The sequence below is a fragment of the Spirosoma aerophilum genome, from assembly GCF_054782495.1.
The window spans coordinates 1-57,671 of the sequence record NZ_BAAGSJ010000027.1 but is presented as its reverse complement, the minus strand read 5'-3'; the positions used below and the strand labels follow the sequence as shown (position 1 = coordinate 57,671).

General features: G+C 51.7%; 50 protein-coding genes (1 of these 50 running past the window's edge). 21 read left to right on the top strand and 29 right to left on the bottom strand.

Annotated features, from left to right (window positions below; translation table 11 throughout):
* Window positions 1-175 carry the 5' end (the start) of an elongation factor G gene (fusA, locus tag ACYVK4_RS26455; protein ID WP_461130582.1) on the bottom strand. It extends 1,940 nt beyond the left edge of the window, so 175 of the gene's 2,115 nt are visible here — the first part of the coding sequence; its start codon is at window positions 173-175; the stop codon falls past the left edge of the window.
* Window positions 176-522: 347 nt separating this feature from the next.
* Between fusA and ACYVK4_RS26450 the strand changes: the two genes are divergently transcribed.
* On the top strand, window positions 523-2,304 hold the full coding sequence (locus tag ACYVK4_RS26450) for an ABC transporter ATP-binding protein (RefSeq protein ID WP_461130581.1): 1,782 nt from the start codon (window positions 523-525) through the stop codon (window positions 2,302-2,304).
* A 156-nt stretch (window positions 2,305-2,460) separates the two neighbouring features.
* On the opposite strand, the gene ACYVK4_RS26445 is transcribed toward ACYVK4_RS26450, so the two are convergent.
* The 3 genes from ACYVK4_RS26445 to ACYVK4_RS26435 all read right to left on the bottom strand — a co-directional run bounded on the left by ACYVK4_RS26445 (window position 2,461) and on the right by ACYVK4_RS26435 (window position 4,090).
* Window positions 2,461-2,946 (bottom strand): gamma-glutamylcyclotransferase, encoded by a 486-nt coding sequence (locus ACYVK4_RS26445; protein ID WP_461130580.1) that lies wholly within the window; start codon window positions 2,944-2,946, stop codon window positions 2,461-2,463.
* 48 nt (window positions 2,947-2,994) lie between these two features.
* A complete protein-coding gene (locus tag ACYVK4_RS26440) occupies window positions 2,995-3,255 on the bottom strand; it encodes a redox-active disulfide protein 2 (RefSeq protein ID WP_461130579.1) in 261 nt (86 codons plus the stop codon).
* Between the two features lie 157 nt (window positions 3,256-3,412).
* The gene (locus tag ACYVK4_RS26435) at window positions 3,413-4,090 is read right to left on the bottom strand and encodes a LexA family transcriptional regulator (protein ID WP_461130578.1); all 678 of its coding nucleotides are present in this window, start codon (window positions 4,088-4,090) and stop codon (window positions 3,413-3,415) included.
* Window positions 4,091-4,245: 155 nt separating this feature from the next.
* Here ACYVK4_RS26435 and ACYVK4_RS26430 point away from each other — a divergent pair, with 155 nt between their 5' ends.
* Entirely contained in the window at window positions 4,246-4,377 is a 132-nt protein-coding gene (locus tag ACYVK4_RS26430) for a hypothetical protein (RefSeq protein WP_461130577.1), read from the top strand.
* Window positions 4,378-4,431: 54 nt separating this feature from the next.
* The gene (locus tag ACYVK4_RS26425; RefSeq protein ID WP_461130576.1) at window positions 4,432-4,785 is read left to right on the top strand and encodes a hypothetical protein; all 354 of its coding nucleotides are present in this window, start codon (window positions 4,432-4,434) and stop codon (window positions 4,783-4,785) included.
* A gap of 97 nt (window positions 4,786-4,882) precedes the next feature.
* Here the strand turns inward: ACYVK4_RS26425 and ACYVK4_RS26420 are convergent, their stop codons facing one another.
* The gene (locus ACYVK4_RS26420; protein ID WP_461130575.1) at window positions 4,883-5,743 is read right to left on the bottom strand and encodes a pirin family protein; all 861 of its coding nucleotides are present in this window, start codon (window positions 5,741-5,743) and stop codon (window positions 4,883-4,885) included.
* 63 nt (window positions 5,744-5,806) lie between these two features.
* Window positions 5,807-6,622 (bottom strand): Fpg/Nei family DNA glycosylase, encoded by an 816-nt coding sequence (locus ACYVK4_RS26415; RefSeq protein WP_461130574.1) that lies wholly within the window; start codon window positions 6,620-6,622, stop codon window positions 5,807-5,809.
* A gap of 384 nt (window positions 6,623-7,006) precedes the next feature.
* On the opposite strand from ACYVK4_RS26415, the gene ACYVK4_RS26410 reads away from it, so the two are divergent.
* A complete protein-coding gene (locus tag ACYVK4_RS26410) occupies window positions 7,007-7,954 on the top strand; it encodes a hypothetical protein (RefSeq protein ID WP_461130573.1) in 948 nt (315 codons plus the stop codon).
* 73 nt (window positions 7,955-8,027) lie between these two features.
* Here ACYVK4_RS26410 and ACYVK4_RS26405 read toward each other — a convergent pair whose 3' ends face one another.
* From ACYVK4_RS26405 to ACYVK4_RS26370, 8 genes are all read right to left on the bottom strand, one after another.
* Window positions 8,028-8,468: a hypothetical protein gene (locus ACYVK4_RS26405; protein WP_461130572.1), complete on the bottom strand. Its 441-nt coding sequence runs from the start codon at window positions 8,466-8,468 to the stop codon at window positions 8,028-8,030.
* A gap of 2 nt (window positions 8,469-8,470) precedes the next feature.
* Window positions 8,471-9,337, bottom strand: coding sequence for a transglutaminase domain-containing protein (locus ACYVK4_RS26400; protein ID WP_461130571.1), 867 nt, complete (start codon window positions 9,335-9,337; stop codon window positions 8,471-8,473).
* A gap of 112 nt (window positions 9,338-9,449) precedes the next feature.
* A complete protein-coding gene (locus ACYVK4_RS26395) occupies window positions 9,450-11,066 on the bottom strand; it encodes an OmpA family protein (RefSeq protein ID WP_461130570.1) in 1,617 nt (538 codons plus the stop codon).
* Window positions 11,067-11,143: 77 nt separating this feature from the next.
* The gene (locus ACYVK4_RS26390; protein ID WP_461130569.1) at window positions 11,144-11,560 is read right to left on the bottom strand and encodes a PIN domain-containing protein; all 417 of its coding nucleotides are present in this window, start codon (window positions 11,558-11,560) and stop codon (window positions 11,144-11,146) included.
* A 24-nt stretch (window positions 11,561-11,584) separates the two neighbouring features.
* Window positions 11,585-11,794, bottom strand: a complete 210-nt coding sequence (locus ACYVK4_RS26385; RefSeq protein WP_461130568.1) for a hypothetical protein — start codon at window positions 11,792-11,794, stop codon at window positions 11,585-11,587.
* A gap of 51 nt (window positions 11,795-11,845) precedes the next feature.
* Complete coding sequence (locus ACYVK4_RS26380) at window positions 11,846-14,140, bottom strand: ATP-dependent helicase (RefSeq protein ID WP_461130567.1); 2,295 nt, start codon at window positions 14,138-14,140, stop codon at window positions 11,846-11,848.
* A gap of 80 nt (window positions 14,141-14,220) precedes the next feature.
* Window positions 14,221-14,661, bottom strand: coding sequence for a hypothetical protein (locus ACYVK4_RS26375; RefSeq protein ID WP_461130566.1), 441 nt, complete (start codon window positions 14,659-14,661; stop codon window positions 14,221-14,223).
* Between the two features lie 37 nt (window positions 14,662-14,698).
* A complete protein-coding gene (locus tag ACYVK4_RS26370; protein WP_461130565.1) occupies window positions 14,699-15,139 on the bottom strand; it encodes a hypothetical protein in 441 nt (146 codons plus the stop codon).
* 162 nt (window positions 15,140-15,301) lie between these two features.
* Here ACYVK4_RS26370 and ACYVK4_RS26365 point away from each other — a divergent pair, with 162 nt between their 5' ends.
* The 4 genes from ACYVK4_RS26365 to ACYVK4_RS26350 all read left to right on the top strand — a co-directional run bounded on the left by ACYVK4_RS26365 (window position 15,302) and on the right by ACYVK4_RS26350 (window position 20,003).
* Window positions 15,302-15,889 carry an RNA polymerase sigma factor gene (locus ACYVK4_RS26365; protein WP_461130564.1) on the top strand — a complete coding sequence of 196 codons (588 nt, stop codon included), beginning with the start codon at window positions 15,302-15,304 and terminating at the stop codon, window positions 15,887-15,889.
* 82 nt (window positions 15,890-15,971) lie between these two features.
* Complete coding sequence (locus tag ACYVK4_RS26360; RefSeq protein ID WP_461130563.1) at window positions 15,972-16,631, top strand: hypothetical protein; 660 nt, start codon at window positions 15,972-15,974, stop codon at window positions 16,629-16,631.
* Window positions 16,615-17,667 (top strand): hypothetical protein, encoded by a 1,053-nt coding sequence (locus ACYVK4_RS26355; protein ID WP_461130562.1) that lies wholly within the window; start codon window positions 16,615-16,617, stop codon window positions 17,665-17,667. The genes ACYVK4_RS26360 and ACYVK4_RS26355 overlap by 17 nt, the downstream gene beginning before the upstream one ends.
* A gap of 56 nt (window positions 17,668-17,723) precedes the next feature.
* Window positions 17,724-20,003: a fused MFS/spermidine synthase gene (locus ACYVK4_RS26350; RefSeq protein WP_461130561.1), complete on the top strand. Its 2,280-nt coding sequence runs from the start codon at window positions 17,724-17,726 to the stop codon at window positions 20,001-20,003.
* Here the strand turns inward: ACYVK4_RS26350 and ACYVK4_RS26345 are convergent, their stop codons facing one another.
* Together ACYVK4_RS26345 and tpiA are read right to left on the bottom strand one after the other, a co-directional pair.
* The gene (locus tag ACYVK4_RS26345) at window positions 20,004-20,513 is read right to left on the bottom strand and encodes a cupin domain-containing protein (protein WP_461130560.1); all 510 of its coding nucleotides are present in this window, start codon (window positions 20,511-20,513) and stop codon (window positions 20,004-20,006) included.
* Between the two features lie 73 nt (window positions 20,514-20,586).
* Window positions 20,587-21,351: a triose-phosphate isomerase gene (gene tpiA / locus ACYVK4_RS26340; protein ID WP_461130559.1), complete on the bottom strand. Its 765-nt coding sequence runs from the start codon at window positions 21,349-21,351 to the stop codon at window positions 20,587-20,589.
* Between the two features lie 236 nt (window positions 21,352-21,587).
* Between tpiA and ACYVK4_RS26335 the strand changes: the two genes are divergently transcribed.
* Window positions 21,588-22,868 (top strand): pepsin/retropepsin-like aspartic protease family protein, encoded by a 1,281-nt coding sequence (locus ACYVK4_RS26335; RefSeq protein ID WP_461130558.1) that lies wholly within the window; start codon window positions 21,588-21,590, stop codon window positions 22,866-22,868.
* Between the two features lie 24 nt (window positions 22,869-22,892).
* On the opposite strand, the gene ACYVK4_RS26330 is transcribed toward ACYVK4_RS26335, so the two are convergent.
* Both ACYVK4_RS26330 and ACYVK4_RS26325 read right to left on the bottom strand, forming a co-directional pair.
* The gene (locus tag ACYVK4_RS26330) at window positions 22,893-23,927 is read right to left on the bottom strand and encodes a sensor histidine kinase (protein WP_461130557.1); all 1,035 of its coding nucleotides are present in this window, start codon (window positions 23,925-23,927) and stop codon (window positions 22,893-22,895) included.
* A 95-nt stretch (window positions 23,928-24,022) separates the two neighbouring features.
* On the bottom strand, window positions 24,023-24,730 hold the full coding sequence (locus tag ACYVK4_RS26325) for a response regulator transcription factor (RefSeq protein WP_461130556.1): 708 nt from the start codon (window positions 24,728-24,730) through the stop codon (window positions 24,023-24,025).
* A gap of 301 nt (window positions 24,731-25,031) precedes the next feature.
* Between ACYVK4_RS26325 and ACYVK4_RS26320 the strand changes: the two genes are divergently transcribed.
* Window positions 25,032-26,183 carry an AI-2E family transporter gene (locus ACYVK4_RS26320; RefSeq protein WP_461130555.1) on the top strand — a complete coding sequence of 384 codons (1,152 nt, stop codon included), beginning with the start codon at window positions 25,032-25,034 and terminating at the stop codon, window positions 26,181-26,183.
* 66 nt (window positions 26,184-26,249) lie between these two features.
* On the opposite strand, the gene ACYVK4_RS26315 is transcribed toward ACYVK4_RS26320, so the two are convergent.
* From ACYVK4_RS26315 to ACYVK4_RS26285, 7 genes are all read right to left on the bottom strand, one after another.
* Window positions 26,250-26,879, bottom strand: a complete 630-nt coding sequence (locus ACYVK4_RS26315) for an LON peptidase substrate-binding domain-containing protein (protein ID WP_461130554.1) — start codon at window positions 26,877-26,879, stop codon at window positions 26,250-26,252.
* A 62-nt stretch (window positions 26,880-26,941) separates the two neighbouring features.
* Window positions 26,942-27,730, bottom strand: coding sequence for a cysteine hydrolase family protein (locus tag ACYVK4_RS26310; protein ID WP_461130553.1), 789 nt, complete (start codon window positions 27,728-27,730; stop codon window positions 26,942-26,944).
* A 144-nt stretch (window positions 27,731-27,874) separates the two neighbouring features.
* A complete protein-coding gene (locus ACYVK4_RS26305; protein WP_461130552.1) occupies window positions 27,875-28,675 on the bottom strand; it encodes a hypothetical protein in 801 nt (266 codons plus the stop codon).
* 74 nt (window positions 28,676-28,749) lie between these two features.
* Window positions 28,750-29,541 (bottom strand): hypothetical protein, encoded by a 792-nt coding sequence (locus tag ACYVK4_RS26300; RefSeq protein WP_461130551.1) that lies wholly within the window; start codon window positions 29,539-29,541, stop codon window positions 28,750-28,752.
* Between the two features lie 26 nt (window positions 29,542-29,567).
* Complete coding sequence (locus ACYVK4_RS26295; RefSeq protein WP_461130550.1) at window positions 29,568-30,482, bottom strand: DUF4097 family beta strand repeat-containing protein; 915 nt, start codon at window positions 30,480-30,482, stop codon at window positions 29,568-29,570.
* Entirely contained in the window at window positions 30,479-31,099 is a 621-nt protein-coding gene (locus ACYVK4_RS26290) for a hypothetical protein (RefSeq protein WP_461130549.1), read from the bottom strand. The genes ACYVK4_RS26295 and ACYVK4_RS26290 overlap by 4 nt, the downstream gene beginning before the upstream one ends.
* Window positions 31,096-31,677, bottom strand: a complete 582-nt coding sequence (locus ACYVK4_RS26285; RefSeq protein WP_461130548.1) for an RNA polymerase sigma factor — start codon at window positions 31,675-31,677, stop codon at window positions 31,096-31,098. The genes ACYVK4_RS26290 and ACYVK4_RS26285 overlap by 4 nt, the downstream gene beginning before the upstream one ends.
* A gap of 205 nt (window positions 31,678-31,882) precedes the next feature.
* On the opposite strand from ACYVK4_RS26285, the gene ACYVK4_RS26280 reads away from it, so the two are divergent.
* The 3 genes from ACYVK4_RS26280 to ACYVK4_RS26270 all read left to right on the top strand — a co-directional run bounded on the left by ACYVK4_RS26280 (window position 31,883) and on the right by ACYVK4_RS26270 (window position 39,389).
* A complete protein-coding gene (locus ACYVK4_RS26280; RefSeq protein WP_461130547.1) occupies window positions 31,883-33,235 on the top strand; it encodes a thioredoxin family protein in 1,353 nt (450 codons plus the stop codon).
* A 67-nt stretch (window positions 33,236-33,302) separates the two neighbouring features.
* Entirely contained in the window at window positions 33,303-34,133 is an 831-nt protein-coding gene (gene prmA, locus ACYVK4_RS26275; RefSeq protein ID WP_461130546.1) for a 50S ribosomal protein L11 methyltransferase, read from the top strand.
* Between the two features lie 42 nt (window positions 34,134-34,175).
* Window positions 34,176-39,389, top strand: a complete 5,214-nt coding sequence (locus tag ACYVK4_RS26270; RefSeq protein WP_461130545.1) for a hypothetical protein — start codon at window positions 34,176-34,178, stop codon at window positions 39,387-39,389.
* Between the two features lie 56 nt (window positions 39,390-39,445).
* On the opposite strand, the gene ACYVK4_RS26265 is transcribed toward ACYVK4_RS26270, so the two are convergent.
* Complete coding sequence (locus ACYVK4_RS26265) at window positions 39,446-39,886, bottom strand: hypothetical protein (protein WP_461130544.1); 441 nt, start codon at window positions 39,884-39,886, stop codon at window positions 39,446-39,448.
* 212 nt (window positions 39,887-40,098) lie between these two features.
* Here ACYVK4_RS26265 and ACYVK4_RS26260 point away from each other — a divergent pair, with 212 nt between their 5' ends.
* The 5 genes from ACYVK4_RS26260 (at window position 40,099) to ACYVK4_RS26240 (ending at window position 48,066) form a co-directional block, all read left to right on the top strand.
* Entirely contained in the window at window positions 40,099-41,049 is a 951-nt protein-coding gene (locus tag ACYVK4_RS26260) for a CPBP family intramembrane glutamic endopeptidase (RefSeq protein WP_461130543.1), read from the top strand.
* Between the two features lie 149 nt (window positions 41,050-41,198).
* Window positions 41,199-42,938: an FAD-dependent oxidoreductase gene (locus ACYVK4_RS26255; RefSeq protein ID WP_461130542.1), complete on the top strand. Its 1,740-nt coding sequence runs from the start codon at window positions 41,199-41,201 to the stop codon at window positions 42,936-42,938.
* Between the two features lie 155 nt (window positions 42,939-43,093).
* Window positions 43,094-45,178, top strand: coding sequence for a beta-galactosidase (locus ACYVK4_RS26250; protein WP_461130541.1), 2,085 nt, complete (start codon window positions 43,094-43,096; stop codon window positions 45,176-45,178).
* A gap of 213 nt (window positions 45,179-45,391) precedes the next feature.
* Window positions 45,392-46,558 (top strand): alpha/beta hydrolase, encoded by a 1,167-nt coding sequence (locus ACYVK4_RS26245; RefSeq protein WP_461130627.1) that lies wholly within the window; start codon window positions 45,392-45,394, stop codon window positions 46,556-46,558.
* Window positions 46,559-46,689: 131 nt separating this feature from the next.
* Complete coding sequence (locus tag ACYVK4_RS26240) at window positions 46,690-48,066, top strand: Gfo/Idh/MocA family protein (protein ID WP_461130540.1); 1,377 nt, start codon at window positions 46,690-46,692, stop codon at window positions 48,064-48,066.
* A 218-nt stretch (window positions 48,067-48,284) separates the two neighbouring features.
* Here the strand turns inward: ACYVK4_RS26240 and ACYVK4_RS26235 are convergent, their stop codons facing one another.
* From ACYVK4_RS26235 to ACYVK4_RS26225, 3 genes are all read right to left on the bottom strand, one after another.
* Complete coding sequence (locus ACYVK4_RS26235) at window positions 48,285-49,421, bottom strand: ATP-binding protein (RefSeq protein WP_461130539.1); 1,137 nt, start codon at window positions 49,419-49,421, stop codon at window positions 48,285-48,287.
* 125 nt (window positions 49,422-49,546) lie between these two features.
* Window positions 49,547-53,113: an SNF2-related protein gene (locus ACYVK4_RS26230; protein ID WP_461130538.1), complete on the bottom strand. Its 3,567-nt coding sequence runs from the start codon at window positions 53,111-53,113 to the stop codon at window positions 49,547-49,549.
* 79 nt (window positions 53,114-53,192) lie between these two features.
* Window positions 53,193-54,206 carry a hypothetical protein gene (locus ACYVK4_RS26225; RefSeq protein WP_461130537.1) on the bottom strand — a complete coding sequence of 338 codons (1,014 nt, stop codon included), beginning with the start codon at window positions 54,204-54,206 and terminating at the stop codon, window positions 53,193-53,195.
* Window positions 54,207-54,434: 228 nt separating this feature from the next.
* Between ACYVK4_RS26225 and ACYVK4_RS26220 the strand changes: the two genes are divergently transcribed.
* The 3 genes from ACYVK4_RS26220 (at window position 54,435) to ACYVK4_RS26210 (ending at window position 57,609) form a co-directional block, all read left to right on the top strand.
* On the top strand, window positions 54,435-55,694 hold the full coding sequence (locus ACYVK4_RS26220; protein WP_461130536.1) for an anthranilate phosphoribosyltransferase: 1,260 nt from the start codon (window positions 54,435-54,437) through the stop codon (window positions 55,692-55,694).
* Window positions 55,695-55,826: 132 nt separating this feature from the next.
* Window positions 55,827-57,023, top strand: coding sequence for an L-2-hydroxyglutarate oxidase (gene lhgO, locus ACYVK4_RS26215; protein WP_461130535.1), 1,197 nt, complete (start codon window positions 55,827-55,829; stop codon window positions 57,021-57,023).
* 79 nt (window positions 57,024-57,102) lie between these two features.
* Complete coding sequence (locus ACYVK4_RS26210; protein ID WP_461130534.1) at window positions 57,103-57,609, top strand: Dps family protein; 507 nt, start codon at window positions 57,103-57,105, stop codon at window positions 57,607-57,609.
* Window positions 57,610-57,671: the final 62 nt, after the last annotated feature.

Below are 57,671 nucleotides of genomic sequence, written 5' to 3'. Positions count from 1 at the left end.
TACCCCGCTCTTGCTCCTGTTCCATCCAGTCCATCGTTGCGGCACCATCGTGTACCTCACCAATCTTGTGGCTTACTCCGGCGTAATAGAGAATTCGTTCGGTTGTTGTCGTCTTACCCGCATCAATGTGGGCAGCGATACCGATGTTTCTCGTGAAATTTAAATCGCGAGCCATTAGCTTGTTATACTGAAAGTTATGTTTTTCTACAATCGAAGAAAGAAGCGCTTGCCTGTTATCGGAAGGCCTCTTTGCGAATCAGGACGCAAAATTACTGAAAGTCAACCACAAATCAAATTGAATCGTAAAGAATATACTGTTAACGAATGCCTTGTGCTGTAAATGCCCCAGGGCTTGCCTGCCAACCCACGTGTCGGGGATAGCTGTAGCTGTCGCCTGAAACATCGCTCAGTTCGTATATTGTAAAAACGGGATTAAAATTTACATTTTGTTAACGATTTTCTTGTTCTATGAATATATCTCTCTATATTCGTTAGAGTAAATAGACCGTAACTTAAACCTTCATGAAAAACCCGTATGTAGCCCTGCTACGTACTGCCTGGACGTATGCCCGGTACGAAAAGCGGCAGTATGTGCTCGTTTATCTTCTCTTTGTCCTGGCTAATGTCGTCAGAGCCGCTTTTCCCCTGTTATTTGGCTGGTTCGTTGGTGAACTTCAAAAGCAGCAAACCGATATTCCCAAACTGATCTGGATGTATGCCGGGGCTCATCTGGGCCTGATGTTGCTGGATTGGTCTTTTCATGGCCCGGCCCGCGTTATGGAACGCCGACTGGCCTTTAACCTGAGCCGAAATTTTCTGGATGAGTTGTTTCATCAAACGCTGCATCTACCCGTCAGCTGGCATAAGGAACACCATAGCGGTGATACGATCAGCCGGATCACGAAAGCTTATAATGCGCTGAAAGGCTTCTTTCAGGGAGGATTCGTTTACCTCAACGCGCTGTTTAAGCTGGTTTTCTCCTTTGGCGCCATGCTTTACTTCTCCCCGGCGTTTGGTATTATAGGTCTTGCGCTGGGCTCGTTGACGGTTTGGGTCATTCTCCGCTTCGACCGTCCGTTTATCAAGGCACTCGACGAAACCAACGAACACGAGCACGTCGTTTCGGCCAGCCTGTTCGACAACCTGTCGAATATTATTACGGTCATTACCCTGCGGCTGGAACAACGCATAGAGGCTAGCTTCGGTCAAAAGGTAGACGCGGTTCTGCCCCCATTCCTAAGACAGGTAAAGATCAACGAGTGGAAATGGTTTGTAGCCACGCTGCTGGTTACGCTGATCTACATTGTTATGTCGACGGGCTATATCTATCAGCATTATGTGCCGGGGCAGGTGTTCATGATTGGTGGTCTGGTCACGCTGCTGGGGTATGTGAACCAGTTTACGAGTGTATTCAATGATGTAGCTTTTCAGTATACGCAGATAGTTCAGTACAACACCGACGTACAAACGGCGCGGGGCATTGGCGAGGCTTACGCCCAGCATGTGCGCCCGGAAGAAGAAATGCTGCCCAGAAACTGGAAAACGGTCAGCATCAGCGGCCTTAATTTCTCGCATGGCCGCACCTTCGGCTCATCGAAAAAAGTGGCCAACCTGAATGAGTTGAAAATTAGTCTAAGACGGGGTCAGCGGATCGCCTTCATTGGTGAGAGCGGTTCGGGTAAAAGCACGCTGCTGACGCTTCTGCGGGGGTTGTACCAGCCGGAGCCGGGTATGTCGGTTTGGGTAGATGGCGAAGAACTATCGGGTCTGAACGCGGTCACGAATACGGTAACGCTGTTTCCGCAGGAGCCGGAAATCTTCGAAAATACGATTGCCTATAACATCACCCTCGGCCTGCCGTTCGACGATGAAACGATTGCCCGCGTTTGCCAGGTGGCCCGTTTCCATGAAGTGGTAAGTCGACTGCCTAACGGACTGGAAACGAATATTCAGGAGAAAGGACTGAATTTGTCCGGCGGGCAGCGGCAACGGCTGGCCCTGGCGCGGGGTGTACTGGCCGCCCGCACCAGCGACATCGTTTTGCTCGATGAACCAACAAGCAGCATCGACCCCAAAACGGAACTGGCTATTTACCGGAAACTGCTGAATGAGTTTGCCGACAAGGCGGTTGTGTCAACGCTGCACCGACTGCATTTGCTGCCCCTGTTCGACTACATATACATTATGCAGGACGGCAAGATCATCGACGAAGGCAGCTTCGCGGAGCTGCAGGTGCGGAGTGATGTATTCCAGGAGATGTGGGCACACCAGAAGGATGTTATGGAACAACCGGCGCTGGTGTAAAAAGGCTGCGTTTGACGTTTGAGTGCCATAGTTATTGATGCGCCGTAGTTATACCAATAGGACTGTGGCAGTTAATAACTATGGCACTCAGCCGTCCGGCTCCGGCCTTCTGTGTATGGAAAGGCACTTTATACAGCGTGCACGCCGACACCTGCGTTAGGGCTCGTTGATGGCGTATATGTACCCGACACCCGTCTCCCCGCTTGCTACTGTGTACGCGGCTAGTACACGTGTATAACCGTCGCCCTCAAAATCATCCAGATAAGCCCAGTTGGCCACCAACTCATCCGACAGGAGTATGAATGCTTCTATGTCTGTCTGGTTAGCCCGATCGGCATGCTTAAACCCGTAATAGCCCAGTTCGGCTCCCCAGCCTTTATTCTCTAATTTGCCTTTAACCAGGGCACGCTGCCATTCTCCCCTGATGTGTTCAACCACCGAATGGTTCGGTTTATTCGGGGCCAGCGTGCCATAAATAATCAAAGACGTTTCGGGCTTGTAGAGCCGAATGAAGTCCTTTTCGCGCTCCGTCAACCCCGACTCGTCGAGGTTATTCAACGTAACGCCCGCTATTTGTTTGTGCTTATTTAAAGCCTTAATTAGTTGGTCCAGATCGGATGTGCTTTCGTACATGTCCTGCATTGGTTGGCTGCCTCAAGTCGACGGGAAGGTGTCCACGCAGGCTAAAGGTCAACTAATTGAATTTCGACTGTCTAATTCCTTCCTGACAGCTTTCACATCCGCTATATTAGTAAATAGAACAGCAGATAGTGAGAGCGGAATTATGAGAAGAGGGAGGCCAACCGATAAGTTCTTGTTGACACACAAGAAGATGGCGGCAATCAACAACAGCGTCAGTAACCCGCCCAGCGCACCCGTTACGACCTCGGTTGTTTTCTTTCGTTTGAGCAAATCCTCGTTGCTCATCTCCTGAATTGTCGGCTTTTTCATGCGACTAATTTAGGATAAAAACAGAAGGATTTATAAACCACAGAGGCACAAAGCGCACAGCGATTTCTGTTGGCAGGCCACGTGCCTGTTTCTAAAATCTCTGTGCGCTCTGTGCCTCTGGGGTCTATAAATCCTTTTTCGTCAGCGGAGGTTGCCGTTACTCTACCGGCGCTTCTACGATCGCTACGATCTTCCAAAGACCGCGAATGTCCTGTAAGGGCACTGTTACATTGCCGCCGTTGGGATTGTCGGAGTGGAGGGTCAGGTATTTGCGGGTTAACAGTTCGTTGTCCCGGATGCGCTTCACAACAAAGTAATCCCGGTACATCACGGCATAAACGCCCCCCGACTGGTATTCCCAGTTGTTTTCGCTAACGGGTATAGCCAGCACTTTGGCACCGTGAGCCAGTTGCGGGCTCATGCTATTCCCGGAAATTTCCAGTACGACGGCGTTTTTATGCCCCTTCATGATGGGTTTCCGTACCCGGAATTGCTCCACATCGGTTGCGCTGATGCCATCGCTGAAACTTTCAACAAAGCTGGCATAAAACTTCACCGGGATGAAAGGCACCTCCAGGGTGTCTTCGTCCACAGGCATCATGCGGGCATTGGCTTGTGGGGAGTTCAGGACGGGCAGAATGCCCCGAATCAGGTAATCAGCGCTGATCTGCGGGTAGCAGGCCAGCAAACTCATAATTGTGTCATATGAAGGTTTTGCTCTACCATTCAAAATATTGTAAAATTTTGATGGGTTTTCGCCTAACTCTTTGGCGATCTGGTAGATAGTGATGCCAAGGGCATCAAAAACCTGTTTTAGCCGATCTTGTATGGTCACGGAGATCAAAATTTTCTTTGACAATTTTCAAACATTGTCATTTAAAAATTGGACAATATAATACAAGTAAAATATATTGCGCTTGTATTACAACAAACATAGTCAAAATATAGACGCGCTACTGTGTCCAAAGATACTTTCTTATCCAAAAATTAATGAACCGCAACCGCCTTGCCTCTCATACGCTGCCAACGATTCTTTTTGTCAGCATGAACAGCTTCTTTGCCTCCTGCGAGCAGCAGGACAACTACTGGCTCCGTGGGCACTCGATGGGTATATGTGTGTAAACGGGTCGGAAAGGTTGTGTAATTGCGCCCTCTGTATAAGCGAAGTGGGGTATTTTGTCAGGATCTGTCGTTTTTCAGTATCATAGCGGAAAGACCTATAATTACGAAGCGCATTTTTCGGAGCTGAAGCAGAACGGGCAGGCAGTGTACAGCATCATCATTCAGGAGCGTTCACACACGTTTCAGGCAGCCCACCGATGCGAGCCTGTGCTGAATGAGCATTTGCAAAGTATGTGCGTGGCCGTTTTCCGGTTTATACCTACCAAAGTGGTGCCGTTGAGTTTGTTTGGAAATGACGACCGCAAAGGGAAATTCAGGCAGATACTGTATTATCGGAAGCAAAATTCGGCACGGACAAACGAATCCGCGCTACCGAACTGTGCAATAATCCGGGGTATCGGGATGTGATCGGCTTTGGCAATAGTAAAGATTTGTGCGGTGGGCCGTACATGACAAGGCGTGCCAAGGTTCCTGACCGTGGCACGCCTTCATGACACCCCATTCATTAGTTTAACACCCCCATTTTCCCGGCTTGAAAATCGCTGAAGGCTTGCATAATTTCCTCCCGCGTGTTCATCACAAACGGGCCATAAGTAGCTATAGGCTCCTGGATCGGTTCGCCAGCCAGAATCAGGACTTTTGCATCTGTTTTGCCCGATAGTGTAAGCGAATCACCATCCGTGTTGGTCAGCACAATCTGCCCGCGTTCGATGGTCTCGCCGTGTATAGTTGCCTGACCGCTGAGTATGTAAATCAATAATGTGTGGTCAGCCGGTACGGTCAGCGTTTCGGATTGACCGCTGGCAAGGGTTAAATCGGCAACGGTGATTGGGCTAAAGGTGTTGGCCGGGCCGTGTACACCCGCCAGATCACCGGCAATCACGCGCAATTGACCGCCACCGGGTAGTGCGGCTGTGGTAATTCTCGACGAGGCAATATCCTGATAGCGGGGTGGATTCATTTTGTCTTTGGCGGGTAGATTGACCCACAATTGTACAAAATCGAGTACGCCACCCTGGCGAGAAAACTCCCGTTCGTGTTTCTCTTCGTGAATGATGCCCGATGCGGCCGTCATCCACTGAACATCGCCTGCGTAGAGCTTGCCGTGGTTCCCGGCCGAATCACGATGTTCCAGAGCACCTTTATAAACAATCGTCACCGTCTCGAAGCCCCGATGGGGGTGCTCGTCAACGCCTTTCGGCTGCCCGGATGGTTTAACCTGCATGGGGCCGTGGTGATCCAGCATCAGAAACGGGTTGAACGGCCGCGACCCCTGGGGATGAAAAGCATTTAAGCCAATGAAGCCATCGCCCACACTATTAGGAGTGGCGGTTCTTATATCGGAAATAGTACGTTGCGTTGCCATAATACGTGTAGATACATGTAATTATAGAACCGACTATTTCACCGAGTAGTTCATTTAAATAAGCTAAACACGTTGCTCATTCGGGCAAAAGAACGTGGTTCGTCCGCCCACTACAGAGCGTTCAATGCGGGTTTGGCAACGGGGGCAGTACTTGTGCGCTTCCACGTCGTCGTAGGGAGAGTTGTCCCATTCCCGAACGTGGATCAGGAAACCAACGGGGAAATCGCGGTAGGTAGCTTCAAAACGAATGGCCGTTTCGAGTACGAGCCGGATGGCTATATGGAGGTTGACCATCTGGTCGTCGGTCAGTGTATCGGCGCGTTGTTCGGGGTGGATGAACGCCTGAAAAAGCACTTCGTCAACGATCCAGTTACCCAAACCGGCCACAACGCTCTGGTCCAGCAGCACCGGTTTGATGAAAGCTTTTTTGCGACGTACTTGTTTGGTAAGCGTGTTTAGAGAGATATCCAGACCATCTTCGCCAATCTTTTTGCGCTGTAAGAACGTATCTATATTGTCGATCAGGCCAACGCGCTCAAACTTGCGGGGACAGAGGAAGCCCAAATTGAAGCCGGAGTTGAACTCGAACACGATTCGGGCAAAGCGGGGCCGGTCGAGCGATGCGTGATAATAGTCCAGATCGCCGGTCATCCCAAAGTGCATGTGGACAATAACATCCTGTACATCGGTGAAGATAAATAAGTTTTTACCGACCCGTTGCGTACCGGTAAACTGTCGTCCAACGAGTGCATTGACCAGAGTAGCGTAATCGGTGGTCAGCAGCTTTTTATCCTCAACTTCGATATGGGTTATTGTCTGATAGAGCGATGATGTTTCGAGGTACTGGCGTCTGATTTCGACCTCTGGTAATTCGGGCATCTTAAGAGCGTTTAATGGACAACCAGAGGTACAAGCTGGTTGTTTTTGACTAGTAATTAGCTAGTGTAAATCGAATAATTAGCTTTTTCCAAAATTAAGTATTTATTTTGCGGTATATTTGCCTGATAGTCAGTTAACGTTAGTAGGACAATAGGGGGCTGTTGTACGAACATTTTTAGACGATGGTATGTTGAAGCAAACAATAGCCCATTGACGTTGACGTTCATTTATTGAATCTCTTTAAGCCTAAATATAATTTTTGCTGGTCGGATTCTGATTTATCGTTCACTAAAAAACCTCAGATGTAACAACCTCTACACAACCGCGAAAGCGGCTTTTTTTACAAAGTTTGTGCATGTTCAATTGTTAAACTGAAAATTTTCAATGGAAAATAATTCTCAAAAGTCCAAAACCAACGGCGCTCTGCTGGCGGCTCTCATCATTATGACGGGCCTGGCCGGTGTATCGAGTTATCTGTACTTCGATCAGAAAAAAGTTTCTGAAAATCAGGAAGTAACAATCTCTGAGCGCGTTGAGGAACTCTCAACAACCCGTGTTAAACTGGATTCGATTTCGACCGCGTTAGACGCTAAAATAGCTGAAGTACAGAAATTGGGTGGCGACGTTTCTGAACTGGAGAAAATGAAAGTGCAGCTGGAGCAGGATAAAGCGTCACTGCGCAAAGGCAACCGCATTTCGATCGCTAAATACGACGCCAAGATCAAGCAGTACGAAGCGTTCCTGGTTGAAAAAGATACACTGATCGCTAACCTGCAGCGTGAGAATATGACGCTGGCGACCAACGTTAAAGTACTCGATGAAGAGAATACTGGCTTGAAAGTAAGAGGTCAGCAATTTCGTGATTCGGTAACGACGGTTGTATCGCAGGTGCAGTCTCAGAATGAGGAGTTGAACAGCAAAGTCACTCGTGCTGCTGCCCTGAAAGCGCAGAACGTGAAGGTATTTGCCGTGAACAACAAAGGCAAAGTGAAAGAGGACGATGCCTACAAAGCTAAGCGTCTGGACAAAATCAAATTGGTGTATACGTTGCTCGATAACCCATTGACCCGCGAAGAGCCTAAAGATGTTTTTGTTCGGGTACTCGATCCATCGGGCGCGGTTGTGTCTGATATGGCAAACGGTTCAGGAACGTTTACGGTGGATGGCAACGAGACCATTTACACAACCAAGCAAACGGTTAATTACACCAGCAATGGTCAAAACGTTGAGCTGTTATATACTCGGGGTATTCCTTATAAGCCCGGTAAATACACGGTAGAACTGTATTCGGAAGGTTTCCGCATCGGTTCCGGTGAGTTTGCCGTACGGTAAGCATTCCCGTTGCTCATAAAAAAAGCGCGCTACCCAACGGTAGCGCGCTTTTTTTATGAGCAAATCAGTACTTCTACAGCTTGATTCCGGCAAAAAACAGAAAATCCTGCGGGTCTTTCTGCATCGTTATTCGCAGTAGTTTACCCTGTTTTTCCATTCCATTATCCGTAAAGACCCGGTCGGTTTGCAGGGTTCCGATGCTGGAATCACCAATACTCAATTGGAGCCCAGTGGCCTGGCGACTCAGTTTTACCGGCTCAATGGCGCGGCTGGCTTTTGTGGGGTACAGTTTCGTATAAATAAGACTCACGGTACTGTCCGACAACGCCTTTATTTCGGTATAAGGCATTTGATTGGCCGCAATCGCCACGCAGGACGGATCGAGGTAGAAGTTCGTTCGGTATGTGCCGACTACTTCTCCAGCCAATGACGTCGAGGTGGGTTGAATGTCGCCCTCGTGCTGGCATGCTGTTAGTATGCTTACTAAAGAGCAGAAAAGCAGTCGTTTTTTCATAGTTAATTCATCGTTTGGTTAGTAGACCCCACTGAGCTTGAAAGGGTTGGGGCCTCATCCGCATTTTTTTCACTATCATCAGGATCGTTTTGTGCCGCGTCGACCCAAACTTTCATCTCATCGAGTGTCATGGCGCCAAACTGGGTCGTAAACGCTACATCGGCCGCGTCCCGTCCATACGCCACCGTAATGCGGTTGCCCAGCGGACTGGCCTGTGTAGCATCGAACGTAAACCAGCGGCCATCTACATACGCTTCAAACCAAGCGTGCAGATCCATCGGATCGAGTTTATATAAATACCCAACGACCATGCGGGCCGGAATATTCAATGCCCGGCAAAGCGAAATGCCCAGATGCGTAAAATCCCGACAAACACCAATGCGGCTGGCAGCTGTGTCCACCGCCGAGGTGCTGGCATCGCTGGTGCCGTACTGATAGGTTATGGATTCATGAATCCATTTACGAATAGCTTCGGCCTGATCGTAGCCCGCTTCGGCGTTTTGGGTAATCTGAGCGGCCAGATCGCCCAACTGATCCGACTGGCAGTACCGGCTTGGAAGTGTGTAGTGGAGGACGTCGTCCGGTAAGTCTTCAACGGGTGTATAAGGAGCTCCCGGTGCCGTATCGATAATGTCGGCTGTTTGCACCGTCGCCGAAAAATGAATTGAAAAGGGGCCTTCAGGGGCTACCACCCGCTGGCAGAGATTACCATACATATCGGTAAACTCAGTAACATTGACAGCAGGCGTAATTTGATATTCTTCCCGAATAATCCACTGGCCTGCTCCCGATCGGGGGCGCAGCATGAGTATGAGTGGAGTTGGCGTTTGGGCGTGAAAAGAGAGTTCACAGCCAGCGTTGAGTTGCATTGCTTGGTGCTTTGTGAGTTGAGACGTTGTTTTAGTTAATAGGTAAACACCAACAGATTCTTATAGTTAGACAATCAGAGGAACTTTTGCCTGAAAACTACTAAGAATCAGCTCATTTCCTGACAATAACAAACTCCACACGGCGGTTTTGCTGGCGGCCTTCATCGGTATCGTTGGTAGAAACCGGTTTCGATTCGCCAAAGCCTTTGCTGGCAATGCGGTCGGGTTCAATGCCTTTGCTGATAAAATACTCCCGAACAGCGTCGGCCCGGTCCTGCGACAGTTTAGCGTTTATTTCGTTCGAGCCGGTGTTGTCGGTGTGTCCGCGCACCTCAATTGCCATTTTCGGCGCTTCGTTTAACGTCGTCACCAACCGATCGAGTTCAGGGCTGGACTCGGGCCGAAGTTCCGATTTTCCGGTATCGAAGAAAATGTTGTTCAGGCGTACAATGCGTCCGGTTTCGATAGGCACCATTTTCAACTGCTTGCCGGTGATCTGCTGAAAACCTTTGGGCTGGGTCAGGTCGATGTTATCTCCTTCGGCAATAAAGTCTTTCGCAACGGCCCGCATGGTATATTTCTGACCATACGGCAGCACAATCTTGTATTCGCCCGTGATGGGGTCGGAGGTGGCTTCACCCGCTTCGGCACCATCGGGCAGCGTTTGGTAGATGATCCGGGCTTCAATGGGCTTGCCGGTCACCTGATCGATCACTTTGCCGCTGATGAGAGCTACCGGGTCGGGGCGGGTCGCGTTGGTATTGCTGGCGACATCGTTGCCACCGCTGCCCACTTTGCCCGGCTGGTTGGCAGGGGTTTCGTCCGTTAGTTTAACGCGAACGATGTCGCCTTTGCCGAGGGTATTTTTAAAGGTTGTCAGGTAGGCATAATCGCCCGATGCACCGAGGGTATAATAGGCATCATAGCCATCGGTGTTGACTTTTGGGCCCAGGTTGACTGGCTTTGACCAGTGTTTCCAGGTCTTATCGACGCGTTTGCAAACGTAAATATCGTTGCTGCCCAGACCACCCTCCCGATTGCTGGAGAAATACAGCGTAGCGCCATCGGGCGCCAGAAAAGGCGTTGTTTCCGTAAACTTCGTATTGACCTCGGCCCCCAGATCCATGGGTTTCGTCCAGGTCCCGTCTTTTTGCCGGAAACTGACATAAAGGTCGTCTTCCTTGCTGTTTTTCTTTTCGCTGAAGGCCATCAGCAGCACCTTGCCATCGGCCGACATAAACCCGCAGTCAAATTGCCCCTTGCTCATGTTGACGTAGCCGGGAATATCCATTTTTTGCGGGGGCGACCATCCACCGGCTGTTTTCTTGCTCAGCGAGAAGCCGCGGGTTTCGTAGGTGCCGTTGTTATACTGGCCCTTAATGAGCATGGTGTTTCCATCGGGCGTAATGCTGTAGGCACAGTTATACTCGTCTTTGTTGAGGGGGAAGCCCATGCGCCGGGCAGGGCCCCACTTCCCGCTGGCAGCGTCGAGGTCGGAGTACCAGATATCCTGACTGCCTTTGGTACCGTGGGTGTTATTGGGGTGGCTGATCCGGGCAAAATACAGTGTTTTTCCGTCCGGTGAAATCATCGGATTAATCTCGTTGTATTCTGAATTAACCTGATTGCCGAGGTTCTCGACACTGGTCGAGTCGGCCTTCGGCTGGGCCATGACAGACAAGGAGACAAGCACTGAAAAACAGGCAGCAACGGTGCCGGAAACATTCATGGATGTTACGAAGGATAGTGGGGACTAGTAAGAGAACGATTTGAGGGGTAAATTTTGTATAAACCTGTTAGCGCAAACTATACGCTCATATCGACTTTATGTAGACGTAAACCAATGGCAGTGAGATGATCAAAGTCATTATCTGATGTGTGAAACTCTGCATCATAAAAAAGAGCAGTAGCCGCAAGCCAGATGTCATTCTTCCCCATGTTTCGGGCCGATGTACCTTCGGGCAAAGGGTCACTTGGTAAAGTTCCCTGACTATATGCATCAACAGTTGCATATACGTCTGTCAAGCTGAGTTCAAGACCAAAGGTTGGAATTTCCCCTAATATCTTCTCTAAAGCAAGCCTTTTTTGATAGCCCCATGACCGCTTTATAGCAAATGACTTTAGCTCGCCAACCGTTATAATCGATATACCCGAATATGGAGGTAATTCGCTTTTTTTACGAATAAGGTTGATGAGGACATTCGTATCTAAAACGTGTAGCATTGGCTCGTGCTCATAAGTGTGTTTTTACAAATCCTCCGATAGCATTTGTTTCCATTCCTCCTCAGAGAAGTCAATTTCCGGAAGGGGTTTTGCTCTATCGCTCCCAATTGACTTTAAAAAAGAATCTATGCCACCAGAGGCCTGCACATCTTCGGAGTAGTAAACGTTGGCCTGGCTAATGACCGGTACAGAACTGGGCGTATATCGTTTAGATGATGTTTTCGTCGTTGGCATAGCTATATTGGATTAAACCATATACATACAAGATCAATTGGCCACTTATGTTTACGTCACCACCCGCAGCTTCGCGAAACTCAGCAGCAGTACTTTTTCTCCTGCTTTTTCGAAGGCAATGGTGGCTTTCCGTTCCGTACCATTCACATCGACAGCTTTAACCGTGCCAAACCCAAATTTAGAGTGTTCAACCCGTTGGCCGGCCGCTAAATCGGCTGTACTGGTCGGTGCAAAATCGGCCGAAGGGGTGTGCGAAACGAGCGGCTGGGGGGCTTGCGAACGAGCGGTTTTCTGCGCCAGCGACCGAACGAAGCTCATAGAACCCGATGAGGTACTCTCGCTCCGGTCTTTCTCGGGCCGGTCGAAATCCATCCGGCTGGGTGCCGACCGCAGCTTGGACATTTTCAAATACTGCTGGTCCATTTCCATCAGGAAGCGACTGGGCTCGCACATCTTCAGTCGCCCGTAATGGTAGCGTGTTTCGGCATACGACATCGTCAGACGTTTCTCTGCACGCGTCACGGCTACGTAAAACAGCCGACGTTCTTCTTCCAGATCGTTGCGGCTTTCGAGCATCATCTGGCTGGGAAAGAGGTCTTCTTCCATGCCAACGATATGCACATTCTTGAACTCCAGACCTTTTGCCGCGTGGATGGTCATCAGCGTTACCTTGTCGTTGTCACCATCGTCTTCTTTTTCGTCGGCGGTGGTGAGCAGCGAAACAGACTGGAGAAACGCGCTCAGGCTTTTCTCTTCATTGTCCGGGTTGTCGACAAACTCCTTGATGGCGTTCAGCAATTCCTGTACGTTTTCGTAGCGGGCCAGTCCTTCAACGGTCTTGTCGTCGTATAATTCCTTAAGCAGACCCGACGCTTTCGCAATGTGCGAGGTTACTTCAAACGCATCTTTCTGATCGAGCAGAAGCTTGAAACTTTTGATCAGATCCGCAAATCCTTCAATCGCAATCGCCGACCGACCCGCCACGTGCTTGGTAATGTCGGCCACAATTTCCCAGATAGAGTCCTGTTTTTCGGCGGCAATCACGCTAAGTTTGGCAATCGTCGTGTCGCCGATACCCCGTTTGGGCAGGTTGATAATTCGCTTAAAGGCTTCTTCGTCCTGCTGGTTGACTGTAAATCGCAGGTAACCGATCAGGTCTTTGATTTCCTTCCGCTGGTAGAACGACAGACCACCAATAATGCGGTACTTGATGCTCACTTTGCGCAGGGCTTCTTCAAACGCCCGCGACTGGGCGTTGGTCCGGTACAGAATGGCGAAGTCGTTATTCGTCAGCGACTCGTTCATTTTTGACTCGAAAATAGCCGATGCCACCAGCCGTCCTTCTTCATTGTCCGACGATGCCTTGATCACGTCGATCAGCGTCCCGTCTTCATTGTCGGTGAAAACGTGTTTCTCCAGCTGATTTTTATTGCGGGAAATAATGGAGTTGGCTGCCTGAACGATCGTTTTAGTGGAACGGTAGTTCTGTTCCAGCTTCACAATCTTCACGTTCTCTTTGCCGTAGTCGCGCTGGAAGTTGAGAATGTTCTCGATGTTGGCACCCCGGAACGCGTAGATACTCTGGGCATCGTCGCCTACGATACAGATGTTCTGGTGAACGGCCGCCAGCTTGCGCGTGATCAGGTACTGCGAGACGTTGGTGTCCTGAAACTCATCGACCATCACATGCTGAAACTTGTGCTGGTATTTGTTCAGAATATCCAGGTGATCGCGGAACAGCACGTTGGTGTTGAACAGCAGATCATCGAAATCCATAGCGTTGGCGGCAAAGCACCGCAGCGCGTACTGCCGGTAGATTCGGCCAATATGCGGCATCCGGGCCGACTCATCATCGGCCTGAATAACAGCGTTATTGATGTAGTCCTCTGGCCCGATAAGCCGGTTTTTGGCACCCGATATGCGACTGAACACACTGTTGACCCGGTACACCTTATCGTCGAGTCCCATCTCCTTCACAATGCTGCGCAGCAGCGACTTGGAATCGTCGGTGTCGTAGATCGAGAAATTGCTGGTATAGCCAATGGCTTTGGCTTCGATGCGTAAAATCTTGGCAAAAACGGAGTGGAAGGTACCCATCCAGATGTTGCGGGCTTCGGTTCCCACCACTTTTTCGATCCGGTTCCGCATCTCGCCGGCCGCTTTGTTGGTAAACGTCAGCGACAGAATTCGGAACGGGTCGACGCCCGTTTCAATGAGGTGGGCAATGCGGTAAGTAAGCACCCGGGTTTTCCCCGAACCCGCTCCGGCTATAATCATCAGCGGGCCGCTGCCGTGCATCACGGCTTCCCGCTGGGGGTCATTTAATCCTTGAATATAATCAACCATTCTGCTCGTATCTCTTCCTTCTATAACAAGTAAAAGTACGAAAAAATTTGGTTGGGGTGACGTGGTAAACGGACGGAACGCTACACAAATCCACCCATATCGATACCCATCAATTCTGAAACAGACGAGGCCGTTGCTGCCCCGCCGTCGCCTTTTCGATAGCGAAACCACTCGTGAGTCTTATAGTTGAATATGAAGCCTTCAAGAATGCCATAATCATCATCTTCAATCAGATGAATCACCTTGCGGATGTCATGGTTAAGACTACGGTTGGTGCAAACCTCAATAATGATACGGGTCTGTTCATCTTTTGGATCAAAAAGAATTACATCGGGTACGGGAAAACCTGGCCCTTCGTCTAAGGGTGTTTCGGGTAGTGGCATGAGCGCTATTGTCTTTTTGTGATAATACAGCACCCCTAACTCAACGGTTAGCTTGCTGATGATGCGCTGATGGCCGAACGGGGAATTTGTGCCATCGTCATGAACCAGAAAAGGCGAATTGTAATTTTGTTCGTACATATTTTGTGGGGAATGTTAATTAGTCCAAGCAATTCTCTCAAAGAAATGCTCTCATGTCAATGCCCATCAATTCTGAAACAGAGGAGGCCGTTGCTGCCCCACCATCACCTTTTCTGTAACGAAACCATTCGTGGCTGCTGTAATTGTAGACAAAGCCTTCAAGAACGCCGTACTCATCGTCTTCAATGAGGTGAATAATCTTTTTTAAGTCGCGCTGGGCGGTTCGTGGCTGCGCAACTTCAATGATAATACGGGTTAACTGATCATTGTTATCGAACAATAACACATCAGGTACCTGATGGCCTGGTCCCTCACCTAATGGCGTTTCGGGTAACGGCTCAAGAGTGATGGATTTTTCCCGGTAAAATAAAACGCCCAGACCGACGGTCAACTTACTGATGACACGCTGGTGTTCGAGAGGAGAATTGGTCCCATCGTCATGAACCAGAGAGGGGGAATTGTAATTTTGTTCGTACATAGCCATTAGACGATTTGATCTCTCTAAGTTACAGAAAAACAGACGTTAAGCTGAGCGGGGGCAAAAACGTTGACTTTTTCTGAATTATTGTGCAACATTTCAGATATTCCTGCCTCTTTCTCTCGATAACAACCTAAAAAACACCCCGAGACGCTAAATCTGTTGGAATCGAACCGAAATCGCGACGGTGCACCAGTCGGACCGCCTTACCCGGACCGTCATGCCGACCTGGTCAAACGCTGCCAACAGGGTGAGCGACGAGCGCAGTATGAGCTTTATCAGCAATATGTGAAGGCGATGTATAACGTTTGCCTGCGGATTGTGAACCACGAGGCCGAGGCCGAAGATGTATTGCAGGAGGCCTTCATGGATGCGTTTGGGCACATTAACTCGTTTCGGGGACAGAGTACATTTGGCGCGTGGCTGAAACAGATTGTGGTGCATCGGGCCATCAACCATTTGCGTACAAGGCGGTTGGAACTGGTAGACATGGAGTCGCATAGGTTGGGCGAGGATGACGGACTCGACTATGCTGACCCGGAACCGTACGACGAAGCGCATACACAACTGGAAGTCGAGCGGATAAAACGGGCCATGCAGCAGTTGCCGGAAGGCTACCGGGTGGTGTTATCCCTCTACTTATTTGAAGGATACGACCACGAGGAAATCGGGAATGTCCTGAACATAAGTGAAACCACCTCACGAACGCAGTATTTACGCGGCAAAAAACGATTGCTGGAATTATTGTAAAGGCGGTAGCGCGTGAGGGCAGTAAACGAAGAGTACAACGAACAAATACGAACGACGAGTCACTGGATTCGACACCATAAAGATGAAAAAAGATAATCTTGAACGCTTCGTCCGCGATAACCGCGAAGCTTTTGACGACAAGGAGCCACCCAACAGTTTGTGGCAAAAAATAGAACAGGGGCTGGATAAGCAGCAGGCTGACCGGGACACGCCGTTCCGCCAAATTCATATCAACCCCGCTCAGACAGGTCATGAGGGTGCCGGAGAGTCGCGAACGATGCCATTTAAGACCGACAGCAGCCGCTCCCGGCTGACAGGTCGGCAGATTGGCTGGCCAGTGCTCGACTGGCGTATGGCGGCTTCTATTGCGGTACTATTGCTGGCGGGGGCTTTTCTGTACATGAATCACGAATATGGCGTGACGCACCAGCCGGAGGTCGTGGCGGCCAGTCCGTTATATGCCAAAGAAGTCGTGCATTATACCGAGCTGATCGATGTGAAACGGGCCGAGTTAAGGCGTATGACAAAAGACAACCCGGCTTTGTATCAGGAATTTGCCACCGACCTGGACCGGCTTGAGAAATCATACCTGTCGCTGAAGTCTGATTTGCCTAAAAACCCCAATCAGGAGATGCTTATTCAGGCCATGATTCAGAATCTACAACTCCAGATTAACCTGCTTAGTGAACAGTTGCGCGTTATTCAGCGCATTAAACAACAAACTCATGAAAATCCTGTGTAGTGTATTACTGTGTCTGTTACCCCTGCTCACCTGGGCTGGGGAGCATGAAGAGCTTGGCACGATTGAAAAAAAGAAGACGATTATCAAACTGTTCGATGTGAATAATAATGATAATCTGGTGGTCGATAACCAGTTCGGCCAGGTGTCGGTTGGGCTATGGGATAAAAGCGAAATCCGCGTGCAGATCACCATCATTGCTAATTCAGACTCTGAAGAGCGGGTCCAGAAGTTCATAGACGCGGTTTCCATCGAAGAGAAACGTTCCGGCAATCAGATTACCGTCCGTACGAACTTCAGTCAGAACAGTCTGTCGAACTGGAGTCTGGGCAAATGGAAAGACAACGGGGAGCGGAACTTCGTTAAGATCAATTATGAGGTCATGATGCCCCGCCAGAATGCGCTGTCTGTCAGGAACCGATTTGGGGATACCAGCATTCCCGCTTTTCAGGCTCCGTTAACGGTCTACAGCCGGTATGGCAACTTCAGCGCTGATGCCCTGACCAGCCACCAAAACGACATCGATGTGGCCTATGGTAAAGCCGATATTGGCAACATCGGACAGGGCAAAGTAGATATGGCTTATGGTAGTCTGGAGTTGTCCAAAGCCAATGTATTGGTGCTGACCAACAAATTCGGCAAAATGAACATCGGCGATGTGGGTAAGCTGGAAGCCGATATTAATTATTCGGGTGCTAAAATTGGTAAGATCCGGGAGTCCGGCAAGATCAAAATTGAGTTTTCGAGCGGTTTTCGCATCGACCAGTTACCCAAAAGTGCTGACAATCTGAATATCCAGGCGGCTTATTCATCGGTGGGACTGCCGTTAGAGGATAACGACTGCGACTTTGATGTGACGGTGAGCTATGGCAACTTCAATTACGGGTCCGGGTCAACGATGCACTTCACCAGTCAGCCGAATGACAATGATAACCACCGTGGCCCCCGGCTAACCAAGCAGTATATTGGTAAAGTCGGCAGCGGCAGCGGCACCAAAGTGCGGGTTGTGTCGAAGTTCGGAAATGTCAGCTTTCGGTAGACAGTTGATTTTCGAATAATATACAGCAATTAGCTAAATGTATATATATTTCGGGTATGATATCACCTGCCCGATCTGTATCCTTCTATACAAAGCTACTGTACTGTCTGTTTTTCTTATCCGGATTTGCAGCCCTGTTATACCAGGTAATCTGGCAACGACTACTGGTTTTTTACACGGGTTCCGACACCGTTAGCATCAGCCTCATTGTTTCAGCGTTTATGACCGGGCTCGGGCTGGGTTACCTCTTCGGGGGGCGCCTGGCCGACCGGGCGGTGGTAACCCGCAATCTTCGGTATTTTCTGTGGGCCGAAGCGGGTATCATGGGTTTTGCTGCCATCAGCAAGTGGGTTTTGTACGACATTCTGTATGTTAGCAGCCCCATCGACAACGCCAGTCCTATCATCATGTATGCGGTGGTATTTGGCGTATTGCTGCTACCCACCTTCCTGATGGGGTTCTCGCTGCCGGCTTTATCCAGGGCATTTCGGTTTGGCGATGGCCCGGCACAGGGTCGTTACATTAGTCTGCTTTACTTTGTCAACACGCTCGGAGCAGCTGTAGGAGCTTTTGTTACCGGCTTTCTGCTGGTTCGTCAGATAGGCTATGAGTCCTCTATCTGGCTAGGGGTATTTTTCAACGGATTGTGCGTGGTTGGGGCACTCTGGCTGGGCCGACGACTGCATGATTCGACGGATTCCCGCCAGGAACTCAGCCATTCCCTGGTGACTTCACTGCACTTCACGCCATCCTTAACGTTCTGGTCGGCCCAATACGCTCTATCGGGGTTGGCCGCACTTTCGCTGGAGTTGATCTGGTTTCGGATTCTCGAAACGGTGATCAAATCCGTTTCATTAACCTTTTCCATGCTGTTGGCGGTATACCTGGGCTCTATGGCTTTGGGAACGCTGGTGGGGGTTGGTTTGGGACAAAGGGCCTATTTCCGGTCGACAGTACGTCGGGAGCAAGTGTTTTTATGGGCCCAAACAGGCTTATATTTCTATACCGCTGCATCGATAGCCGTATTTATTAATGCCATCGGACGAATTTCGTCGCTCGATTTTCTCTGGAATTATTTTAAAAGTGGGGAGCCGGTTCTATCGCCGGGTTTCGCCATTGTTACGTACGGCCTCATTCCACTGTTTTTGCTGTTTGTCCCCACGTTTTTGATGGGTTTAAGTTTTTCGGTATCGCAATCCCTGATACAGGACCGGTTTGAGGAGGTTGGACGTAAAGTAGGCTGGCTTCAATTTGTCAATATCGTTGGCTCGGCCCTGGGAGCCTGGCTTGTTACCTGGGTGGGCTTTCCTATGCTGGGAACAGCCATGCTGCTCAAACTCATCGCCGGACTCGGTATCGTCTACGGGTTTGCCCTGTTTGCCCGTCGGCATCTCAACGCGCTGGCCGTATCGGTACTGACGGTTGTACAGGTTATTACCCTTCTGCTGATTCCCGGCAACACCAGCCTTTGGCAACGCCTGAACGGTGTCGACAAAGCAACGGATCTGCTGTTCAATGAAAATGAATCTGGCGTGTCGGTCATCAAACTGGCACCTGGCCATCGGGCGGGCACTGTCTTTGTCAATGGTCTTGGCCAAAGTGGTTTACCCTATTCAATTGACGAGATACACACGCTGCTGGGGGGGCTGCCCGTCATGATGCACCCTAACCCAGAGCATGTCGCCGTCATTGGGCTAGGGTCAGCCGGAACTGTGCAGGGTATTGGGGGCCGGGCCGAAACCCGGCAAATAGACTGTTTCGAGATTGTCAGTAATCAGGCTCAGATTCTGGCCGAGTATGGGGCTGAAGCCAGAGACCCTGGTGTTGCCACCGTTCTGGCGGACAAGCGGCTTAAACTCATCTTTCGCGATGGTCGGTACGCGCTCCAGCATAGTCCTGAAACCTATGACGTGATCGAGGCTGATGCCCTCCGGCCAACATCGGCTTTTTCAGGAAATATCTATTCAAGAGAATACTTCGAATTACTTCGATCGAGGTTACGACCGGGTGGCTACGCGGTTACCTGGTCGCCTACGGTACGTATCCGCAACACATTTCAGACGGTATTTCCGTATATTTTTTATGTCGATGACTTAGTCCTGATTGGCAGCAACCAACCCATTACAGTAGAATGGAACGTTATTCAGCAACGTGCTGCGACTAGCTTCAGCCGGGCCCACTACCAATCGGCAGGTATCGACTTGTGGCGGATTCTGGCCAAATACGGAGCGCATATTCACGCTCTGCCGGGCAATCAGCCGATCGGCCCGGAAATAAATACCGATCTGTTCCCCAAAGATGAATACAGCATCCGGCAGCGGGATAAGGCGCAGTAGCTACTGTGCGCTGGGCGCGGACAGCCTTTCGATGACTTCTCTATGCTGAGGAAACTCCGTCAGCAACGTCTCCCGGCTGGCCATTTCAAAGTCGGCGAAGTCGAAGCCGGGTGCCACGGTGCAGCCGACCAGCGAGAAATCAACCCCTGCTGCGGGCGCAGACCCGAACCAGCAACCCGCCGGAACGACCGCCTGAAATACTTCGCCCTTTTCTGGATTATTCCCCAGCCGGATAACCGTTAGCTCGCCGGTTGGCCTAATCACGAATATCTCCAGGGCACCACCGGCGTAAAAATGCCAGACCTCGTCAGACGCTATCCGATGCAGGGCCGATACGTGATGGCTTTCGAGCAGGAAGTAGATGGCCGTACCAAAGGAACGCACCCCGCCAAACCGCCCCGGCAGCGCAGCTTGAGGAATGGTCTCGGCTGAGCGGTACGTCTCCGCAAAATACCCCCCTTCCGGATGAGGCTGCATATGGAAGGCCCGAACGTAGTAAGCGGCTGTCATAATGGCGAAAGAGCGAAAGAGCGAATGAGTGGCTAATCAAAGTGACGCGCTTTCACTCATTCGCTCTTTTAGTTTACTGCGCTGCTTTCACAACGGTTAGGAAATCGCGGGATTTGAGCGAGGCTCCACCGATGAGGCCACCATCGACGTCGGGGCGGGCGAACAGCTCTTCGGCGTTCTGCGCGTTGGCGCTGCCGCCGTACAGAATGGTCGTGTCCTGCGCAATGGCGTCGCCGTATTGACCGGCAATGTGCTGGCGGAGTTCGAAGTGCATATCCTGCGCCTGCGCCGACGAAGCCGTCAGGCCGGTACCGATGGCCCAGATGGGTTCGTAAGCAATAACGATATTGGCGAATGACTCAGCCGAGAGATGAAACAGACTTTCGGTGATTTGATCTTTCACAAAGCCAATGAAGTCGCCATTCTCGCGAAGGTCACGGGATTCACCGCAGCAGAAGATGGGCTTGAGGCCATTCTCCAGCGCGATGTTTACTTTCTCCGCCAGTTGCACATTCGTTTCCTCGAAATACTGCCGCCGTTCGCTGTGACCCAGAATAACGTACTCAACGCCAATCGACTTGAGCATGGGTGCCGAGATTTCGCCCGTGTATGCCCCCGATGCTTTTTCGTGGCAGTTCTGAGCACCCAACGCAACCTTGCCGCCTTCGGTCACGTATTGCCGTGCAGTAGCCAGATAAAGGGCGGGAGGGCAGAGGACCACCTCAACATCACCCGTTACTTCATCCTTCACCATATTGATTACCTCCGATAGCAAGGCCGTTGCTTCTTCGGCTGTCTTGTTCATTTTCCAGTTTCCGGCAACAATTTTTTTCCGCATAATCAATTAATAATGAGTTCCGAACCAATAAAAAGACGCTCGAAAACAAACGTTTCTTCGTCAAATTTGGGCGAAATTAGAACATTTAAGCTGAAGAGCCTGCCCGATGTAGTAGTAAAATTTGTTTCGCCCCTGGCTAACCCCTTAAATCACTCATAGTCAGAAAAAACCAATCATTAATTTCTTGTGTTATTCGGATAAAAAAATGCGTAATTTTAATGTAAGATAATCTCTATATGAAAACGCTGGTATTACTAATCGGGCTGTTAGGCACCTGTGCGGCTACGCAGGGAAACGATCGCCAGCGCACACCTGATAAAGGGCGTGTACCTGACAAAGAACGATACGGCTTCTTCATTGCCGATAACCGCACCTGGACGCGAATTCCATTCCAGCTCCATTCCAATCTGATCATTGTGCCGGTAACGATCAACGGGTCAGATACCCTGCGATTCATTCTGGATACCGGTGTCAGCAACACCATTATTACTGATCCCAGTACTTTCCGGAAAAGACCCCTCACGTTGACGCGCAAAGTTAAACTGAGCGGAGCCGGGGAGGGCGGGAGCTTAACGGCCTCTATCGCCATCGAGAATACCCTGAGCATGGGTGGCTTACGGGCGTCGCACCACAATCTGGTTATTCTGGACGAAGACATTCTGAAATTATCGGAGTATGTAGGGACACCGGTGCATGGCATTTTCGGGTATGAGATCTTCGCCAACTTCGTCGTCAATGTCGATTTTCAGCGTCATGAGATCATGCTGATGAAGCCTGATAAGTATACCTACCGGAAACGCAAGGGCGACCGCTACCCAATTACCATTCAGGATACCAAAGCGTATACCGATGCGCTATCGGTGTTCGACGGCGAGAAAATTCTGCCTTTACGCGTCGTGCTGGATACCGGTGCCGGTCATGCGTTGCTGCTGGACCGCTCGCGCAGCACAGCAGCCATGCCCATGCCGGAAAAGAGCATACGGGCACAGCTGGGGCGTGGTCTCAATGGCGTGATTAATGGCGTAATGGGTCGAATCCAGAAAGTTCGCTTTGGCCGGTATGAGCTCGATAACATTCTGGCATCTTTTCCCGATAGTCTGGGTTTTGGGATGAAACTGGTCGACATGCCCGAGCGGCAGGGAAACGTAGGCTGCGAACTGCTGCGTCGGTTCAACGTGACGTTTAACTACCCGGACCGGTACATCGTTATGAAGCCGATCAAGCGGCTGATGCGTGAGAGTTTTGAGCACGACATGAGCGGTATGGAACTACGCGCCAAAGGCGACCACTTTCGCAATTATTACATCGAAAAAGTACAGGATGGCTCCCCGGCTGATCTGGCGGGTTTAAATGAGGGCGACGAACTCCTGTTTGTGAACAACAGCTCTACAAGCGATCTGACCGTCAGTGATATCTATAAAATACTTCAGAAGGGCGAAGGAAAAGAGGTATCGCTGCTGGTTCGCCGAAATGGTCAGATTATCCTTACCAGCTTTGTATTGAAGCGACTTATTTAATACGTCTTTCAAAACCTGCTCCGCTTAGTCCAATCGTTCCAGCTTGAACCGGAAAGTCGTGCCCTTGTCGACTTTGCTCATAACGGAGATTTTGGCTTTGTGTGCGTTCAGAATGTGTTTCACGATGGCCAGTCCCAGGCCGGTGCCGCCCCGGTCCTTGGAACGGCTTTTCTCCACCCGATAGAAACGCTCGAAGATCCGGCTCAGGTGCTCGGGGGGAATGCCCGGCCCGTCGTCGCGGATGGCAACAAGGATAAACTTTTTGTCCTCTTCCAGATTCACCTGAACCCGCCCGTTTTCATTGCCGTACTTGACCGCATTTTCAATCAGGTTGGTCATCACCTGCATGATGCGCTGGGGGTCGGCTTTCACCCAAACGGGACCGGGCTGCGAAGTTCTTAGCTGGAGAGCCGTTCGCTTGGTATGCGCAATTTTTTCAAGTTGTTCGAAGATTTCCTGCGTAATGTGTGCCAGGTCGACCCGCTCGAAGTTCATCTTTACTTCGCCCGTTTCCAGCTGCGAAAGAGCGACCAGGTCTTTTACCAGCGCATCGAGGCCATCGAGGCTTTTGGCGGCTTTCGACAGAAATTTATCCCGCACCCGTTCGTCGTCAACAGCCCCGTCGATCAGCGTATGAATGAAGCCCTGGGCAGCAAAAATGGGCGTCTTTAGCTCGTGCGACACATCCGCCAGAAACTCCCGCCGGAACAGCTCCAGACGTTTCAACTCATCAATTTCCTTCTGTTTGCGGGCGACATACACGAAAATCTCGTCGTTCAGCTTCTTGAACGGATTCGTGTTTTTGATGATTGCCTTTCGGGAAATGTTAAAATCGCGGATTTTCAGTTTATGAATGGTCTTGTACATCTTGTTCACTTCGCGAAACACAAGTAACTCGATGGCGTAGAGGACCAGAAAGAATGAAATGGCAAACGAAGAAAGTCCCACCACAAACAGCATGGTGCTCGTAACGCCTTCGACAAACGTCAAAAACGCCAGCGTCAGTGCCGAAATAAGGCAAGCCAGTAAAAGCGCAATAATGCGGGGGCTGAGGGACATGGGGCAAAGATAGAAAGGTGAAAGACAGAAAGAGCGAAAGAGTGAAATCGGCTTTGCCCAGTCTTCACTCTTTCGCTCTTTCTGTCTTTCGCTCTTTATTCAGGCTGGTCGGTGAACATATACCCGACGCCCTTAAGGGTGCGGATATGGGTATCGCCAATTTTTTCGCGGAGCTTCCGAATGTGAACGTCTACGGTGCGTTCGAGTACATAAATATCGGCTCCCCAGATTTTCTGCAACAGTTCTTCCCGGCTACAAACCTTGTTGGGGTGCTGGGCCAGAAAAAAGAGGAGTTCAAACTCTTTCTTTGGCAAAATAACCTGTTTGTCGTTCTGACTAACGGAATAGTTTTTGCGATTGATAACCAGATCGGCAATGGTGATCTGCTCACCCGGATCGGATTTCTGCGCTTCGCGCCGGAACAGAGCGTTGATCCGGCTCATCAGGGCGCGGGGCTTGATGGGCTTGGTGATGTAATCGTCGGCGCCTACATCAAAAGCGGCTACTTCAGAGTACTCTTCTGAGCGGGCCGTCAGATAAAGGATATACGTCTGGCGTAAATCGGGGATATTTCGCAGCTGCCGACCAGCCTCAATGCCGTCCATATGGGGCATCATGATATCGAGCAGAACTAATTCAGGCAAGTATGTCTTTGCTATTTCGACGGCTTTACGGCCATCGGTAGCTGTCCGGACATCATATCCCTCCTTGGTGAGATTGTATTCGAGCATTTCCACAATATCGGCATCGTCGTCGACGACTAAAACGCGATGCTGGGGTTGAGCAGCTTTGGCAGCACTCATACGGAGCTTGGTTGATAAGAATGGTTTACCTTATTGGTAAGTTACCGAATCATCGGCAGCCCGAAGTTACGTGGCTTATCCGCAACGTTACGAATCGGGAATGCATACTTAACAAAAACTTAACAGCCAGACTTTTCGGATTTATACTTGTCGGTAGCTGTAAACGAGTTCATTAATTCCTGATTAATAAGCCGGCCTCCTGCTGAACAATGCCAACATTCAGGGGTTGGTTACTTAACAAAGTTGCTAAAAAAAATACGAAATAGTACGCTCAAACTTTGCCGTTGTTTTTACTTACTTTATGAACATTCGCTCGCGGGAAATCGAACTTCCCTCATACGCTAAATTGGTTTGCGTACTGCTGTCGCTGGTTATTATCGTTTATGGGCTGCATGTATTGCAGGGCCTGCTGATTCCGCTGGTCTTTGCCATCCTGTTTGCCGTGCTGTTGTTTCCGCTGGCCAAGCGGCTCGAAAATTGGAAAGTGCCTCGTGTGCTGGCTATTCTTCTGTGTCTGATTCTGACACTAGGCGTCCTGACGGCCCTGTTCTGGGGGATTTCGGCTCAGATCAGCAGCTTTTCGGAGGTTTTCCCCAAGTTCATTCAGAAAGCGAATGACTACATCAAAAGCCTGCAAACCTTTGCTGATCAGAAGCTGAATATTAACAAACAGCGGCAAACATCCGAAATCAGCAAGTACGTCAATCAGGCGCTGGCCGAAGGAGGGACCATTCTGACCACAACGCTGCTGGCTACTACCAGCATCATTACCAACCTCTTTCTGATTCTGCTCTTTGCGTTCTTTTTTCTGCTCTACCGCGACTTTTTTCGCTCGTTTTTTTACAAAGTATTTGACAACACCCGCCGGTCGAAGATCGACGATGTGATGGCTGGTATTTACGAAGTGGTCAAAGATTATCTGGCTGGTCTGGTGTTGGTTATTGTGATTATCGGAACGCTCATGACCGTTGGGCTGCTCATTCTGGGTGTCGACTACGCCATTTTCTTTGGTTTTTTTGGGGCTTGCCTGGTACTGATCCCTTATTTCGGTATTTCGATGGGGTCGTTGCTGCCTGCCGCCTACACGCTCGTTACGCAGGATAATCCCATCAAAGCACTGGGCGTTATTGGGGTCTTTCTGTTCGTGCAAACGCTGGAGGGAAACTTCATAACCCCTTATATCGTCGGCTCTAAAGTTAGCATCAATCCACTGGCCGCTATTGTTGTCCTGATTCTGTGGGAGAATATCTGGGGGTTGCCGGGACTGGTACTCGCCTTGCCCATGACGGCCATCCTGAAAGTTATATTCGATTCGGTGGAATCGCTCAAGCCCTACGGCTTTTTGATCGGCGAAGCCGAAAAGCCGCGCCCACCCATCAAAAACCTCCAGGAGCTAGCCGACCAGTTGCCCAAACGCGCGAAGAAGGTGGGGAAAGTGGAGGAGAAGAATTAATCGGTGAAAGAGCGAAAGAGTGCTGTAAACGGTTTTTCGCTCTTTCACTTTTCGCTCTTTCACTCTTTAAAAATTTAAGGGGTCCAGATTCTTAAAATGGCCGTTCATGCGGATTCGCTGTTTGGTGCGTTCCATATCCAGCATCACCGGCAGCACGTTGTTGAGGTGCTGGATGAGGAAAAGCTGGCGTTCGGCTTCCGTTTCGAGGGTGAGCAATTCGTATTCCTGCTCGATGGAAAGGCCAACTTTATGGGCTACGCGAAAGGAGAGGTTTTCGGTGGTAACGGAATAGTCTATTTCGACTTGTAATACACGATACAAATCCTCAAGTCGCTCGATTAGCGCCTGCGAATGCGCACTAAACCCATCGCTGGTCTCGACTAACTCCACCTCACCACCCGCATAGAGCTTGCCGGGGAGCGGGTTCTCGAAGTTTACGAGTTTAAATACACCAAGTCCTTTCGACTTTATGTCCATCCGGCCGTCGGGGTAGCGTTTATGCAGTGTCGTTACGTGCATCTCCGTACCAAAACCCGGCAGCTTATTGTTGATGAAGGCCGGAATGCCAAACGTCCGTTCTTCTTCCAGACACTCGTTAATAAGCTGGCGGTAACGGGGTTCGAAAATATGCAGGTTCAAATCCTCGCCGGGATAAACAATCAGGTTGAGCGGGAATAGAGAAAGCGTCTTTTCCATAGAGCCGATAAGGTACGGGTTTTATGAATAATAGTCTACTCGACAGATTCCTGAAATAGGGGTTAGTCTGCGAAAATATCAGCTGATGGCCGAAATTTTACCTGTTTGGCGCGGGCTTCGGCATAGATCGGATCGCCCAGGAAGCCCAGGTCCGTTACATCCGACATGCAATCCGTTACGACAACCAGCTTCGGCACCAGCGCCGGGGCAAAATCCAATAGCTGCTTCAGGCTATTGGCGACGCAGTGCGATTTAGCTTCTCCCATCAAATAAATCCTGTCGAAACGGTCCAGATCGGTAATCAGGTTAGTGTTGAGCTGGGTTTCGGGAATGTCGGGGTTCGGCACTTGCGCCCGGAAGATGCCGAAATGCTCCGACAACGGGTAAAGTCCCTTTTGCACCGCCACATAATCGAGGTCGCGCTGGCCTGACCAGGCTTTTAGAGCCCCGTGTACTGTATCGTGCAAAGCGGCCCCGCGCGAACCGATCAGGCAGTGTTCGGGCCAGATAAAATGCGAAAACTGTCCGTCGGCTTCGAGGTCGTGGATGTAGCGAATGGCTTTTTCGGGCGAGAAACGGGGAATCCAGCGGCCCGCATCCACATCGTTACCCGTAATTTGGGTGAACGGGGAGGGGTGGTTACCTTCGGCATCGTGCCAGAAAAGCGGATGCGCAATGTCGAGCACATGGTGCGTATCCAAGGTAACAACGATGTGATCGATCTGATGGGCGTGTTGCCGAATCAGCGCCGACATGCGCTCAACATCCTGCTCCGCGCCGGGCACGAACAGGGCGCCATCGGGGTGACAGAAATCAAACTGGGCATCGATAATGAGGAAGGCATTTTTCATAAAACGACGGTCAAGTGTAGTTTGCGCACGACGCTACAATTGACCGTCAAATGTAAGACCCGTTTTTTAATGTTGTGCCTGGGTAGAAAGCTGGTTTACGGCAAATTTCTCCCAAAAGGCCCCTTTTTAGTCTGTGAGAAACGGCTACCAGCCCAGGCCAATGATGGCGTTAATCCGGAAAGACAGCTGTGTTCTTGAATTATTATTAGTGTTGTACGCTCGAAAGGAATCGAGGACGCGCACTTCGGGACCGGCACTCAGGTCGATATACCCCCGACGGCCCAGCCGTTGCTGTATCCCCCACAGCAGCCCGAAGGAAGGCGTATTGAGGGTTCCTAAAGGCGGAACTCGGGTTTCGACTTGGTAATCGCCTGATATATACTCACGGTTACGAACTTGTGAAAAGTCCAGAACGGGCCTTCTGGCTTGAAAGGTGATGTAGGTGCCGGAGAAATTGTTAGCCGATTTGCCTTCCCTGATTCGTCGGGCCATGCTATAGTAATAGCGAACACCCAGTTTTACAGACGAATTTATCGTTACGCTACGATCGGGGTACCATTGTGGGGTTTGTCCAGATAGACTGCCCGACTGGTTGAATAAACCCGATCGAAACTGGGAAATTTCGAATTTGTTATCGAAACCAAATAATACGGAAAACGACGGACTGAGTTTTCGTTCAACGCTTAGCTCCATGTCAATGCTACCTCCGTTCGATAGACTCTCCTGCGTGAAAGATGCGGTATTGGGGAGAATGCCCACTTTTATCAGGGTCTTTTCTTCAATGTTGGCGCGGGTAATGTACCGGATAACCCGCTGAATTTCGCTTCGGGAAATTGTGCCGGTCGGTTTTTTGGGGTTTGCCTTAACCGAGTCAGATTGCCCGAACGCATAGGATATGGATAAGCAGACAACAAAGAGAAAAGAAAGGAGCTGGCGGATGTTCATGACATTGAGAAGGTTGAACAAGTGTATGTATTTGGTCAGTGTAATCGACTATTGCATGAGGCTGGGTGCATACGCTACCAACCCAGGCCGATGATTGCGTTGATCCGTAACGACAATTGTGATCCTGACCGGGGATAGGGCGGCTGGTCGTAGTTGAAGAAAGTCAACTCAGGACCCGCATTGAGGTCGATATAGCCTCGGCGACCCAGCCGTTGCTGAATACCCCATTGCAACCCAAACGAAGTTGTATGATAGTCGCCTGGTGAGGAAGCGTACTTTTCAGTTCGGTACTCTCCGGATGTCAGTTCACGCCGACGAGCCTGGGTATACGAAAAGACTGGGCGTCTGACCTGAACACCGATGTACGCGCCCGAAAAATTATTGGCCGATCGGCCTTCCCTGATTCGTCGGGCCATGCCATAATAATGGCGAACCGCTACTTTGGCGAATGACTGGGTGTAGAAACCGCGATTGAAAAGCCATAGTATCTGACCAGGACTCGCGCTTAACCGACTATTGGCATTTCGGGGCGTATAATTAATCGAAAGTTGATTATCAATGCCCAGAAGCACCGAGAAAGAGGGACTGAGTTTATGCTCTACACTTAGCTCGGTGTTAAACCCAATGGTGTTGACGTATCCGTTTTGTGTGTACGAAGCCGAGTTGGGAAACACCCCAAACTTGAGCAGCGTTTTCTCTTCAATGTTAGCACGGGTAATATAGCGGACGACCCGCTGGATTTCACTGCGGGAAATAGTATCATCTTCCGTTTTATATTCGGTTCTGACGGAGTCCGACTGGCCGTAGGCGCAGTTGATGAGGTGGCCCAGGAAAAAACAGAGGGAGATAAGCTGACGAAATTTCATGGCGTTGAGAGAGTTGAAGGATGGGTTTACCGGCCAACCAGTGTTTTATCGTCCTGGATGATTACGGTATTGTAACTGTTGCGAATGATGACCGCAGGTTTTCGACTGAGCGGCTGGTATTTGAACGTCTGTTTACCCCCTTGGCGATGGAGCTGACTGGCAAATTCCGATGGGAGCCGAATGTCGCTATTCGCGGTGCTGACGTCGAATTTAAAATCAGGCACTCGTTTGGCAACCACCAGAATCTCGGTCCGGGCTGCGTCGATCGTTAGCGCGTTCAGGGTTGGCGCCAGCGCCGAGGACAGGCGGCCATACTGGCTTTGTATCTGTACCGTTCCGCCTAACTCCTCCAGGGCGACGTCTGCCTTCTCGGCTTTCAGCGACAGTACAGCTGCCAGATCGCGCCCGTCAATATCGCCGTAGTTGGACACAATGGTCAATTTGCCGCCCATGTCCGCCAGCGTTAATTTCCCGAACTCGAAGTTTACGGAAACATCACCGGCCAGATCACTTAACCGAATATCGCCGAAGGAATTTGTGAGCGTTAGCAATACCCGAACGGGGATGCTGACTTCGTAAACAGCCTTGAGCTGACTTTGTAGCTTAGCCGCTGACTGCGGAATGACAAAGCGATTCGACAGGTCGATCTGCCCATTATCTACCTGTAAGCTGTATTGATGATAGGCGACTTCGCGCTCGGCAACGGCCCGGTCGGGGTGCTTGGCAATCAGCCGTAAATGAACGGCAACCGTTGGTCGTGCCCAGCCCTTGATAACCACATCCGCTTTTTGCCCATTCAGCCGGACGCGCTGGCCCTCGGTATAGGGAAATTCTTTGTCGATTACCTTCGTAACGACCTGAACGGGTGTCTGGCCGTAGCTGACCGAAGCCGAGAAAAGCAACAGTAGCCAAAACCCTGTCTGTATCAATAGTCGTCTCATGAGCGCAGCAGGGTAATAAGTTCTTTAGTCACTTCGGCCCGCTGGTTTTCAATCTTAACCTGCGCCCGCACCAGCGCCGGGTCGTTACCGAAAATCTGCTGTTCGCGTTCGATGCGCTGCTGTTCGGCGGTCAGGCTGGCCAGCTGATTCCGAAGCTCGTGGACTTCGGGCCGCTGGCAGGCCAATTGCTGCTCGGCACATTGACGGGCAATAAACGCTTCGGCCCGGCGGTCGGCACTCGATTGAGTCAGCAAATGGTCGTCTGTTCGGGCAGGGAATGTTTCTGTACGCTCAACGGCGTACTCTACCCGCACAGCTTCCGCTGGTTCGGCAGGCCAGGCGAGCCAGCCGCCTATAAGGATAACAACAGCTGTGGCTGCGAATCCCGACCATGTCAGCGAGCTTGTCCATATGGCCCAGCGCGGCCGAATCGTCGTGGGTGTTTCTGAGTGCAGGTTTTCCTCAATAGCCTCCCACAGAGTCGCTTTGGGTTCGTACATCGGCAGGTCAGGCAGGCGACGGCTCAGTTGCTCATCGGCCAGTAAGTCGGCCTCTATCCGCGACCAGAGGTCTGGACGAGGGTCGTATTCGGGCAGTGGGGGCAAAGAATTGGTCATGATAGTCGCTGTCTCAATAATTTTTTGGCGTAGCTCGTCTGCGATTTCGATGTGCCTTCCGAAATGCCGAGCATTTCCGCCACTTCTTTATGGGTATACCCTTCCACTTCAACCAGTAGAAAGATGGTTCGGGCGCCATCGGGCAGGGTTCGGATGGCCGCGTCCAGTTCGGCCCCGGTAAGCGAATCCCGAAACGGCGCGGGCTGGTCGTGGAGCGTTTCGTCGATGGTTAAAAACCGCCCTTCGAGCTGTTGCTTCCGAATGGCCTGCCGAACCACAATGGTTTTAATCCAGGCCCCCAGCGTGGAGCGAAACGCAAACTGATCCAGGTTCCGGAAAACATCGACGAACGCATCCTGTAGGGCGTCGTTAGCGTGGTCGTAGTCGTTAAGAATACGGTAGGCGGTCGAAAACATGGCTCGTTTATACTGCTCGAAGAGTTGCCGCTGGGCCGCCCGTCGATCCGTTGATTTGTCCGTAGCCTGACAGCGTTCGACAAGCGCACGCTCCGGCGAGTCAGGGTAGAGCCCGATGGATTTTTCGGCAGGTATATTGGGGGGAAGGGCCAAGCGGAACATCGGGTTTTAAAGTATTTTCAAACTAAAGTGCTGGTTAGCCAACAAATGGTTGGAAGTGGCCCTAAATAAAATGAGGTTTCTCCGCCCCAGGGGGCAAAACAAGAGTGCGTCACCACATAAATTGTTGCTCAAGATAGAGCCTGGTTTGCTATATCATGTTTTCATGTATCTTGCCGTTACTCAACCACTTCCTTTGTATCAGCGTATGAACGTTTTCTATTCCCTGTTAATCATCCTGGCCTCTCTGCCGGGCTTTGCTACAGCACAAGGTATTGTTTTTGAAAAAGGCAGTTGGGCCGATGCTGTAAAAAAAGCCAGGAAAGAGAAAAAGCTGCTGTTCCTGCATATCGACTCGCCCAGCTGCGGTGCCTGTGGTGAAGTAGCCTCTACCGCCTTCAACAGCCCGCTGATGAAGGAAAAATTTGCGCTGCATTTCGTGAGTTTTCGTACCGATGGGACTACGGGCGTCGGTAAAGAACTGGTCGACCGGCTGGAACAGGAATGTGTGCCCGCATCGGTTTATCTGGATGCCGACGAAAACCCGCTGGTTCGCTACTGCGGCACGACCAGCTTCGACCGCATCTACCTCGAAAAAGCCGAAGAAGCATTTACCAAGAGCCGGGAGCGACCACTGAAAGCACTGGCCGAGGCCTATGCCAAAGGCGACCGCTCGTCGGCGCTGTTGCGGCAGTACATCGACCGTCTGCGCGAACAAGACCTGTCGAATACGGAGCCGCTGGAGGCTTATGTGATGAGCCTGCCTCCCGATTCGCTGCGATCAGGCCGGGTACTGCGGTTTATTTTTGAACAGGCCCCTGTAGTGGGCAGCAAGGCCGATTCCGTATTTCGCCGGGACTATGTTAAGCTGGATAGCCTCTATAAAGCCGTTGGCTGGAACAAGGCCGTCGAGCTAAATAATCGAATTACCAACAACTCTGTGCGAAAGGCTATTAAAGAAAAGAACGTGCAGCTGGCTTCCCGAACAGCCTTTTTCCGGCAGCGTACGTTTACAAACGATTATAAAAATGGGCTGGCAGCCCGCGACTGGGTATTGATGCGCTATTTTCGGGGCGTCAAGGATACCCTTACCTATCTGAAACTGGCCACCGACTATTACGACAAACAATTTATGACCGCCCGCGTCGACTCGGTTCAGAAGCTTGACGAGCTGGAGAGCCAGCGCCGGATGCGGGGCGAATTTCCAGGGCCAAATGGTACGGTTGCGCGTCCTAAACCCGGTCAGATGATCTCGGTGATGGCTTTTCCCAATACGCAGCGGTTTGTCAGCGCGCTCAATCAGGCGGCTATGGATTTTCAGGAGTTAACCCGCGACCCGATTTATCTCAACAAAGCCCTAAGCTGGTCGAAGCGCACCCTCGAATATCGGGAAGATGGTGGCCTGATGGATACCTACGCCCGTGTTCTGTACCGGCTCGGCCGAAAGGAAGAGGCTCTGGAATGGCAGGCAAAAGCCGTGAAAAAAGAGAAAGAACGCCAATCGCCTATGGTTGCATCGCTGCAAAAGACGCTAGACCAAATGAAAACAGGGACGTTTTGATCTGGTTACGTCGATAGTTTCTGGAAGGGTAAGCCAAACGGCTTACCCTTTTTCGTTACTTTGATGTATGAATTACATTGAACTGCAACTCCGCCTGTCGCCCGACTATACAGACATCCTCACCGCCGAATTGGCTGAACTTGGTTTTGAGTCATTTGTGGAAACCGACGAGGGCCTGAACGCGTACATTATTGAGCCTGATTATACCGAAGAAGCTGTTCGGGAATTGGTTGCGAAATACGCCGATCAAACTGCAATAGCCTACGAAGTCAATTCGTTAGAGAAGAGAAACTGGAACGCCGAGTGGGAGAGAGATTATGAGCCGATAGAAGTTGCCGACCAGGTCCGGGTCCGGGCGTCCTTCCACGAGTCGGATGCCCGGTTTCGTTACGAGATTGTCATTAACCCGAAAATGTCGTTTGGCACGGGTCATCATGAAACCACCGCCATGATGATGGAGCAGCAGCTTGGCCTCGATTTCTCAGGTACGTCGGTGCTGGACGTGGGCAGCGGAACGGGCATCCTGGCCGTTCTGGCCGCCAAAATGGGCGCTACCAACGTGCTGGCGTTCGACATTGAAGAGTGGGCCGTTGAAAATGCCCGCGAAAACGCTGAACTGAATGAGTGTCCGCAGGTAACCGTATTTCAGGGGACGATCGCCGATGTTGACCCCGCGAATCAGTATGAGATCGTGCTGGCCAACATCAACCGAAACGTTTTACTGGCCGAAATTCCCACCTACACAAACTTGTTAAAGCAAAACGGGCATCTGGTTGTCAGTGGTTTCTACGAGCACGATGCTGCCGATATTGAACAGAAAGCCGTGGAAGCTGGATTAGAACCCGCGAAACGGTTAACAACGAATCAATGGACGTCTTTGTCATTTATTAAACGCTGATAGGAACATGTTAATCAAGGTTTTATTAGCTACCGGATGAATATGAATCGAATACAGAATATATACTCAGGGCTTTTTACCACCCCCAACCCCCTCCTAAAACAGGAGGGGGCTTTACAATGTGGTACCCTTGTTCTAGCCCCCTCCTGTTTTAGGAGGGGGTTGGGGGTGGTAAAAAGAAGGCTATTCGTTGCGCTATTTCTTCTTACCCTGACCACCGCTTTTGGTCAGGCAGTCCGGCTTTCGGACAAGCCCGACCAGTTCATGGCCGATGTGCAGAAATTGATGGCAACGGGCGGTGGGGTATCCGTTCGGGCCGGTACGAACTTGCAATCGCTCTGGTCGGAGAACAAACTGTCGGCAGCACAACAGGAGCGCGTGATGGTGCTGAGCCGGAAAATGAACCAGAAACGGCTTCAACCGGCCATGTATTTCGTGCCCTTCTATGAATCGCTTTACCTGGCCAGCCAGCAGCAACCCGCCACTAATGTGGATGGTATCCTGACCATTGCCGAGAAGCTCTTTGATGCGAACGACCCCAAAACCTTTGCCAAAAGTCTCGAAACCACCCGTCGTTTTCTGGAGCGGCACGAATTGTATGCCAGCACCTACAACAAACTCTATGCGCTGGGCGGCTCGTTCGAGATTCGGTATATCGAAAATACACAGGTAGCCAACCGGCCGGATGCAATCAAAACACCCGCCGATTCCATTGCCGCAGCCAAAGCCGCTGCCGAACGTTCCCGCTTCGATGGCTGGGACACCCCAGCGGCCGACTCCACCATGCCCCGTCAACTCGGGCCTCAATACATTCCGACGCGTCGGCCCATTCCGCCCGTTTTTGGTCCGGTCATTACACTGAAGGATGTGTCGCTGGCCATGATTGCCAATGGTGATTCGGCAGTACTGGCCAATACGAGTGGCGATCTGATGCTGAAAGATGGCGTGCTGGTCGGCAAAGGAGGCAAGTTCACCTGGGCAACCGCCGGTCGGCCGGATATTTTCGTGACCCTGACGGAGTATGCACTCACGACCATGAATCCGCGCCTTCAGGCTGACGATGTAACGCTGACCTACGGCACGGCCAAACCCATAAAAGGGGTTTTTGAATACGTCAGCAAGAAAAAGGGCGGGCCGGTAACCTACCCCCGTTTCATGTCGTGGCAGAACGATGTGAAACTGCCCGATCTGGGCACCGACATTGACTACCGGGGTGGTTTGGCCCTGTCGGGTACGCAGATGGTTGGCGCATCGGCTAGTGGTCAACCCGCGCAGATCGTTGTGAAATATAACGGAAAGCCCGCTTTTAAAGCCACCAGCCGCCGGTTCGACTTCAACATGAGCGACACGACTTCGGCGGTAACCGCCAGCGGTCGACCGGATTCAACGCAGGCGGGTCTGGCCTCGTCGGGCTTCAACACGACGACAACGCCTGAACCGGCCAAAGCCGCAAACGGTAACAAATCGCTTCCGATGATCTCGGCAAACTCGGCTTCGTTTGTGGGCTATGTCGATACGGATTCCATCTCGCACCCATCAGTGACCTTCCGGTATGATAAGAAGCAGAAGATCGCCTGGCTCGATCGTGAGCAGCGCACCGACTACGCCCGGGTTCCCTACGCCGATTCGTACCACAAGTTCTACATCATGCCCGAAGTGGTGCGCTGGGACTTACCCCGCCGGAAAGTCGATTTTTATCAGGTGGGAGCTAAACGCGAAGTGCCGGTCCGGTTCGAGTCGTTCGACTATTTCCACCCTCAACGCTACGCCGACCTGACCGTCGATTACGGCTTTCACCCCCTGCAGATTGTAGCGAACTACATTTCGACCACCAAGCAGCAGGCTTTCGTGGATGATGACATTACCCGCTTTGCCAAAAATGTAAATGCCACCTCGCTGCGGGGCGCCCTGAACCGGATGGTGCTGGAAGGCTACATCGACCGCAACCCAACCACGCAGGAAATGCGGCTGAGCCGAAAAGGCTACCTGTATGTGCTGGCGTATACCCAGAAAAAGGATTACGACAATTTCCAGGTACAGTCGCTGTTTGCGTCCAACGACAGCACGAAAAACGCGACGATCAATCTGGACGACAAGATCCTGACCATCCGGGGTGTCAACCGGTTTATTCTGTCTGATTCCTTGAAAATCTTCGGGGTGCCCTCTGACAAGACACTTCGTGTGGGAAAAAACCGGGCCTTTACACTCAACGGGCAGCTGAAAGCCGGTAACCTCCGCTATGCGGGCCGCGACCTCAAATTCGACTACGAGAAGTTCGGGATGACGCTGAACAAGATCGACTCCATTACCTTCTCGTCGCAGAAACTGGCGGCTCAGGGGAAAGACGGCGAAGTAGGGGGCGACATCAAATACGAGAATCCGGGAACGGTGTTTCTGGGCGCGGCAGACAACAAATCGGGCCGTATTGCCGGGAAGAAAACGACCCAGCGGCTGGTGATGCCCGAAGGTATGACGGTCTATTTTAACCAGCCCGTTCGGGGGAACATCACTTACAACCAGAAGGTGTACTTCAAAATCCCGGCCATCGACAACGACAGTCTGGGTAAGGGCGATATTTCGTTCATGGGTACATTCTATTCCGATGGTATCTTCCCGCCCTTCAAGGCTGAGCTGAAAACTATGCCCGACAATACACTAGGCTTCGTGCATAAGGCCCCGGCCACGGGTTACCCGGTCTACAGCGGCAAAAAAGGGACGACGCCCTCAAACGTTAAGTTTACCGGCGAATTGACAATGGATAAAAGCGGTCTGCGATCGGAAGGGGTATTGAACCACCTGACCGCTAGCCTGAATGCCGCCGGAATCCTGTTCATGACCGACTCCTTGCTGGCCTCGGGCGCAAAGGGCGAGATAAAAGAAGGGCTCATCGGTAGGCCCGGGGGCGCGTCCGCCTATTTTCCACAGGTGCAGCTGAATAACTACAGCCTGAAATGGTGGCCCAAGGCTGACAGCATGGTCATCACGACCCAGAAGAATAATTTCAACTTCTACAACGCGACTACGAACCTTGAAGGTGGTTTAGCGCTTCGTTCATCGGGTTTATTTGGCAACGGAACCCTGCGCCGGAAAGATTCGGAAGCCGTGTCGGGCAGTATCAAGTTCAATAAAGAAGGCTTTGTCGCTAACAACGCCCAGTTCAAGATTCTTCAGGATAAAGAGACTCCCGGCACACCCCTTAGCAGACCTGTTTTGCTGGGCAACGACGTCGACGTTGATTTTAACCAGACAAAAGGCATTGTTGGTCTGGCCATTAACAAGAAAGAAAGCCTCGACGACACGACAAGCTCCAGCATGGAGTTTCCCTTTGCGGCTTACAAAACCAGCATCAACCGCGCGCAGTGGAACATCAACGCCCACACGATTGCAATGAAAGGGGACGTGAAAACGTCGACGTTTACGGCTACCGCCGAAGAGCAGGAGGGACTTACCTTCAACGGATCGGCGGCTTTGTATGATGTGGAGAAACGAACCCTGAACATCAGTGGCGTGCCCTTCATCACTTCCGCCGACGCCCGCATCTATCCTGACAAAGGACAGGTGACCATCCGGCGCAACGGCGAAATGCTGGCCTTCAAGAACGCTCGACTCGAACTGGATACTGTTAGCCGTTTTCACCGGCTCAAAAACGGGAATATCCAGGTGTTATCCCGTACGAAGTTCGCGGGCGATGCCACCTACCAGTTCGCCACCGCTAAAGGCGATACCGCCAGCATCAAAATGGGTAGCTTCGAACTGAAAGAGGCACCCGCTGTGGCGGTAACTAAACCCGCCACAGCATCGCTGACGGCCGACACCAAAAAAGCCGGTCGGGCAGCCACGCGAGGTAAGCGTAGTGTCGCAGACAAACCCACCGCGACCTATTTCACGGTTGCCCGCGCTGAGGTCGATGAAGACGATAACCTGCAACTGGCGCCTAAAATGTTGTTCAAAGGTACGATTGCCATGCAGGCCCCCTCGCCCGATCTGGCTATGGATGGATTTATTAAACCGGCCTTGAAGAAACGACAGGATCTGGTTGGCGGCTGGATTCCGTTCAAGGAAAAAGTGGAGGAACGGCTGGAAATAAAGGTGGATAAAAACCTGAAAAATGAAGGCGGGCAGCCCTTGGTGGCCGGCATCCACTTCCGGCTCGATAATGCCGGACTGTACCCCACGTTCCTCTCGCCGAAAGAAGATTCGCGGGACGGTGACCTCTTCACGGCGACGGGCATTATGAGCTACGACGAGAAAGATAAAGTGTATCGGATTGCGTCAAAGGGTAGTGATCTGCCCGCGGGATCTGCCGCTGGAATTTCCAATGCCAGCGATAATGGTAAAGCTGACAGCACCGCTGCAACAGCCGGTGCCGACGATGAGGTGGAAAATGCATTTACCTTTAACGATGCTCGTGGCCTGATGACCTTTAAAGGCAAGATGAATCTGATGAATTCGGCTCCGCACGAATACCTGCTGTCGTCAGGATCGGCGAGGGTCAATATAGACAGTGCGCAATATCGGTTCAACACCCTGCTGGCGTTTGCCTTTCCGGTGCCCGACCCGATCAGTGCCCTGATCTCGGATAAAATTGTGAAGGCGAATCAGGAGGAGAAGAACGACGAAGCTGCCGATGACGACCTGAACCGACTGTCGGATAAGCTGCTGCCATTGATTGGTCAGCAGGCGGTAGATGCCTATCGGGTCAAAGCGCAGAATGCACACGCTCCGCTGAATCAGGCCTCGCCCAAACTAAACGCCATGCTGGTGCTGGCCAATGCCAACCTGCGGTGGTCGACGAAATACAACGCGTTTTATAGTGTTGGCAAGCTGGGCGTATCGAACATGATGGCAACGGACATCAACGCCCAGATGGATGGGTTCGTCGAAATCCGGAAAACGGGCAATGGCGACGAGGCCAGTATCTACCTCGAATCGTCGCCCGATGTGTGGGTGTATTATGATTACAAACCGGGCAGCACGCCCACGGCTTTGGGGCAGTTGGCCATCGTAACTTCTGAACAGGGAATTAACGACCAGCTGCTGGCGGGTTCTAAAAATACGTCGAAGCAAACCATTGAACTGGTCCCGGCTACCGTCGATGAGAAAACCCTCTTTGTGGATCGCTATCTGGATCAGTACAAAACAAAAGCCAAGCCGGCGCCGAAGCCCAAGCCGCAACCCGGCCAGAAAGTGGTGAAGGAAGAGAAGAAGAAAGACGAGAAGAAAAAGGACAAAGAGGCTGAGAAAGAAGGGTTTTAAGCCTTTTTCTCAGCCCGAGCAGGTGGACGTATCATAATGACTAATTATAGCTTACGTCAATCCTTCGACTGTGTGGCCTGATAGCCGATCTCTTTGCCGGTTACGACCGCACCACTAAAAAGTTTGTAATGCTCCGTACCCTGTTTGGGGCCGTACATCTTCTTTATGAGCGACTCAATATCATAGTCACCACCTTTAATGTAAGGGTCCATAATGAACAGGTAAGTGAAAGTTCCATCGGCATTTGCTTTCGTCGGGTGCATCACCCGTGTTTGCCTAAATACCCGTTGTTCCGCTGCCGATAATTTCTTTGCACCCGGCCAAAAGATGTCGTGTACGAAGTGTTCGTACTGCTTCTGTTTACCAGCTTTAACCGGGTAAGCCCAAACATGAACCTCCTCGCCAAGCTTAGCCATTGAGCGCGGGGTAGTTTGGGCATGAACGAATGAAGCCATGAGTAACGTAGTCAGGGCAAGCAGTACAGTGCGATTTTTCATGCTAAATTGATTCGGTGAGAGTTTGTGTAAAGGACTCTACTGAACCTATGTTGAAACAAGGGGAAATATCCCGTATTTATCCGGATAAATTCCTTTTAATTCATGCGGACAAAAATCGCTTGTTTACCTGATTGACGAACAAAGCCCTGTTGTCTGCCTTTAGCGGGTAAAGATCGGGTAGAGAACGCCAAGCCTATTCTCATGATTAGTACATGAAAGCCCTCTGGCACGACCTGCGCGACCACCTGCGCACCGACTTCCGACCTGATCTCTACATCGCCACCGCACTTTGGGCGGCATTGCTGCTTACCATCAACTATTACGTTGATCTGGAGGACCGCTATATCGACGCACATCAGGGAAAACCCGTTTGGCCGGTGCTGTATTTTTGCCTGTATGCTACCGCCTATTATGGCAGCGTTGGGCTATGGACGTATTTTCACAACCGGCCCGATATCTGGCGCAACCGGGCGTTCTGGTTCCGCAGCGGAACGGCCCTGATTTGCTACTCGATCTACGCCGGTTTTTACGGGCACAGCGATTGGAGTCGTCAACTGTTCGACGGTCAGATTTATGTATTTGCTTACTACTGCCTGCATAACCTGCAATCGGTGCTGACGATTGTGCTGCCGTTATACCTGTTTTATAAACTCCTAGACCCATACCCCAGCAATTTTTACGGGATGGCTCCCAAGAAAAAGGGGCTGGTTCTCTATGCAATCATGCTGGCGCTGATGATTCCGCTCATTACGCTGGCGTCGTTCCAACCCGACTTTTTACAATCCTACCCGACCTATCACGATACCAACGCCAACGAGTTTTTCGGGGTGCCCGAGTGGGTAACCGCGCTCGTCTATGAGCTTTGCTACGGATGGGATTTTGTCCCAACGGAACTGCTCTTTCGGGGCTTCCTCGTGATCGGCATGAGCCAATCCAGGCCGGGCCGAGTTTTAGGTGGTGGAGCTGTATTGCCCATGGTGGTCTGGTATTGTTCCATCCACTTTGGCCGGCCACTGGGCGAAGCGGTATCGTCATTGTTCGGCGGCTATTTACTGGGGGTTCTGGCGCTGAGTACCCGAAGCATCTGGGGTGGTCTGCTCATTCACATCGGCATTGCGTGGGGTATGGAAATTGCCGCGTTTTTGCAGGGGGCAAGCCGTTGAATTTTCCTGAAGGGCGTGGGATATTGTGTCAACGATCGGAATGGTTGATGTATCTGTAAACCGCGACCGGAATAGACATTATGTAATTTCTTTGCGTACGTTGCGCTTTCCTCTGCGCCTTTGCGTTTAAAATAAAACGTTCATTTATCATGACCTACTCAAACCAATTCCCCCAGCCCCCCATTCCATCCGGCAAGAAGTTCGATGCCATCGTTGTTGGCTCCGGTATTAGTGGCGGGTGGTCGGCGAAGGAGCTGAGCGAAAAAGGATTGAATGTGCTGCTGCTCGAACGGGGGCGCATGATCGAGCACGTGTCGGATTACCACACGGCTACCCTAAATCCGTGGGATTTTCCGCACCGCAATCAGGCTATGCCGTTGGATGAGCTGAAAAAATACCCGGTGCAGAACCGAACGGGATTTACGATTACGGAGGCTACCCACCAGCACTTCGTCAACGATCTGGAAAACCCGTATGTCGAAGAGAAGCCGTTCGACTGGATTCGGGGCTATCATGTGGGCGGTAAGTCGCTGATGTGGGGCCGGTATTCGTTTCGTTTTTCTGACCTCGACTTTGAAGCCAACGCCAAAGAAGGCATCGCTACCGACTGGCCCATTCGCTACAAGGACATTGCACCCTGGTACGATTATGTCGAGAAGTTTGCCGGTATCGCCGGTGATCGCGACGGCTTGCCGCACCTGCCCGACGGCCAGTTTCAGCCCGCCCTGCCGGACAACTGCGTGGAAGCGCATTTGCGTAAAACGGTCAACGGACTGTTTCCCGACCGGAAGGTGATTTCGGCCCGAGCGGCTCACCTGACCGCACCTACGAAAGAGCAGACCAGTCTGGGGCGGGCCAAATGCCAGTTTCGAAACTTATGCATGCGTGGCTGTCCCTACGGCGCGTATTTCAGCACCCAGTCGGCGACGTTGCCAGCTGCCCGACGAACCAAACGGCTCACCGTCCGGCCGCATTCTATTGTCAATTCCATCGTCTATGATGAGAAAACGGGTCGAGCTACGGGCGTTCGGGTCATCGACGAGCAAACGCACGAATGGCATGAGTTTAAGGCCAGCGTTATTTTCCTGAATGCCTCGGCGCTGGGATCGACCTACATTCTGATGAACTCCAAATCGAACCGGTTTCCGAACGGGATGGACGACAGCGGGCAGTTGGGGCGCAACCTTATGGACCACCACTTCCATGTGGGAGCCACCGCCGATTATGAACACGACCTGGATAAATACTACTACGGTCGGCATCCGGCCGGGCTGTATATTCCCCGTTTTCGAAACCTGCCGGGGCAGCCAAAGCAACCCTTTACCCGGGGGTACGGCTTTGAAGTGTACACCAACCGCGAAAACTGGGACCACGCCTACCACGACGAAGGGTTCGGTGCTGATTTTAAAGAGAAAGCCACGCAATTCGGTGACTGGAAAATAACGCTCGATGCTTTCGGCGAATGCATGCCTTACGAAGACAATCGCGTGTATCTGACGGATGAGGTGAAGGACAAGTGGGGACAGCCCGTCCTGAAAATGGACGTTCATTATCGGGAGAACGAGACCCTGATGCGGAAAGATGCGCAGGAGCAAGCCGTTCTGATGCTGGAAAAAGCTGGTTTTTCAAATATAGACGGCTTCGATGCCCAGGCGCATCCGGGCTTGAGCATCCACGAAATGGGTACCGCCCGCATGGGAACATCCCCTCAAAATTCGGTCTTCAACAAGTTCAACCAGCACCATATTGTCAAAAACGTATTCTGCACCGACGGCGCTTCCATGACCTCCTCGCCTTGTCAGAACCCGTCGCTCACCTACATGGCCCTGTCTGCGCGAGCCGCCGATTATGCGGTGAAGGCATTGAAGCGGGGCGATTTGAAACGGTGATAGCTTGAAACCCCTAAATCCCCTGAAGGAGACTCTATTTAAGTGCGGGCAAAGTCCCCTTCAGGGGATTTAGGGGTTTGTTATACCATCCTAATAATCCGGCTGGACAATTAGCAACGGTTAAACCGTAACTTTGACATACAAACCGATTATTCATGACCAATCGTCTGCTAGCCCTGCTTCCCATTCTTCTGTGCCTGACCAGCCTCGTGCGGGCGCAGGGGCCTAAACTCGACAAGCTTCTCTTTGGCGTGGCTTATTATGACGAATACATGCCTTACGACCGGCTGGACAAGGACATCGCCATGATGAAAGATGCGGGCATCAACGTAGTCCGCATTGCCGAGTCGACATGGAGCACCGTGGAACCGCAGGAGGGAACGTTCGACTTTACCCACATCGACCGGGTGCTGAATGCCATGCACAGGGCAAATATTCAGGTCATCGTGGGTACGCCGACCTACGCGGTGCCGACCTGGCTGGTGCGCAAATACCCCGATGTTCTGGCTATCACCCCGCAGGGGCAGAATCAGTACGGACCGCGTCAGAACATGGACATCAGCAACCCGCACTTCCGGACGCATGCCGAGCAGGTGATCCGGGCGATTATGAAACACGTGAAAGACCACCCGGCCATCATTGGGTATCAGGTCGACAACGAAACGAAAGCCTATAACACCACAGGCCCGGCTGTACAAAAACTCTTCGTGGCCTACATGAAGGACAAGTACAAGTCACTGGACGTGATCAATAAGATCTATGGCCTCGACTACTGGAGCAACCGGATCAATACCTGGGAGGATTTCCCATCGACAGTAGGCACGATCAACGCCAGTCTGGCAGCTGAGTTCGCGACTTTCCAGCGGAAACTGGTAACGGACTATCTGGCCTGGCAAACGGCCATGGTCAATGAATACAAAAAGCCCGGCCAGTTCGTGACGCAGAATTTTGACCTCGAATGGCGCGGGTATTCGTACGGTATCCAGCCCGATGTGGATCATTTTGCCGCAGCGAAAGCGCTGGACATTGCGGGTATCGATATCTATCACCCCACGCAGGACCAGTTGACGGGTATCGAAATATCATTCGGGGGCGACGTGACCCGGTCCATGAAGTCCGGCAAAAGCTATCTGGTACTGGAAACCGAAGCGCAGGGTTTTCCGCAGTGGGTGCCCTATCCGGGGCAGTTGCGGCTGCAGGCGTTCAGCCACCTGGCGTCGGGGGCGGCCATGCTCGAATACTGGCATTGGCACTCCATCCATAACTCGGCCGAGACGTATTGGAAAGGGCTTTTGAGCCACGATTTTGAACCCAACCCGACCTACAACGAAGCTAAAACCATCGGGAAGGATTTCGCCCGACTCAGCCCGAAATTAGTGAACATAAAGAAAACCAACTCGGTCGCTATCCTCTTCAGTAACGTGGCCTTAACGGGCTTCAACGCGTTTAGTTTTGGCTGGGGTGCTCGTGAAAAGTACAATGATATAGTGCGGCCGATGTACGATGCGCTCTATAAGATGAACATTGGCGTTGATTTTGTCGACCCGTCGAGCACGAATCTGGAGCAGTACAAATTAATTGTCGTACCGGCCCTGTATGCTGCTTCCGATGCGCTGCTGGAACGGCTGAACCTGTTCGTGAAAAATGGCGGACATGTGGTATACACGCTCAAGAGTGGTTTTTCGGACGAAAACGTCAAAGTGCGAACCACACGCCAGCCGGGTATCATTAGTGAAGCCTGCGGTATTTCGTATTCGCAGTTTACCATTCCCCGGCAGGTTTCGCTGAAGAACGACCCCTTTCAGGTTGGAAAAGAGAACAACACGGTCAATACCTGGATGGAGCTACTAACGCCAACTACTGCCAAGGTACTGGCCTATTACGACCACCCGGTTTGGGGCCAGTATGCAGCCATTACCCAAAATACCTTCGGCAAAGGCCTGGCGACCTACATTGGCTGCCTCACGAGCGATGCCGTCCTCCAGAAAGTCCTGCAGGATGCCGCCAAAAAAGCCAGTGTATGGGGCATCGACCAGCAACTGACCTTTCCGCTAATTACGAAATCGGGCGTTAACCAACAGGGGAAAGCCGTTCACTATTATTTCAACTACTCATCCGTACCCGCTTCTGTCAGCTATCCCCATGCGAACGGGAAGGAGTTGTTATCCGGCGAGTCTGCACCGAAAAACGCAGCGCTGAAGCTGGGCGCGTGGGATGTGAAGATTGTGGAGGAGAATTAAAGCAATGTTGGGTCCCACATATTTAGGCTACTTCACATCACGCTTTAAAAATTACGCTATCCGTTAAGCGGTTATGGAGTAAGAGTTTATCTGAGGCATCTTTTGGTTTTGTTTCAACTCAATACGTATGAAAACAGGCGATGGATACCCGGCTTTGTGGCCTTCGTGCTGCACGACGGACCGTCTATGCTTTCAATACAATTAGTACATGCCATGAACCTCCGATTGCTTGTCATTCCCTATCTGGTGGGCGCAATATCTGCCGTTGCGCAACCTAATCCGGCTCGACCCGATTTATGTCAGGGTGCGTATTTTACTGAGCCAGAAGGCGCGGCAGCTTTGACGGCGTTCGCTAAAACGCACCACGACCGCGCCAGTTGGGAGGCCCGCGCCAAACTCATTCGGCAGGGGCTGCGCGATGGGATGCAATTGCCCGACAAACCCCGGTTTGCCCCGCTTCAACCCGTTAGGCATAGCCTGAAAAAGTTGAACGGCTACACGGTCGAAAACGTGTATTTCGAGAGTCTGCCGGGCTTGTTCGTGACAGGTAACCTATACAAACCCCTGACCTACAGCGGCAAAATGCCGGCCGTTTTGTGTCCACACGGTCATACGCCCAAAGAAGATGCCCGTTTTGTGGAGCAGACCCAGCAGCGGTGCGCTACCATGGCCCGCATGGGTGCCGTGGTCTTTGTGTACGACATGCTTGGCTACGGCGATTCGAAACAATCGGCACACAAAATTTCCGAAGCCCTGAAACTGCAAACCCTGAATGGCATACGGGCGTTAGATTTCCTGACCAGTCTGCCCGAAGTAGACAAAAACCGGGTGGCCATGTCGGGCGAATCGGGTGGAGGGACGCAGACGTTTTTACTCACCGCCCTCGACCAGCGAATCAAGGTATCGGTGCCCGTAGTGATGGTGTCGGCGTACTTTTTCGGCGGCTGCACCTGCGAGAGTGGCATGCCGATTCATAAGCGTCCTACGCACCAGACCAGCAATGTAGAGCTGGCCGCACTGGCCGCACCCCGACCCATGATTTTGATTTCGGACGGGAAAGACTGGACCAAGAACACACCGGACGTGGAGTTCCCGTATATCCAGACCATCTATGGCTATTACGGTGCCAAAGACCGGATCGAAAATGTACACTTACCGACAGAAGGCCACGATTACGGTCCCAGCAAGCGGGCGGCAGCCTACCGGTTTCTGGCAAAAGAATTAAAGCTGGATCTGAATCTGATTCTCAAAGACGGCCAAATTGACGAAACGCCAAACAAACAGCTTAGCCCTTCGGATTTAGCCGTTTTCGATGCGGCTCACCCCCGCCCTGCCCGTGCTGTGATGGGTGATGATGCCGTGATGGCTTTATTGAAATAAGCTGTCGACATTCTATAGTAGTATATGAGCCTGCTTGTATTTAGTATTTAGTCCCCAGTTTCCTAAGTCTGTAAATCGTGATTCTTTTACCCTAAACCCCCGGCTTTGCCGTCTGAAAAACCTTAATTCGCATGGATATTTTCAATATCAACCGTCGTCGTTTTATACAGGGCACCACTGCCTCGCTTGCTCTTTCGGCCTTTGGGGCGAGGGGGATGGATCTCATTAACCCGCCTAAAGCCTACCGGGTTGGCCTGATCGGTACGGGCTGGTATGGTAAAAGTGATTTGCTTCGCCTTATTCAGGTGGCGCCCGTAGAGGTGGTTGCTCTCTGTGATGTCGATAAAAACATGCTGGCGGGTGCTGCCAAATTGGTAAGTCAGCGGCAGAAATCGGGTAAGACGCCTAAACTGTACGGCGATTATAAAAAAATGCTGGCCGAAAACCAGATGGACATCGTGCTCATCGGAACCCCCGACCACTGGCATGCGCTTCAGATGATCGACTGCGTGAAAGCGGGCTCGCACGTGTATGTGCAGAAACCGATTAGCGTGGACGTGATGGAAGGCGAAGCGATGGTAGCAGCCGCTCGCAAATACAACAAGGTGGTACAGGTGGGCACCCAGCGCAAAAGCACCCCCCACCTGATCGATGCCAAAAAGCGAATTGTCGATGCCGGACTGCTCGGTAAAATATCGCATGTAGAAATGTCCTGCGACCTGCACATGCGGAATAATGGTAACCCGCCGGTACAGCCTGTGCCCGATTTTCTGGATTATGAAATGTGGACCGGTCCGGCTCCGTTGCGCCCATACGATGGTTTACCCCATGTGCGCTGGTGGCGGACATTCATGGAATATGGCAATGGCATTACGGGCGATATGTGTGTACACATGCTCGATACCGTTCGCTGGATGCTGGGTCTGGGCTGGCCAAAGCGGATCACATCTCACGGTGGTATTTACGTGCAGAAAGAAGGCAAATCGAACATTTCGGACACCCAGTCGGCCATATTTGAATATGACGATCTGAACTGCGTATGGCACCATAAAACCTGGGGAACGGCTAACAATCCGGATTACCCCTGGTCGTTCACGCTCTATGGCGAGAAAGGTACCCTATGGGGCAGTACCATGCAGTGTGACTTCATACCGGACGGAAAAGGGGAGAAAATTCACTTCGATGTGCTCTACGAAAAAGAGAAGTACCCGGAAGACGTTACGGAAGATACCACGCCGAAGATTGAGTTGAACGCAGCCCCGGCCACGCGTCTGCACATGCTCAATTTCCTGGATGCTATCGAAAAGAACAGCCGCCCCGTCGCCGACATTGAGCAGGGACACATCTCAACGGCAAGCTGCATTCTGGCCAATATGGCCATGAAAACCGGCCGCCCCATGGTGTACGACCCCGTCAAGCGCGAAGTCGTCGGCGACAAAGAAGCCACTAAAATGCTGGCACGGGATTACCGAAATCCATATACCCACCCTGATCCTAAGAAAGTGTAGTGGGTGTAGTAAGTGTAGTACCGAGCGTCGGCCGGCGACCGTCCCGGTCGGGTGGATGGTAGGTACTTATATTGCCTGTGTTGTCGGGTACTTATACCCGACATGTGAGGTTTCTCAAAACCTAACGGTTTTGAGAAACCTTTCCGGGCAGGTTTGAGAACCTGCCCCCACGTCGACATATCGCCCAAGCTTACCAACTCTTTCAGGTTGATACCATATCAGGAGATAAAATCCAGGTAGTTGTCCGGATTTACAACCGACAGCGAAGCGTCTGGATAAGCGCTTTGAAACGCTTTAGGGAAACGAACGCGATTTGTATTCCATTTCATCTCAAAAGCACTTAGCTGACCATTAGTTTCTTCCACCCAATCAAGCTCCTGCTGATCATAGGTACGCCAGAAATAGGGTATTGCCTGACTTCGCAAATACGCGTTGCGCTTAAGACGTTCCGACACCAGATAATTTTCCCATAAAGCCCCCATATCATTTCGCTGAGAGGGTAGGCTAAAGTTGTTGATCAGCGCATTGCGAATGCCATTGTCAAAGAAGTACCATTTTGATGATTTCGTGACTTCCTTGCGTAGATTATTACTGTAGCCGCCTAGTCGAAAGAGAATGAATACTTTGGTGAACAAATCAAGGTAGCGAACTACCGTACTACGATCAATCTGCAACTGGCGACTTAATTCATCGTTTGACACTTCGCTACCTACTTGATAGGCAATTAGTTGGAGTAGTTGCCGCATTTTATGCGAATTCCGAACCTGTTCAAACAGGAGAATATCCTTTAGCAGATAAGACGACACCATACTTTTCAAGTAATCGATTCGGTCGTTTGTATCCTCCATAGTTACCACGTCCGGATAACTACCAAAAATCATTCGTTCGGGAAGATGGTCCCGTGTTTGAAGGAAAGTTTCCGTAGCTGATAGTTCGAGTTGGGCTAACGGGAAAAGCGTATGCGTGAGCAGCCTGCCCACCAGCGGTTCGCCTGCCCGATTTGTCAGATCGAACGACGACGATCCAGTCGCAAAGATGGTCAGCGAAGGAAACGAGTCGATGAGAAGCTTTAATGAACGACCCACGTCAGGAATCACTTGGGCTTCATCAATGAGCAGAAGCTCCGTATTACCAAGCCAGCGTTTATAGCTGGCTACACGCCGGTCATTGAGTAATTCGGCCGTACTAAGATCATCCCCATTGAGTAGTAGTGTAGATCCGTCAAAAGATTCTGCCAATTGGGTCATCAGGACCGTTTTACCAACCCGCCTGGCACCAACAAGCAGAATGACCTTGTTTGATCGAAGCTGAGAGCCAATCAGTGGCTGAATACTTCGCTCTATCAGCGTTTTCATTAATTCCGTGGGTTTATCCCGCAAATTAATAGTAATTCGTTGGCTAAACCCCCGGAATTAACAGTTTTTGCTGCTTCGTGTGGTCTTATCAGTTTACGACTATGTACTGCCCGCACGGCAATATATCACCCCAAACTCACCAGTTCCTTCAACTCATCGTCGCTTAGATCGCCGAGCCAGGTTTCGCCGGTTTTGATGCTGAGGTCGGCGAGTTCGCGTTTGGACCGGATCATGGCGTCAATTTTCTCTTCCAGCGTGCCCTGGTTCATGAGCCGGTAGACCATGACATTTTTGGTCTGCCCGATACGGAAAGCGCGGTCGGTGGCCTGCGATTCGACCGCCGGGTTCCACCATAGATCGAAGTGAATGACGTGGTTGGCCTGGGTCAGGTTAAGCCCCGTACCGCCCGCCTTGAGCGACAGGATGAACGTGTGGTCGCTTCGATTGCGCTGAAACTGCTCCACCATGCGGTCGCGTTCGGGCCGGGAGGTGCCACCGTGCAGAAACAACGGTTGCGCCCCAAACGTCTGCTGAATGAATTGGGTCAGCAGCTCGCCCATTTCTTTGTACTGGGTGAAGATCAAGACCTTCTCGTGGTTAGCGTAAATCGTTTCGAGCAGGCTAAGTAATAGCGTCGCCTTGCCGGACAGCGATGGGGCTGCATTGCCTTTCTTGAGGTACTGATGCGGGTGGTTACCAATCTGCTTGAGGGCCGTCATGAGTTTCAGCACCAGACCCCGGCGGGCAATGCCGTCTTTCTCTTCAATGGCCCGCAAACTCTCCTGTACCACACTTTCGTACAACACGGCCTGCTCGGTAGTGAGGGCGCAGAACTGGTTGGTCTCGATCTTGTCGGGCAGGTCGCTGATGATGGTACGGTCGGTTTTGACGCGACGTAGCAGGAACGGGCTTGTAATACGTCGGAACTGGTCGAGTTTCTGGTGATCGCGCTCCTGCTGGATCGGCTTGCCAAATTCCTCATTGAATTTGGTCAGCCCGCCCAGATACCCCTTGTTCACAAAGTCCATGATGCTCCAGAACTCCGACAGCCGGTTTTCGACCGGCGTACCGCTCAATGCAATGCGAATGGGCGATTTGAGCGATTTAACGGCTTTCGTCTGTTCGGTATCAGCGTTCTTGATGTTCTGGGCTTCGTCGATGACGACGACCGCCCAGGTTATTTTCTTGAGTTCGTTCAAATCGCTGCGGATAACGCCGTAGGTCGTCAGCAACAGGTCATACTCGCCATTGCGTTCGGTAGGGAGCTTGCGGTTGGAGCCGTGGTAAATTCGGGCCTGTAACTCGGGGGCGAATCGGGCAATTTCCTTTTGCCAGTTGGTCAACAGAGTCGTGGGCAGTACTACCAGACCTTTTTGTTTCTTAAACCGGCCTTCCTGTTTGAATTTGAGCAGCAGTGCAATGACTTGGAGAGTCTTACCCAACCCCATATCGTCGGCCAGCAGGCTGCCCATGCCGAGGGCGGTGTTCTTGACAAGCCAGTCGTAACCGCGTTGCTGGTAGGGGCGGAGGGTAGCATCCAGCGAATCGGGCAGGGGCTGCGATTCACTCTCGGTAAACTGACGGACGAGCTCGCGTACGTCGGCCGTCAAGCCAACCCGGTTGCCCCGGAACTCTTCCGACAGAGCCGCCCGGAGCAGTTCTGTACCGGTTAATTCGGGTGGATTTTCGAGTTGTTTGTAAAGCTTGTTCAACTCCGTTGGGTCAACGAGCACGTACTGGTCTTTGATTTTGACCAGCCCCGTTGTGCGGCCTACCAGCTTCTGAAACTCTTTCACGCTCACCATGTCGCTGCCGAGGGCAATCTGCCAGTCGAACGTCAGCATATCGTCCAGGCGCATAAACGCGGTGTTGGCCGTAACTTTAGCCTTGAGCCGTCCGCCCGCCTGTGGCCGTACCCAGTGCTGGAGCGACTTTGGTAACAGCAGCGCAATGCCCAGCAGTTGCATCCGGGGCAGTTGTTCCAGCAGCACTTTCACAAACTGTTCGGGTGTATAGGACAGATAGGCCGGGCCACCCGTTTTGGTCAGTTTCGCCAGATCGGGGAAGTGCCGTGCCAACACCAGCAAATCCTGCAAAACAGCCATCCGAATACGCTGATGCCGGTCGATGCCGTTGACGCCTTTATCGAGCAGGTCGGGTAGGGGGATGGGTGCGGTCGGTGCGCCGTTGATGGTGGGGGCTTCGCGGTCGCGGATGAGCAAACTCAACCGGAATTCATCGCCCAGTTCACTATCCTCCACCGCCAGAATCGGTACGAACCGCTTATGGGTCAGGAAGAAGTCATTGACCCACAGCTGCATCGCCAGGGGCATTTCCTTCCGGCCGAAGCCTTCAAAACGGATTGTTTCGACGCCGAAGAAAAGACGGTCGGCATCTTCCAGCGGCCAGCGCTCCCAAAGTTCAACGGTGGCGGGTTTGATGGCCCGGCGCAGGAACAACGAACAAAGGGTTAGCACCTGCTGCTCATCGGGCAGGGCCAGCCATTCCTTTTGCCAACGCACCGTGAGCAGCGTGGGCGGCAGTTGCCTGGCCAGCAGGTCGGTCTGGCGTTTCACCGTTTCGTTAAGCGTGGCCGGAAGCCATCGAACCCGGTACTGTTCTTCTGTTGGCCCCACGCGCAGGAGCTGGGGCACCACAGCCCCCCGGCGCAGCAGCGCGGCTGCAAACTGCATGGTTAGGTACAGACCCCGGACCGAATCGCTCATTTCGGCCCAGTCGGCTTCGGTGAGGGTGTTGAGCCAGGCCATCAGGTCGCTCATGTCGAAACCGGGAATGGACCGAGGTTCGCCATGCTCGCTGAACATATTAATCTTTTTGACGGTCATCACCTCATCGAGCTGTAGCTCAATGCTGTCGCTGAAGGCCGGTACGCTGGTGGTATTGCGTTGTTCGTTGAGGAGCACTTTGTCGACTTCGACGGGCTTGCTGAAGAGCTTGTACGCCCGCGCCAGCGATTTATGGAAGTCGCCCTTGGTGAAGGTGACGTCGGTAGACAGCAGCCCTAAAAGCTGATCGGTCAATGGTGGAATGGTGGCGAAGTCCAGATTGGCCTGCGCCTTCTCGTCGGGTTTCCAGTCCTCATCGTCGGGCAGGTCGTCGGTACCAATGTCTTTGAACGACAGAACCGTTTCGAGCGCGCCCTGAATGCCTTCCACCTGAAATTTCTGTAACTCACTCAGAATGTCGAGGCCTTTCAACTGAAAAACCAGGAACGGATTCCGGTCAATTTCATTGGCAATCGTATAAATAACCGCGGCCAGGTGCTTGCAGGGCACGGCTTCGTCGGGGCAGGAGCAACCCATGGCCAAGTCCCGAAACGAATGCGGAAACAGCTGAATGTCGCTCGTTTCGGCAAATTCGGTTAGTTCAGGGGGGAGCTGGCGGTTCAGGAGCTGTGCCAGCGTGGCTGGGTTCTCGCGAACCTCGGTTAGCAGCGACTCTTTCTCCGATTCGGTGAATAAGGGTACCGACAATTTCGATTTATAGGGCCGGGGTGCATTTCCTTTAATCGACGCACTGATCTGGTTCTGGGAAATGGACAGCCCCTGCACCGCTCCTTTGTTTGCGTAAGTTTTACCCCGCGGCAAACGGTTCGCCATGTCAATGCTGGTCAGCGCATTGAGCCATTGTTGTCCCCACCATGTTTTGCCGTAGGTGATTCGTTCCGCCATATTACCGAATTGATAATTTCGTCGTAAAAATAGTTGATTGGGCAATTAGCCAGCGTTCGTTCGGCTGCCGATGGGCCAATCAGGCACATGTCAGTAATAAGTGAACGAATGAATCGGGATTATCCACACAAAAACTAAATTGACTAATCTGTTTCTTCAACCCATAAGGTCCGTGAAAGCAAATGGGTTCGCTGAAGCTCAGTAAAATAGTAGGTGCCGTCAAAAATGCCCCGTTGAGTTGACCGGGTTGTTTGGCCGGCTTTTCATGAATTCGTTTGACATCAACTAGTGCCGAATGCGGAATAACGGCCCGCCAGCGTACCCCCAACCGGAGGTGAAGATGTGTGTCGGTCAGATACGAAGGTCGCTTGACGGTGGCGATCATATCGGCGATGAAGAACAACAAACCATAGACACTGGTCAGGGTTATCCAGAACGCCACCGATGGATTCCAGCGGTTCAGCAGCACATGGAGGCCAACTGTTTCGATCACACCAACCATCAGTAGGCTAACTACCAGCGCGATTTGTCCTGATTGACGATGCGTGGTTAGTACTGTTGAACCCGGCGGGACGTCCGCCTTGAGCCGCCAGCCCACCACTACATAATAGAGCGTAAGGCCCTCGCCCAGAATAATAGCAGCCGCTTTACGACCAAAAACGGCCGCCAGGCTTTCTTGCCAGGCTGTTTCTATATCCGCTTGAGGACGTAACCGTCGGTAGGTCTGTACAATCGTTCGGATTCGAAAACCAGCTATCGAGAGCACCACTACCTCAATTAGTACCAACAAGATTGGCCAGAACTGGTTTGGTAGGAAAGTGCCTTTAGGCAGTATGAACGACGCCAGACGCAGCATCAAAACTGCGATCAGGATGGTTCGGCTGCGGGGGAGTTGAAGGGGTTTTGCCACGAGCCAATAAAACAATCCCGTGGTGACGAACACCAGATCGAACACCACCCCGAGCGATAGGGCAACCGGGTGCCTGCTGAAACCGGTTGTCTGCGTTATGACTAACTCGACGCCAATGAGCAGTGCCGTCAGCAGAATAAAGAAACCGGTTTTAGGTGTCAGAAAGAGCCGGAGAGAAGCCATTAAACAGATTAGTTACGATTGACGAAGACGATTCAGGGTACAGTTTACCAAAACTAATCCTTTTTAGATTAACCAAATTGGACAGGAACACGAATAGACTACACTTTAGCAATAAGATGGCTTAGAAGCCTCCAACCGGGTGATTTTCACTAGCCAACCGGTTAGATCGTCAGCCTTTTTTTCTTACATTTACCTACTCCCTATCTCTCAGTTAAACCAGTTAATCTTATGGTTCTGGACGTACCGGCCACCAGTACCCCGCTTGGGCGTGGTATCAAACACATTGGCATTGGTAAGTATGGCAGTAAGCCGCTCACCCCCGAAATGCTTGCCGAATGTCGTGTGGCCCTGGCCGACCCAACGTCTCATCCGCTCCAGCGCGGGGCGTTTCTGGGGGCGTTGCTGGCCAAAGGACCAACCGACGACGAACGGACGCTGGAAGAGGTTATCGGGAAGGGCGCTTTTTCGCATCCGACGTTTCTAATCAATAAAGTTTGCCCCGATCTGCCGGAAGGACTGCTTCATATTGCTACCAAACTGGTGCGGGGCGCTAACCTTCAGGTCGACGAAGCTGAACAACTGGGGGATTACCTGTTTGGCAATGGCTCCTGCGAGACGTTTCGCGGACTGGCTGCCAGTATTATGCGTGTCCGGCACGAAACGAATGACGAATATCATGGGCTGATGCGAGCCGTCGAACGGACGTTCTCACCCGGTTTTGGTCCGATGAGTTGCGCCGACCGGCCACTGATCCAACTGGCCGAACCTTTTGATGGTGTCGAGAATAGCTACCTCATTACACCCCTGCTGGCGCAGTTTTTCCAGAAACGGGGCTACGGGGCTATCTCTATGGTAGGCCGGTCGGGTGGACCGAAGTTTACGCTCAACACCCTCGATCTGTACATGAATCTCGGCTGCCAGTTTCTACAAAGCAACCACGAACTGGATACACCCCTGGCGTCGTACGGCTGGGTGCTGGACCAGAAAGCCCTGTCGCCCGCGCTCAATCAGTGGGTGGAGCGTCGGCATGCGATGATTAAGCGTCCCTTTCTGGCTACCCTCGAAAAAGTATTGAACCCCTGCCATGCCCGGATTCTGGTGACGTCGGTATTTCACATCACCTACCAGATGAAGATGGCCGAGCTGGCGATGCTGGCCGGATTCGATGCCGTTATGGTGCTGAAACGCGGTCTGGAAGGGAGCCTGGCCCCGTCGACCAGCCGCGCAACGGGGGTATTGTGCGCCGTCAGAACCCCCAAAGGTCATTTGTTCTTCCAGCATTTCGAGGGCGATATGCCCGCCTTCGCAGCCTATCGTACCGAATCGGAACCCGAATACGAGCAGCCGCAAGCCCTGGACAATGCCCGACTCGTGAAGCAGTTTATGACCACCGGCCAGACCGCTAATGCGGATTTCGACAATCGGGTTCGATTTGCTCACGCCTTATATGGCCGGGGTCTGGACTGGATTGAAGGGCAGCTGCGGTAACGGGTCAATTCACCTGAAAGCTGTACCTTTGTGGCTCAACTATTTGACAGGTGTATCCGACAGTAAACGGTCTTATTCCGGGGCTGTCGAACTTAGGCATCGCTGACAGCATCTTGCTGTCAGATACAAAGTATGACAGACGTAGTAATTATTGGCGGGGGCATCGTAGGATTAGCCACCGCGCTTCAGTTGAAGCAGCAACGGCCAAACTTATCCGTTATTTTAATTGAAAAAGAGTCTGCCGTTGCCCGGCACCAGACGGGGCACAACAGCGGAGTTATACACTCCGGACTATATTACAAACCCGGCAGCCTGAAAGCCACCAACTGCATACGGGGCTATCACATGCTCATCGACTTTTGCGATGCAGAAGGCATACCGTATGAGCTGTGCGGCAAAATTGTCGTGGCGACCAAACCCGAAGAGCTTCCTCAGCTGGATACCCTCTACGAACGGGGGCAGCTCAATGGCCTTGGCGGATTGAAAAAGCTGTCGCTGGCCGAGATGCGCGAGATTGAGCCGCACGTGACGGGCGTAGCGGGCATGTTCGTACCGCAAACGGGCATCATCGATTACAAGCAGGTATCCGACAAATATGCTGAGAAATTTCTGGCACTGGGCGGTGAAATTCGCTTGAACGAGCGTGTTGAGCAGGTGACACCCGGCAATAGCCTGAGCATCGTGGTTACGAACAAGAACCGCTACGAAACGAAACTGGTGGTGAACTGCGCGGGCCTGTATTCCGATAAAATTGCTCAGCTCACCCAGCGCGAAGCTGTGGATGTACGCATTGTGCCGTTCCGGGGGGAGTATTTCAAGATTAAGCCGCAGAAAGAGTATCTGGTCAAAAATTTGATCTACCCCGTCCCTGATCCGAATTTCCCTTTCCTGGGCGTTCACTTTACGCGTATGGTTCACGGTGGGGTAGAGGCCGGCCCAAATGCTGTGCTGGCGTTCCAGCGCGAAGGCTACAAAAAATCAGATGTGAATCTGAAAGAGTTTTACGAAACACTGTCGTGGCCGGGCTTCCAGAAAGTAGCCGCCAAATACTGGGAAACGGGTCTGGGCGAAATGTACCGGTCATTTTCCAAAGCGGCTTTCACCAAAGCCTTACAGGGCCTGATCCCCGAAATTCAGGAGTCGGATCTGGAGCCGGGGGGCGCGGGCGTCCGGGCGCAGGCCTGTGACAGGACCGGCGGATTGCTCGATGATTTCGCTATTCTGGAAAGCGATAAGGCTATCAACGTCGTCAATGCCCCCTCGCCAGCCGCCACGTCGTCGCTATCGATTGGCAAAACGGTTTCCGAGAAAGTGCTTGCCCGATTTTAAGTGGTATTTAACAAACAATATCAGGTCAGCGGGGTTTTTTAAGGGTATACGCCTATCGGCTTACTAACTGACTACCCTTATGAAAGCGATTCATCAAGTAGAGGTATTGGATACTCCATCTGACCTTAAAGATAAAGGCATACAAAAAGTTGCAGAGGCCGTCAATGGTCTGGTAGCTGACGCCTTTGCCCTGTATATTAAAACGAAAAATTTCCACTGGCATATGTCGGGTCGCCATTTCCGCGACTATCATTTGTTGCTGGATGAGCAGGCCGAACAGATTTTCGCGACCATCGACCCCTTAGCCGAACGCGTCCGGAAACTGGGTGAAAACACGATCCGGTCGGTAGCGCACATTGCGCAGTTGCAGCGGGTGAAGGACAACGACGAAGATTTCGTGGCCCCCAAAGACATGCTGGTCGACTTGATGAACGAGAATAAAAAAATGGCGAAGGCTATGCGCGACGCCCACAAAGTAGCCGACGATGCTGAAGACGTAGCCACCGCCAGCTTGCTCGAAGTATACATCGACGAGACCGAACGTCGTGTGTGGTTCCTGTTCGAAACCACACGGGACCTGAATTAATTAACGTGAATAATGGGTTGATTAGCTTAAAATCTAGCTTATACGCAGTTATCACCCACGTT

What these genes read in the sequence shown, in the direction of transcription:
- ACYVK4_RS26450 (WP_461130581.1), top strand. Translation starts at nt 523, where the DNA reads ATGAAAAACCCGTATGTAGCCCTGCTACGTACTGCCTGGACGTATGCC.
- ACYVK4_RS26445 (WP_461130580.1), bottom strand. Translation starts at nt 2,946, where the DNA reads ATGCAGGACATGTACGAAAGCACATCCGATCTGGACCAACTAATTAAG.
- ACYVK4_RS26440 (WP_461130579.1), bottom strand. Translation starts at nt 3,255, where the DNA reads ATGAAAAAGCCGACAATTCAGGAGATGAGCAACGAGGATTTGCTCAAA.
- ACYVK4_RS26430 (WP_461130577.1), top strand. Translation starts at nt 4,246, where the DNA reads ATGAACCGCAACCGCCTTGCCTCTCATACGCTGCCAACGATTCTTTTT.
- ACYVK4_RS26420 (WP_461130575.1), bottom strand. Translation starts at nt 5,743, where the DNA reads ATGGCAACGCAACGTACTATTTCCGATATAAGAACCGCCACTCCTAAT.
- ACYVK4_RS26415 (WP_461130574.1), bottom strand. Translation starts at nt 6,622, where the DNA reads ATGCCCGAATTACCAGAGGTCGAAATCAGACGCCAGTACCTCGAAACA.
- ACYVK4_RS26410 (WP_461130573.1), top strand. Translation starts at nt 7,007, where the DNA reads ATGGAAAATAATTCTCAAAAGTCCAAAACCAACGGCGCTCTGCTGGCG.
- ACYVK4_RS26405 (WP_461130572.1), bottom strand. Translation starts at nt 8,468, where the DNA reads ATGAAAAAACGACTGCTTTTCTGCTCTTTAGTAAGCATACTAACAGCA.
- ACYVK4_RS26400 (WP_461130571.1), bottom strand. Translation starts at nt 9,337, where the DNA reads ATGCAACTCAACGCTGGCTGTGAACTCTCTTTTCACGCCCAAACGCCA.
- ACYVK4_RS26395 (WP_461130570.1), bottom strand. Translation starts at nt 11,066, where the DNA reads ATGAATGTTTCCGGCACCGTTGCTGCCTGTTTTTCAGTGCTTGTCTCC.
- ACYVK4_RS26390 (WP_461130569.1), bottom strand. Translation starts at nt 11,560, where the DNA reads ATGCTACACGTTTTAGATACGAATGTCCTCATCAACCTTATTCGTAAA.
- ACYVK4_RS26385 (WP_461130568.1), bottom strand. Translation starts at nt 11,794, where the DNA reads ATGCCAACGACGAAAACATCATCTAAACGATATACGCCCAGTTCTGTA.
- ACYVK4_RS26380 (WP_461130567.1), bottom strand. Translation starts at nt 14,140, where the DNA reads ATGGTTGATTATATTCAAGGATTAAATGACCCCCAGCGGGAAGCCGTG.
- ACYVK4_RS26375 (WP_461130566.1), bottom strand. Translation starts at nt 14,661, where the DNA reads ATGTACGAACAAAATTACAATTCGCCTTTTCTGGTTCATGACGATGGC.
- ACYVK4_RS26370 (WP_461130565.1), bottom strand. Translation starts at nt 15,139, where the DNA reads ATGTACGAACAAAATTACAATTCCCCCTCTCTGGTTCATGACGATGGG.
- ACYVK4_RS26360 (WP_461130563.1), top strand. Translation starts at nt 15,972, where the DNA reads ATGAAAAAAGATAATCTTGAACGCTTCGTCCGCGATAACCGCGAAGCT.
- ACYVK4_RS26355 (WP_461130562.1), top strand. Translation starts at nt 16,615, where the DNA reads ATGAAAATCCTGTGTAGTGTATTACTGTGTCTGTTACCCCTGCTCACC.
- ACYVK4_RS26350 (WP_461130561.1), top strand. Translation starts at nt 17,724, where the DNA reads ATGATATCACCTGCCCGATCTGTATCCTTCTATACAAAGCTACTGTAC.
- ACYVK4_RS26345 (WP_461130560.1), bottom strand. Translation starts at nt 20,513, where the DNA reads ATGACAGCCGCTTACTACGTTCGGGCCTTCCATATGCAGCCTCATCCG.
- tpiA (WP_461130559.1), bottom strand. Translation starts at nt 21,351, where the DNA reads ATGCGGAAAAAAATTGTTGCCGGAAACTGGAAAATGAACAAGACAGCC.
- ACYVK4_RS26335 (WP_461130558.1), top strand. Translation starts at nt 21,588, where the DNA reads ATGAAAACGCTGGTATTACTAATCGGGCTGTTAGGCACCTGTGCGGCT.
- ACYVK4_RS26330 (WP_461130557.1), bottom strand. Translation starts at nt 23,927, where the DNA reads ATGTCCCTCAGCCCCCGCATTATTGCGCTTTTACTGGCTTGCCTTATT.
- ACYVK4_RS26325 (WP_461130556.1), bottom strand. Translation starts at nt 24,730, where the DNA reads ATGAGTGCTGCCAAAGCTGCTCAACCCCAGCATCGCGTTTTAGTCGTC.
- ACYVK4_RS26320 (WP_461130555.1), top strand. Translation starts at nt 25,032, where the DNA reads ATGAACATTCGCTCGCGGGAAATCGAACTTCCCTCATACGCTAAATTG.
- ACYVK4_RS26315 (WP_461130554.1), bottom strand. Translation starts at nt 26,879, where the DNA reads ATGGAAAAGACGCTTTCTCTATTCCCGCTCAACCTGATTGTTTATCCC.
- ACYVK4_RS26310 (WP_461130553.1), bottom strand. Translation starts at nt 27,730, where the DNA reads ATGAAAAATGCCTTCCTCATTATCGATGCCCAGTTTGATTTCTGTCAC.
- ACYVK4_RS26305 (WP_461130552.1), bottom strand. Translation starts at nt 28,675, where the DNA reads ATGAACATCCGCCAGCTCCTTTCTTTTCTCTTTGTTGTCTGCTTATCC.
- ACYVK4_RS26300 (WP_461130551.1), bottom strand. Translation starts at nt 29,541, where the DNA reads ATGAAATTTCGTCAGCTTATCTCCCTCTGTTTTTTCCTGGGCCACCTC.
- ACYVK4_RS26295 (WP_461130550.1), bottom strand. Translation starts at nt 30,482, where the DNA reads ATGAGACGACTATTGATACAGACAGGGTTTTGGCTACTGTTGCTTTTC.
- ACYVK4_RS26290 (WP_461130549.1), bottom strand. Translation starts at nt 31,099, where the DNA reads ATGACCAATTCTTTGCCCCCACTGCCCGAATACGACCCTCGTCCAGAC.
- ACYVK4_RS26285 (WP_461130548.1), bottom strand. Translation starts at nt 31,677, where the DNA reads ATGTTCCGCTTGGCCCTTCCCCCCAATATACCTGCCGAAAAATCCATC.
- ACYVK4_RS26280 (WP_461130547.1), top strand. Translation starts at nt 31,883, where the DNA reads ATGAACGTTTTCTATTCCCTGTTAATCATCCTGGCCTCTCTGCCGGGC.
- prmA (WP_461130546.1), top strand. Translation starts at nt 33,303, where the DNA reads ATGAATTACATTGAACTGCAACTCCGCCTGTCGCCCGACTATACAGAC.
- ACYVK4_RS26270 (WP_461130545.1), top strand. Translation starts at nt 34,176, where the DNA reads ATGAATCGAATACAGAATATATACTCAGGGCTTTTTACCACCCCCAAC.
- ACYVK4_RS26265 (WP_461130544.1), bottom strand. Translation starts at nt 39,886, where the DNA reads ATGAAAAATCGCACTGTACTGCTTGCCCTGACTACGTTACTCATGGCT.
- ACYVK4_RS26260 (WP_461130543.1), top strand. Translation starts at nt 40,099, where the DNA reads ATGAAAGCCCTCTGGCACGACCTGCGCGACCACCTGCGCACCGACTTC.
- ACYVK4_RS26255 (WP_461130542.1), top strand. Translation starts at nt 41,199, where the DNA reads ATGACCTACTCAAACCAATTCCCCCAGCCCCCCATTCCATCCGGCAAG.
- ACYVK4_RS26250 (WP_461130541.1), top strand. Translation starts at nt 43,094, where the DNA reads ATGACCAATCGTCTGCTAGCCCTGCTTCCCATTCTTCTGTGCCTGACC.
- ACYVK4_RS26245 (WP_461130627.1), top strand. Translation starts at nt 45,392, where the DNA reads ATGAACCTCCGATTGCTTGTCATTCCCTATCTGGTGGGCGCAATATCT.
- ACYVK4_RS26240 (WP_461130540.1), top strand. Translation starts at nt 46,690, where the DNA reads ATGGATATTTTCAATATCAACCGTCGTCGTTTTATACAGGGCACCACT.
- ACYVK4_RS26235 (WP_461130539.1), bottom strand. Translation starts at nt 49,421, where the DNA reads ATGAAAACGCTGATAGAGCGAAGTATTCAGCCACTGATTGGCTCTCAG.
- ACYVK4_RS26230 (WP_461130538.1), bottom strand. Translation starts at nt 53,113, where the DNA reads ATGGCGGAACGAATCACCTACGGCAAAACATGGTGGGGACAACAATGG.
- ACYVK4_RS26225 (WP_461130537.1), bottom strand. Translation starts at nt 54,206, where the DNA reads ATGGCTTCTCTCCGGCTCTTTCTGACACCTAAAACCGGTTTCTTTATT.
- ACYVK4_RS26220 (WP_461130536.1), top strand. Translation starts at nt 54,435, where the DNA reads ATGGTTCTGGACGTACCGGCCACCAGTACCCCGCTTGGGCGTGGTATC.
- lhgO (WP_461130535.1), top strand. Translation starts at nt 55,827, where the DNA reads ATGACAGACGTAGTAATTATTGGCGGGGGCATCGTAGGATTAGCCACC.
- ACYVK4_RS26210 (WP_461130534.1), top strand. Translation starts at nt 57,103, where the DNA reads ATGAAAGCGATTCATCAAGTAGAGGTATTGGATACTCCATCTGACCTT.